This window comes from Mesorhizobium sp. M0239 (assembly GCF_040321815.1).
In the GTDB taxonomy this organism is placed as follows: Bacteria; Pseudomonadota; Alphaproteobacteria; order Rhizobiales; family Rhizobiaceae; genus Mesorhizobium.
On sequence record NZ_JAMYSG010000039.1, the window covers coordinates 1 to 54,023 of the forward strand.

The window sequence follows — 54,023 nt, forward strand, 5'->3', positions numbered from 1 at the left end:
AGGCGAAGATCCCAAGCTCTCCCGCGGTTGTAACCTCAGGTGGTACGGGCGACTTCGCCAAGCCAAGGTCCGGGCGGCCGCCCGGACCTTGGCTCAATCGCTCTAATCCCACGAAATCTCTCTCGTGTAGATACAAGGTGGCTCGGCGAAGCCGAGACGGAGAGGGGGACTGGCTCGACGGAGATCAAGTTTCAAGAAGTATCCGCCCTACGAAGCCCCCTCTCCGACCGCTTCGCGGCCACCTCTCCCCCGCGTTGCGAGGGCGAGGAACCCAGGTTCTGCAAGGCCGCGCTTTACGCCGTCCGCCACATCGGAATGATCGAGGCGGCCAGCACCAGCGCCAGCACGATGTTGAGCGCGCGCCATTGCCATTCGGTCTTGAGCAGCCGCGCCAGCACCATTCCGGCCACGCACCACAGTGACAGCGAGGCGGCGGCCGCGAGGCCAAAGGTGGCGCCGAGCAGCAGCGCGAGCTGCACCGGTCCGCTGGCTAGGGCCGCGAACGAAGCCGCGGCGCCCAGACCCATCGCCCAACCCTTCGGGTTCATCCATTGAATGCCGGCGCCGCCGAGAAAGCTGTTCGGCCTGGCCATGCTCACATCCAGATTGGGCGGTCCGCTGCGGCCGATCTTGATCGCCAGCCAGAGGAGATAGAGCGAGCCGATGACCTTCATGGCCAGTTGCAGCGAAGGCACGGCAAGCAGCAGACCGGCGAGCCCGGCGGCAGCGGCACCCGTCACCGTGGCGAGGCCGGCGGCGCTGCCGACCAGCAGGGGCACGGAACGGCGAAAGCCGAACTGCGCCCCGGACGCCGTGGACAGGGTCGTGGCGATGCCGGGCGTGGTGGTGGCGACGATGGCAAAAAGGATGAGCGGGAGAATGGGCTCGAGCATGCGGCGTCCTCTGTCAGAGGGCTGCGATCGTAGCTGCGCGCGAACTTCAGTAAATGCAATGTTTGCCATGGTCGGCATTAGGATGGATAATGCCAGCCATGATCCGAAATCTCGACATGGCGCTGATCCGCACCTTCATCACCGTCGCCGACAAGGCCAGCATGACGGCGGCGGCCAATGCGCTGCACTTGACGCAAGGTGCTGTCAGCCAGCAGGTCAAGCGGCTGGAGGAGGCGTTTGGCTCGAGCCTGTTTACGCGCGACCGGCGCGGCTTGCGGCTGACGCGCGCCGGTGAACAACTGTTCGGCAGGGGCAAGCGGTTGCTGGCCTTGAATGACGAGATCTGGGCCGAGATGGCTGGGACACCGGTGGCCGGCCAGGTGCGGCTCGGCGTGCCCTACGACCTTGTCGGCACCTTGCTGGCGCCGGTGCTGAAGACCTATGCCGAGACCTATCCGCAGGTCGAGATATCGCTGGTCTGCGCCTCGTCGCCGGAATTGGCTGCTGCCCTTGCGGCCGGGACCATCGACCTTGCGGTGATCGAGGAACGCGTCGGTCCGTCGGCCGGTGAGTGCCTTGCCATCGACCGGCTGGTCTGGGTCGGCGCCAAGGGCGGCGTTGCCCGCGCCAAGCGGCCGCTGCCGGTGTCGATCGTCGCCGACACCTGCGCCTTCCGCCCGGCGGTGCTGGCGGCGCTCGGTGAGCATGGGCTGGAGTGGCGCACCGTGTTCGAAAACGGCAACATCGACGCGACGACGGCGACGGTGCGCTCCGACCTCGCCGTCACCGCCTGGCTAGCCTCCACGGTTCCGGCGGATCTCGACATATTGCCACCGGAGTCCGGCCTGCCGCCACTGCCGAATTTTGCCATCAACCTGCATCTGCCGAGGCATGGGGTAGGGCCGGCGGCGCAGGAATTCGCACGCCATATCCGCGATGGGCTGGCACGACGGCCGGTGGCGGCTTGAGAGACTTCTCAGAACTTGGGTTCCTCTACCCCGTCGATCGGGGGAGAGGAAAGGGTGCAAAGGCCGTCCTGCTACTTCCAGTTCTTGCGCCGTTCGAGCTCGGCGTCGGACGGCTCCCCTGTGACAAACGACCCAACCTTGATCTCGCCTGATCGCTCGTAGGTCGCCATGATGACGCCGGTGCTGGTTGCCTGCGACTTGATGAGCTTGAAGGCGGCCGGCATCGCGCTGTCGCCGAACAGCCGCTTGCCCTTGCCCAGCAATAGCGGGAAGATCATCAGCCGAATTTCGTCGATCAGCCCGTTGGCGAGCAAGGTCTGGATCAGATCGCCAGATCCCTGGATGAGCAGGTCCGGCCCATCCTCCTGCTTGAGGCGGCGCAACGTCGCGACGATATCGGGTCCGAGCGCTTGCGTGTTCTGCCAGGTGAGGGTGTCAGGCCGATGCGTCGCCACATATTTGGTCGCGGGGTTGAAGGCATCCGCGATCGGATCTTTCTGATACGGCCAGTAGGCGGCGAAGATGTCGTAGGTTCTGCGGCCGAGCAGCAGGGCGAAAGGCTTGGAGAACAGTTCATCCATCGCCGCGGCCCCCGCCTCGTCAACGTAATGGAAGGTCCAGCCGCCGAACTTGAAGCCGCCGGCCGGATCCTCTTCCGGGCCGCCGGGTGCCTGCATGACGCCGTCAAGGCTGACGAATGTCGCAGAGATGATCTTTCTCATTCCAATGCTCCCGTTCTTCGATCCACGCCGTCGTGGCCGGACTTCAGCCCAAGGACGGGCGACGAGCCACCGGTCCGACAGGACATATGAAATTTTGGCAAACCACCATCATTTGCGAGGCCCGGGGTGGAGATCTTCCGACGAGAACCAGACATCGCCCGATATGGCGGTGGCGGTGTCGTCCGGTGCCCTGTCCTGGACCAGCCAGATCGAGCGGCTGCGCGCGGCCTGCTCGCGCGTCGGGATCCTCGACGCTGAGTCTGCGAGCGAGGCGCCGACACAGGGAATGAACCACGATCGCATGAACGGATCGCAGGCGAAGCCTTTTTGCGTGCGGATCACCATCACCGCCAGTGGGACGCGCTCGGCCGGGCGCCAGGGGAAGATCATGCGGCCGCCAGGTCGCAGCGCCTTCAGCCACCCTGCTGGTGGCGCTGCGACGCCAGCATTGACATAGATGATGTCGGATGGCGGCAGGGGCGTCGTCACCGCATCGCCATGGACGACCGTTGCATTGCCATATGCTTCGAGATTTTTGCGCGCCAGATCGGCCAGTTTTTCGTCGAGTTCGAAGCCGGTGACGGTGCCGCCTGGTAAAACCAGCCTGGCCAGCACGGCGGTGTAGTAGCCGGTGCCGGCGCCGATATGAGTGACGGCCTCACCAGGTTTAGGCGCAAGCTTTCCGATCCACATGGCGTGCAGGAAGGGCTCGCCATTGTTGATGCCCTTGTCGTCGTCGAGCGTCACCAGCACGTTCTGATAGATATGAGCCGGGTCGGCGCTCGGCGTCGTGACCTTGCCGTTGCCGGCGATGACCGTCCACGGCCCGGGACCGAGAAACGCTTCGCGTGGCACCTCGGCGAAAGCCGCTTCCAGGCGTGGGTCGGGCGAGCCGGCATTGGCGACCAGCAGCCGCGCGTAGAATTTCCTGATGTCTTCGATCCGGGCCATGCTGCGGGACAACATAGCGCGGATTGCCAATTTGTCGCGAGGCTACCCTCTGCGCAGAGGGTAGTCGATTTCCCGGCGAGGCGGAGCTTAGCCGATCCCGAACAGGGTGTCGTAGAGCAGCTTGAAGTTGAGCCCCAGGATGACTGCGGCGACCACCCAGGCAAGGGCGGCGACGCCGCGCGGAATGGCGAGATTGCCCATCTTCTTCTTGTCGGAGACGAATTGCACCAGCGGGACGACTGCGAAAGGCAACTGCATCGACAGGATCACCTGGCTGAACACCAGCAGCTGGCCGGTGCCCTTTTCGCCATAGAGCGCGGTGACGACCACCACCGGGATGATGGCGAGGCCGCGCGTCAGAAGCCGACGTGCCCAGTTGGGGATGCGCAGGCGCAGAAAGCCTTCCATGATGATCTGGCCAGCAAGCGTCGCCGTCACCGTGGAGTTGAGGCCGGAAGCCAGCAGCGCCACCGCGAACAGGATCGAGGCGATGCCGAGGCCGAGCAGCGGCGACAGCAGCTCGAAGGCTTGGCCGATCTCGGCAACGTCCTGATGGCCGGTGTTATGGAAGGCGACCGCCGACACGATGAGGATCGAGGCGTTGACGAACAGCGCCAGCATCAGGGCGATGGTCGAGTCCGTCGTTGCCCATTTGATGGCATCGCGCTTGCCCTTGTCGGTGCGTTCATAGGCGCGGGTCTGCACGATCGAAGAGTGCAGATAGAGATTGTGCGGCATGACGGTGGCGCCGATGATGCCGATGGCGATGTAGAGCATCGCCGGATTGGTGACGATTTCCGACGACGGCACGAACATGGCATGCAGGATCGAGCCGGCCGGCGGGGCGGCGACGAAGATCTGGATGGCGAAGCAGCTGAAGATGATGATCAAAAGCGCGATGACGAAGGCTTCGAGATAGCGGAAGCCCTTGTTCATCAACAGCAGCACGAGGAAGGCATCGAGCGCCGTCAGCATGGCGCCGCCGATCAGCGGAATGCCGAACAGAAGTTGCAGCGCGATCGCCGTGCCGATGACTTCGGCCAGATCGCAGGCGATGATGGCCAGTTCGCAGGCGATCCACAGCACGAAATTGACTGGACGGGGATAGTAGGCGCGGCAGGCCTGGGCGAGGTCGCGGCCGGTGGCGATGCCGAGCCGTGCCGCCAGCGCCTGCAAAAGGATCGCCATCAGGTTGGACAGCATGATGATGAACAGCAGCGTGTAGCCGAACTGCGCACCGCCGGCGAGATCCGTCGCCCAGTTGCCCGGGTCCATATAGCCGACCGAGACCATGTAGCCGGGACCCATGAAGGCGAACAGGCGACGGAACCAGACGCCCGAGCTTGGCACGGCGATTGTGGAATTGACTTCGCGCAGGCTGGGCTGCTCGTCCTCGTCGGGCCTGGCGAACCGCCATGAGGAACGGGAGGCTGTGGCTTCGGCTTCAGACATGAAGGAGGGCTTTCCGCGAGACTGGACGATGTTGCCTCAAGCTATGCCATGGCTCAACATTATGCAATATGCTATATTTCATTGTCGTTGCTTTTAGGCGGCTGGCGGTCATCGGGTGAAACGGCAATCGGAAGCGCTGGTTGCACCTGTGGCGGAATGCAAATAAACGGCCTGAAGAATCAGAGCCCGTGCTATGAAAGCGTGGACGGGTGATAGCCTCGGGAGGAGCGCATATTGGCGCCGAAGAACAGACCAGTCCCGCGTGAGCCGCTGCTCGACGCCGAAATTCATTCGGAGGGATTCCGGCAGCAGCGCGAAGCGCGCCGCAGCGCGCTGGTCGAGGATTATGTCGAGCTGATCGCCGATCTGATCGAGGACGGCAACGAGGCGCGCCAGGTCGACATTGCCGCACGCCTTGGCGTTGCCCAGCCGACGGTGGCCAAGATGCTGACCAGGCTGTGCGCCGACGGGCTGGTGTCGCGAAAGCCCTATCGCGGCGTTTTCCTGACCGATGCCGGCCGCAAGGTCGCCGAGGAGAGCCGCATCCGCCACCAGACGGTGGAAGCCTTTTTGCGCTCGCTCGGTGTCAGCGCCGAGACGGCGCGCATCGACGCCGAAGGCATCGAGCACCATGTCAGCGTCGAGACGCTGGAAGCGTTTCGCAAGGCGATGACGGCGACGCGTTGAGCCGAACCCGCCGCTGGATTTCCTGAGCCGCCGGAACCGCCGTACGCCACGCACGTTGCTGCTGACACCGCGCGATGTCGCGGCAAGGGAGGAAGCGATGGGCGTTGAACGGGCACCGACCGCAAAGGGCAAGCAGGCTGCCGAGGGACTGACACAGGCGGCGGCAAGCGATGAGCGCAAAACCGAGGCCGAAACCCACCATTCGCTGAAAAAGGGCGCGGCGCGTTTCGAGGAACGTTCGAAGAGCTCCGACGGCAAGAGCGCCGGCGCCAAGCAGGAAGATTAGACGTCTGTCAGGTTGACGTCAGCTGTTCTGGGCGAACGCCGTCTGCCGGAACGTGGTGGCGGCGCTTTCAACAAACCGTTCCCTCACTCGCGGACGTCCTGCACCCAGCTGCGCGGGTGGCCGTCGACGCGGAACTGGAAGATGAAATAGGGCGGAATGCAGGTGCCTTTGCCAGCTTTCGCTTCCGCCAGATCGTCATAGCCTGCGGTGCAGATGTAGTCCTCGCGGCAGGGATGCGCCTTGTCGCAGGCTCGTAGGCCGGCGGTCTTGGTAAATTCCTTCGTGCAGAATTTGTGGTCCTTGCCCGACGCGATGCAGTCGTTGAAGCCGGTCTTGGCCAGACGCCCGCACGTTGCTTCGTCGGGAAGCTTGTCGCAGCTTGCCTTGCGCAGCATGCCACCGGGAAAGCCGCCGGTCTTCTGCTGCGGATTGTCGTAGCGCTGGCGCGCGGCGCCATAGCCGGCGAGTTTGACCAGCGGCTTCTTGTCCTTCGCGGAGTCGATGGCGCAGGCCTTGGCGGTGGCCGGCGACAGGCGGCAATACTGGTCGCTGCCCCAGCTCGACATCTTGATCTCGCCGAACTCGACGGGGTCGCCGACCACCGTGCCTGCTTCGCTGACGCAGGTGCCGAAGCCTGGATGGAAGGCGCTTTCGTGGACACCGGCGCAGCGCAGGCCCGCACCGCAGCTCCAGTCCTTGAAACTTGCATCCTCGCCGCGATAGCAGATCGAGCCCCAGCCATTGTAGAGGTCGGTGTCTTTCAGCGCCTCGGCATATCTGGCGTCCGGACGGGCGGCGAAGCTGCGCGTAAAGTCTAGCTGACTGCCGGCGGCGAACTGCTCGACGATGGCGCGGCGGCGCGGCAGGTCGGCGAAGAACACGGCCGAGCCCGGCACGAAGACGGCGTTGCGGCGCGGCTCGCTCACCGGATCTGCGCCGGTGTAGTGGAAACCGGCAATGCCACGCGTCTGATGGCAGCCGGTGCAGCTCATCTCGTTGAGCCGCAAGTTGAAGCCGGCCACCGACTTGATGGTCGAGAGTGTGTTGCCCCTGGCGATATAGTTCTTCAGCGCCTTGTCGATGTCCGCGTCGTCGACCAGCCCGTAGACGATGTTGTTCTGCGACCGGCTGAGACCGCCGGGGGCGACGGAGACGGCGCTCCTGGCCAGGAACTTTTCGTCGATCACCAGCCGGCCATGGTCGAGGTCGTAGATGTTGCGGTCGGTGAGCAGCCATTTGGCGAAGGACGGCTTGTCGGCCAGCACAATGGCGCGGTCGATCTGGTTTTCCATCTTCGCTTCATAGAAGCTGGACGCAGCCGGATCCCATTTGAAGATCTTCAGGAGATATTCGGCATGGCCGCCGAAATCGCGCCGCGTCGAGGCCGACAGCCTGAGCACCTGCATGTTGAGTTCGAGCCGCATGATCTGCGACGAATTCAGCATGGTGCCTGACAGCGGCCCTTCGTCGGAGCGCAGCCAGGCGGCAAGCTGGTCGGGTGGCAGGTCTTTTTTTCCAGCTGCCAGCCAGCGCTGGGCAACATCGGCGCAGGACACGTCAGTGGCGCTTGGCAGGTCCTTCGAGGCGCGCGCTTGTGCCTGCCTGGGTTTGGCGTTGAACACCAGGCTCATGGTCAGCGGCAGGCGCGAGGAAATGCGCTGGCCCGCCTTTCCCTTCACAGGCTTTTCCGCGACCGAATAGTGGAAACGGTAGATCAGCCGGATTTCGCCGCATTCGGTGTGGCCGAGATAGCCGCGGTCCATGCGGTTGACGACGCCGGTCAGGTCCAGCGTCGAGCCGTCGTCATCGATGTATTTCGGATTGAATTTCTGGCTGGTGTCCTTCGACTTCGCCATGGCAGCAACATAGGGATCGGGGCTGGTCTTCGGCTCGTCGGCTATCTGCCGCTTGACTGTGTCGCGCACCGTGGCCAGCGCCGGCACCGAAAACAGGCCGCGATTGTCGACCTCGCGGGTGAGGCCGAGTGCCGGGCCCAGCAGGCGGCTGATCGACAGGCCACCACGCTCCAGCGCCTGCAAGGTGGCGGGATCGGTGACGGCAACGCTGGAATCGAGCGTGGCGGCACGGGCGGACCCGATGCCGAAACAAGTCAATGCCGTCAGCAACAGCAGGAATTGGCCGATCGTCCGCAAGCGCCCCTCGCTTCCCAGAGAAACGGACATTAACGGTCTTCGATAGTCTCGGCCATGGGGACGATTGCAACGCCGAGCCGCTCGCCGCAACGAGCTTGGCCGCAAGGCGACCCGTATGGCCAAAAAGGCCATCGAAAAATGCTGTGACTTGGCGCAACCATTGGGATAATTGTTTGTTGCCCCGGAACAACGGGGAAGTTGCTGCACGAGGAGTTGCCATGCTCTGGAAGGGCCGTCGTCAGAGTGACAATATCGAGGACGACCGCAGCGACAGCGGCGGTGGCGGACTCGGCGGCGGCGGTGGCCAGTTCCGCATTCCGATCGGCGGCCGCACCGGTGGCGGCGGCAGCATCTTCCTCGTCATCCTGGTGGTGCTGGCCGGATGGTATTTCGGCTTCGATCCGTCGACGATCCTAGGTGGCGGCGACGGCGGCCTGCTGCCGGGCGGCGGCGGCCAGATCACCGACAACAGCGGACAGGACAACGGTGCCACACCGGCCAATGACGAGATGAAGCAGTTCGTGGCCACCGTGCTGGCCGAGACCGAGGACACCTGGTCCGGCATCTTCAAATCTCAGGGCCTAACCTACGAGGATCCGAAACTGGTGCTGTTTTCCGGCCAGGTCCGCTCGGCCTGCGGCTTCGCTTCCGCGGCGGCCGGACCGTTCTATTGTCCCGGCGACCACAAGGTCTATCTCGACATGACCTTCTTCCAGCAGCTCGACCAGCAGTTCGGCGCCTCGGGCGAATTCGCCCGCGCCTATGTGATTGCGCATGAGGTCGGCCACCACGTGCAGAACCTGACCGGCATCATGTCCAAGTTCAACCAGATGCGGCAAAGCATGGGCGAGGTCGAAGCCAACCAGATGTCGGTGCGAATCGAGCTTCAGGCCGACTGCTTTGCCGGCGTGTGGGCGCATTACACCGGGCAGAAAGGCATATTGGAGCAGGGCGACATCGAGAGCGCACTGAACGCCGCCAAGCAGATCGGCGACGACACGCTGCAGAAGAAGACGCAAGGCTATGTTGTGCCGGAAAGCTTCAACCACGGCACCTCGCAGCAGCGGCAGACCTGGCTGGCGCGTGGTTACAAGAGCGGCAAGCTGTCGGAGTGCAACACGCTGAGTGGGCCGATCTGACAGACCGTTTTCGAGCTTCACCTGCCGGCGATGCTGCCGTCAGGGGGTATCAGGATGAATAGAATCAGCCTGTTCTCACATTGTTCCTTGCGGCGGGCTCGCCTATAAGTGCGTCCGCCTGCGCCTGAGGGCGAGCAGAGGAGCTTGATCCTGCATGATCGACCCTAAAACCGCCAGACGGGGCCTTGCGCTCGTCTTCACCACGCTGCTGCTCGACATTATCGGCTTCGGCATGATCATGCCGGTGCTGCCGGCCTATCTCAGGGAATTGACCGGGGTCAGCATCAGCGGCGCGGCGATCGAAGGCGGCTGGCTGTTCTTCGTCTATGCGGCGATGCAGTTCGTCTTCGCGCCGATCATGGGCGGCTTGAGCGACCGGTTCGGGCGGCGGCCGATCCTGCTCGCATCGGTGCTGACCTTCTCCATCGACAATCTGATCTGCGCGGTCGCCTGGTCCTACCCGATGCTGTTCATCGGGCGTGTGCTGGCCGGCATTTCAGGCGCCAGCTATTCGACGACTTCAGCCTTCATCGCCGATATTTCGAATAATGAGAACCGGGCAAAGAATTTCGGCCTGCTCGGTATCGCGTTTGGCGTCGGCTTCGTCATCGGGCCGGTTCTCGGCGGGCTGCTCGGTACGTTCGGGCCGCGCGTGCCGTTCTATTTCGCCGCCGGGCTCGCCTTCGTGAATTTCCTCATTGCGTTGTTTTTCCTCCCGGAAACGCTCGATGACAAGCATCGCCGCCGCTTCGAGTGGAAACGCGCCAACCCGGTCGGCACGCTGCTCCAGATGCGCCAATATCAAGGCATCGGCTGGATCGGGCTTGTCTTCTTCCTGATGACGCTCGGGCACATGATGTATCCGGCGGTCTGGTCGTTCGTCTCCAGCTATCGCTATGGCTGGAGCGAGCAGCAGATCGGCTTCTCGCTCGGCGCCTTCGGCCTGTGCGGTGCGATCGTCATGGCGACGGTGCTGCCGCGCGTGATCCCGAGGCTTGGCGAGTGGAAGACGGCGGTCATCGGCCTGACATTCACGGCAGCCAGCGCCTTCGGCTATGCCTTCGCGTCGCAAGGCTGGATGATCTATGCGGTGATCGTCGTCGGCTGTCTGGAAGCGCTGGCCGATCCACCGCTGAGGAGCCTCGCCGCCGCCAAAGTGCCGCCATCGGCGCAAGGCGAATTGCAGGGGGCGATGACCTCGATCTTCTCGATCACCTCGATCATCACGCCGCTGCTCTATACGGCGATCTTTTCCTGGTTCACCGGGCCAAGCGCGCCGGTGACCTTCGGCGGTGCGCCCTATCTGGTGGGCGCATGTTTTCTGACGCTGGCGGTCATCGTCTTCGTCACCAAGGTGGCGAGGCCCGCGGCGCGCGCAAATGTCACCGCCGGCGTCGCCGAAGATGGAGCGCAGGTGTGAGTCACAGCCGCATTGCGCTGACTCGGGACGGACTGTCGCTGTCGCGGTTGGTCTTCGGCGCCTCGCGTCTGCTCGACAGCGCCGCCCGCCCGGATGCCGATCAGGTCGCACGGCTGATCGGCACCGCCGTCGATCTCGGCCTGACCAGCTTCGATCATGCCGACATCTATGGGAACTACGAGGTGGAAGCGGCCTTCGGTGCGGAATTGGCGCGCTGGGAAGGCAAGCGCGACAGCATCGAGCTGATCTCGAAATGCGATATCATGCTGAAGTCGCCAAACCGGCCGGACAACCGGCTGAAGCACTACGATACCGGTGGCGGCCATATTGTTGCGTCGGTGGAGCGGTCGCTTGCCAATCTCGGCACCGACTATATCGACCTGTTGCTGCTGCACCGGCCCGACCCGCTGACGGATGCCGACGAGACGGCGGCAGCTCTTGCCAAGCTGGTCACATCTGGCAAGGTGAGGGCGGTCGGCGTCTCCAACTTCACGCCGTCGCAGTTCGATCTGCTGGCCTCACGGTTGCCGTTCGCCCTCGCCACCAACCAGATCGAAATGTCGGTGCTGAAAACGGCCGCATTGACCGACGGCAGCCTGGACCACGCGCAGCGCCTTGCCTATGCGCCGATGATCTGGTCGCCGCTCGGGGGCGGCTCGCTGTTCACCGGCAAGGAGGGGCGCGAGGCGCGGGTGCGGGCAGCGCTTGCTGCGGTGGCCGCCGAGATCGGAGCCGGCGATCTGGCTGCCGTCGCGATCGCCTGGCTATTGCGCCATCCGGCCCGATTGGTGCCGGTGCTGGGTTCGATGAAGCCGGAACGGCTGGCCGCCATGGTCAAGGCGTTGGAGATCAGCCTCGACCGCCAGCAATGGTTCGCCATCCTGGAAGCCAGCGAAGGCCGGCCGGTGGCGTAGGACGAGATACTAGAGTCTTTGTTTGACGCAATTCCCGGACGGAAAACCGTTTCACACTTTTCCCGGGATTGCTCTAGGTTTCGATCCATTCGCCGGGGATATCCAGCGTCTTTGCCAGCATGGCACTGGTCTGCGGCGATGGTTTGCGACGATTGGATTCGAGGTCGGACAGGAAACCCTGGCTGACACCAATAGCAGTCGCCAAATCGGCTTGGGTCAGGTTGCGCCAATTGCGCAGCGCCTTGAGCCGGCTCGAGCCCCGCAGGATATCCATGGTCACGGCAGCGGGCAGGGGCTTTTCCGTTTTGAGCTCGGCCTTCCGTTCATCGTAGATCGCCACATCCGCAGCATCCATGGCTTCTTCAGCGGCATGCAGCAATGCCTCGTAGTCGGCCCTCGGGATGACGACCAGTTCTTCGCCGGTTGAGGTCTTGATGATTTGCGGGGCGTTCATGATGATGTCCTGTCCTATGGCCTGCTATAGGTCGTCGTTTCACGCTTGCCGATGTAGATCGCGAGAATCGTGGTGCGGTCTTCGTCGAATATGACGCGGTAGCGGCCGATACGCAGTCTATAACCGTTCCGGCCGGCAAGACGCTTTACATCTCCACGACCGCTGACGGCGTAAGTGATCAAACCTTCGGAAACCTGCTCGCGGACATCCGCCGGCAGGTTATCGAGATCGCGAGCCGCCGATACTGAAAGGATGATCGTCTTCACAACAAATAATATCGCACATTTATCGCTTTGCGTTAAGCGATATTATAGCTAACAGCCGATCCTCAAAGGATCAGGCCCGTTCGGCCAGCAATTCCTCGCCGCGCTTTTCGCGGATCAAATTGACGAAGCGGCGGAACAGGTAGTGCGAATCCTGCGGGCCGGGGGAGGCTTCGGGGTGATGCTGGACCGAGAACACCGGCCGGCCGGTCAGCGTGATGCCGCAGTTCGAACCATCGAACAGCGAGACGTGGGTTTCCTCGACGCCCGATGGCAGCGAGTCGGCATCGACGGCAAAGCCGTGGTTCATCGAGACGATCTCGACCTTGCCGGTGGTGTGGTCCTTGACCGGATGGTTGGCGCCGTGATGGCCCTGGTGCATCTTGGCGGTCTTGCCGCCCAGCGCCAGTGCCAGCATCTGGTGGCCGAGGCAGATGCCGAACACCGGGATGTCGGTCTTCAACAGATCCCGGATGACCGGCACGGCATAGTCACCGGTGGCTTCCGGGTCGCCGGGGCCATTGGAGAGAAAAATGCCGTCCGGCTGCATGGCAAGGATTTGTTCGGCGCCGGTCTTGGCCGGCACCACCGTGACCTTGGCGCCGAGGCCGGCGAGCAGGCGCAAGATGTTGCGTTTGACGCCATAATCGATGGCGACGACGTGCATTGTCGGTTCGGTCTGCTCGCCAAAGCCTTCGTTCCACACCCAGGGCGTCTCGCGCCAGACCGAGGACTGGCCCGACGTGACTTCCTTGGCGAGGTCAAGCCCGATCAGCCCCGACCATGCGGCGGCGCGGCGCTTCAGATCGTCGAGGTCGAACACGCCATCGGGCGCATGCGCGATGACGGCGTTGGGCATGCCCCTTTCACGGATCAGCGCGGTGAGCGCGCGGGTGTCGATGCCCGAAAGGGCGACGATGCCGCGCTTCTTCAGCCATTGGTCGAGACCAGCGCCGGCGCGGTAGTTGGACGGGTCGGTGACATCGGCCTTGAACACGGCGCCAACGGCGCCGGCGCGGGCGGCCGGATTGAGGTCCTCGATGTCCTCGTCATTGGTGCCGATGTTGCCGATATGCGGGAAGGTGAAGGTGACGATCTGGCCGGCATAGGAAGGGTCAGTGAGGATTTCCTGGTAGCCGGTCAGCGCCGTGTTGAAGCAGACTTCGGCGACGGCGGAGCCGGTGGCGCCGAGGCCGCGACCTTCGATGACGGTGCCGTCGGCCAGCACCAGAAGGGCGGTCGGCTTTTCAGTGGTCCAGGCGGGCGTCGAGGCGGCGGTCATCTCGGCCATGGCGGCACTCCTATCGGGCTGCCCGCTGCAACCGGCCCGGCGGGCCATCTGCGCGGCAAACGGCGCGAAGCGGCGATTTTCGCGGCCTCCACGCAGTCAAATTTCCGTTCATGCAAGGCCCAGTACATAGGGGAAGGGGGCAGAGCGGTCAATGATCATGCGAAATGCCGCCATGTTTTATTTCGCCTAGCAAAATCAGTGGCTTGCCCCGGCATATCAGGGTTTGCCTTGGCTCGCCCCCGGCGCTATTGTCCGCGCCGATCGAAGGAGAATGCATCATGCGCGGCAAAATCGCCGAATCCCTGAAGAGCGCGATGAAGGCGCAGGACAAGCACCGGCTGCCGACATTGCGGCTGATCCAAGCCGCCATTCACGATCGCGACATCGCCAATCGCGGTTCGGGCAAGGAGCCGGCCAGCGATGAGGAGATCCTGCAGATCCTGGCCAAGATGGTGAAGCAGCGCGAGGAATCGGCCAAAGCCTTCGACGACGGCAAACGGCCGGAACTCGCCGCGCAGGAGCGCGGCGAGATGGAGATCATCCGCACCTTCCTGCCGACGCAGTTGGACGATGCGGCGGTGACGGCGGCGGCGCGTGAGGCGATCGCGGCGACGGGTGCGGCCAGCCAGAAGGACATGGGCAAGGTGATTGCCGCACTGAAGCAGAAATATGCCGGCCAGATGGATTTCGGCAAGGCGAGCGGCATCGTCAAGGGTCTGCTGCAGTAGGGTGCTGCTCATCTCGTCGCTTGGGTGGCCGACCGCCCGCTCCCGGAACCCAGATTCGTCCGGAATCGAAGTCCAGGAGTGGAACTCGGATACCGCCGAGATGTTTATCCGTCATGCAACTGGAGAGATGTCATGACTGAGAACGAAACCCGCTATGAAACCGGTGCGACGAAATATCCGGCAAAGACCGATGCCGACGCTTCCGATGAATTCTCCCAGGATGCGGCCGCCAACAAGAAGCCCGCCGGCGGCATCGGGCTCACCCGCCGGGTGGGCGAAGTGGAAGACCGAACCCGCCAGTCGGACGGACAAAACCCGCCAAGGCAAGGCACGCCGAGCGCCGCAACCGAAAAGACGTCCGGGGCCGGCCCCGCTATCGCGGAGCGTTCAAAGGACGCCAAGGCTCCGAAGAGCGGCCGCCAGCCTGGAGCGTATGTCAAGAAGTGATCGCTGGACGGGACCCGAGGTCCTAGCATTGCACGGCCGGTCATTAACGACCGATTTACACTTGCGCCTTTCGCGACTGGTTGGTCGGTATCTGTCCGGGCCTCCTCGGCTACAATGCACGGCGCAATGCCGGCGCTTCCTGCTGGATATGATCCCACAGCCGGTTGGCGATCGGCCCATGCGGCCGGTCGCGGCGCCGCGCCACCACCAGTTCGTCGGTGCGGCCCGGCAGATGGCGGCCGGCAATGGATTGCAGGCGCCCGTCATGCAGTTCTTCCTCGATCAGGAAGCGGGGCAGGTGGCCCCAGCCAAGGCCCTGCAGGATTATCTCCTTCTTCATGCCCTGGTCGGCGACGAGGCATTGCGGCGCGCCTTCGATCAGCGAATAGTTTTGTTGTGGCGAATGGCGGGCGCTGTCGCGCATGGCGCATTGGGTGAGTGCCTGCATCTGGTCCAGGGTGATCGGCTGCTCGATACGCTCGGGCAGAAAGCCCGGCGCCACCACGGGAATGAAGGACACCTTGCACAGATCGACCCATTCCACCCGCGCATCGCCCTTGTCGACCCAGTGCAGGATCAGATCGGCTTCGTCATCGAATAGACGCTCCCATGGGCCGCCGACCGCTTCGAAATGCAGATGCAGGCGGGTGCCGGGGCACTGTGCGAAGAACCGCCCGAGCATGCCCAGCACATGCGGGCGCGGGCACAGGTCGCCTATCACCACGTGGATCTCGCTTTCCTCACCCATCGCCAACTGGGCGGCATGGACGCGCAAACCATCCAGCTCGCGCAGCAGCGATAGCGCTCGGCGGTGGAACGACAGCCCTGCCTCGGTCGCACGCACGCGATAGCCGTTGCGGTCCAGGAGGCAAAGGTCGAGCTGTCGCTCCAGCTTGGCGACGGCAGCGAACACCGCCGGATGCGAGCGATGCAGCACGGCCGCCGCAGGCTGAAAGCCGCCGGTGCGAATCACCGCATCGAAGCATTGAAGGTCGTGGAGAGTAAATTCGGTCATGTCGGTTTTTATTACAAAGATTGTCCCATCTTTGTAATATCAACAAAATTATCCCTCGGCTACGTTTGGCCTCATTCAAACGTTCCAGAAGGAATTTTCATCATGAACAAGCTGAATTTCGTCACGACGGGCGACGGCACGCGCATCGCCTACCGCTTCGACGGCGAGGCAAGCAAGCCGGTGCTGGTGCTATCGAATTCCATCGGCACCACGCTGCACATGTGGGACAGGCAGGTTGGCGAGTTGTCGAAGCATTTCCGTATCCTGCGCTACGATTTTCGCGGTCATGGCGGATCGAGCGTTCCTGTCGGCGCCTACTCGCTCGACCGGCTTGGCCGCGACGTCATCGAACTGCTCGACGCGCTCGACCTGCAACGCGTACATTTCCTTGGCCTGTCGCTTGGCGGGTTCGTCGCGCAGTGGCTCGGCATCCACGCGCCCGAGCGGATCGACCGGCTGATCCTGAGCAACACCTCGTCTCATCTCTCGCCGGCAAGCTATTTCGACGAGCGGATTGCCGCGGTGCGGCAGGCACCGGACATGTCGGAAACCGCCGAGACGTTCCTGAGCAACTGGTTCCCCGCGTCGATGGTTGCCGCCAACGAGCCCGTGGTCGAAGAGTTTCGCACCATGCTGCTGGCTATCGACCGGCAAGGCCTGGCGGGCCTGTTCGCGGCGGTTCGCGACGCCGATCTTCGCCGTACCGTAGCACTGATACCGCGACCGACGCTGGTGATCGCCGGTCGGCACGACACGGTGACAGCAGCCAGCCACGGCGAGATGATTGCCGCGGCGGTGCCCGGCGCGAAGCTGGTCGTGCTGCCCGCGGTCCATCTGTCGAACATTGAGTATCCGGCAGAGTTCATCCAGGCTGTGGTCGATTTCCTGCGCTGAGCTGGAGCGCGACGGAAAGGCGTCCGGCGCCAGTCCGGTGGTCGCCGAACGTTCGAAGGAGGCCATGGTTCAGAAGAGCGGGCGGCAGCCGGAGCCCTGCGTCAACGTGAGCGGCGGTCCGAACCGAGCCATCCGGCGAAAAGCTTGTTCGACGCCTTTCGGAACGATCCCGTCACCTCGCCATTATCAGCACGAGGGCAGGCTCGACACGCCGTGACCCGACCTTTGAGGCGGCCGGTGACTTTCGAGCGCCAACACGAACACGCCGGAGGAAACGATGACTGGACGCAAAACCCACGATCAACAAATTCGCATCATTGAAGAGCGGGAAAACACAAAGAACGCGGGCGAGGATTTCGATGCAGAGGCGGATCTGAAACGATCAGCGGCGGAACGCGAAGCGCTGCGCAAGGGATCGGACATGAGGACCGACACACCGGACCTCGTCGATCCGGACGACCGCAACATCCTTCGCGGCAAAAATCAGGAAAGCGTCCATCACAAAAACCGTCCTGACGACTAGATGAGCACCGATCCTGGAAACATTTGGATAGATTGGAGGCAGCCATGGCACACGGCGGCAAGAAACACATTGGAGCGGGTTCACAGGGAAAAGGTTCCGGGACAGGCGCCATGACCGTAACGCCAAAGGACAAGCTCGAAGAAAACAAGGTACTGTCCAATCGCGACAAGGCACAGCATTCCAAAGAACGCGGTTTGGACTCCAGGCAGGTCGCGACTGAGCAGCATCAGGATCATGCCGCCAACCGTTTACGGGACTGACGCCCCTGCTGGGCGCCAGCCTCGGCGCGCCGCTAGCTTTTGATAAAATTGGCTCGGCGGCCTGATCCAGCTCTGCGTCCGGGGGAATCCACGCAACCACGTCGCTAGGCGGCGACCTCAAATACGATCCTGCCGCGCACATGCTCGTTTTCCAGCCGTTCTTCCGCCTCGGCGACCTCTCCAAGAGGGTAGGTGGCTTGCACGAAGGGGGTGACTTTGCCGGCCTCGATGAGGCGGCCGATCTCCACGCGCGCTCCGCCACTTTGCCTTTTCCGCCGAACATAAAGCGGCACGGTCTTAATCAACGCGGCGGTGCGATGCGGACTTCAAGACGCTTCGCAGATCGGCAGCGGCTGCGGCGGTGGTGCCGGGTGATCCTTCCTGTATTGGGCGATGATCGGCTCGAGGGTCTTTCGCGGCCAGAATTTCGGTGTGCCGATTTCCTTCAGGCAGGACGTGTTCCAGTAGGCGCCCGGCTGCGAATGGTTGGCGACCGCGGCGATGTCGCGCGATTCCGGGTAGATATAGAGCGTCGTCGGATTGTCCTTGACCATGGTGATGATCTGCTGCGCATCCGCCGGCGACCAGCTGGTGCAGCCATTGCTGCGGCCGCCGGCATAGTCCACCAGTTTGCCGAACGGCACGAAGCCGTCATGGTCGGCATGCGAACTTTTCGGGTTTTTGCGCAGGCATAGGCCGTGCAGCACCTGGGCGGCATGGCCGCCGATCACCCGCTGCCTGGCATTCGCGGCCTCGCCTTCGCCGTCGAACTGGATGAAGGTGCGCTGGAAAACCGCGTCCTGTTTCGCAACGGTGCGGTAATAGCCCTTGAACGAGGTTTTTGCCTCGCGGGTGATATAGCCGCCGCCGGCCGTCAACGACGAATCCATCGCATTGCCGAAATTCTTCGCGCACCGCTTGCTGTTCGAAAAATCGACAACGCCTTTCAAATCCCGGCCGCTGCCATGACCCGACGAAATCGCGCGAAACGACTGGCTGGCTTCGCAGATGACGTAATAGCGGCGCCCCAGAACGCCATCGCCCAGATCGCTGGGGCGCGTCGCATCCATGGCGAAGTAGCAGGGGTTCTTGACTGCACCTTGCGCGACCTTCTTCCGGTAAAGCGCGCGGGCTCGTTCGAGGACAATTTGTGAGATCTGGCCGTCGCTGTTGCCGATGTGAGCCTGCAGCCAGGCCGGAACGTCAGATGGTGCGGCAAAGGATCGAGCCGACATCGTCAAGGCAATGGCGGCGACGAGGAGGCTGAGGATCGGGACGATACCCAGAGGGACGAATCTCAACCGCACTGGATCAACTCCTGCCAAAGCCATTTCCTTGCGGTGTTGCCGCCGGGAATCGATCATAAAGGGTCTCGCATTATCAGGCGAAACACATCTTGTTTAGCGCACCCTTTGTTAACGCGTGCCCTCCGCAAGTCCGCACGAAGAGCCATGAAGGAGATCGACGCGCGCAAATGCTCCTACGCCGGGATGCTGGCTCCAGGCTTGCAGCGGGCTCCCCGCATCTTTGAATGTCTGCGATTTTCGATACGCAGGGATTGAGCTATCATCTGATTCTGGCGCAGCCCACGCCTCCTCCCTCCGCCGGGAAAGCATCGTTCATGCAGGGCTTTCCGATCACCGAACCGACTGTTCGAGCGCCAGGCATAAGGAGGGATTGCGGAAACTGCTCGCACCAGGAGGTTTGCATGAAGTTGTCCGCGCCGGTCTATTATCTGAAGCGTCAAGCCAGGCTGTTGTCCCGCGAGGGCAAGATTGCGCTCCACGAAGCGCTCGATCGTGTTGCGGCACGGGAAGGTTTCAGCAGTTGGAGCCTGCTTGCAGCCGAGGCAGCCGAGGCAGCCGAGGCGGCCGAGGTGGCACCTGCCGGTGTACTGTTTGCGCAACTGGCGCCCGGCGACCTGGTTCTGGTCGGTGCGCGACCCGGCCACGGCAAGACGCTGATGAGCCTCGAACTCGCGATCGAAGCCATGAAATCAGGCCATCGCGGCGTGTTCTTCACGCTGGAGTATACGCAACGAGATGTGCTCGACCGGTTTCGCGCCATCGGGGCGGATCCGGCGCGGTTCAACGACCAGTTCGTGTTCGACAATTCCGACGCCATCAGCGCCGACTATATCGTCAAGGCATTGGGCTCGGTGCCGCGCGGCACGCTGGTGGTGATCGACTATCTGCAACTGCTCGACCAGAAGCGGCAAAATCCGGACCTGATGGCGCAGGTTCGCACGCTGAAGTCGTTTGCCGGCGACAAGGGATTGATCCTCGTCTTCATCTCGCAGATCGATCGGTCATACGATCCGGCGAAGAAGCCATGTCCCGATATCAGCGATGTGCGGTTACCGAACCCTCTGGATCTGTCGCTGTTCAACAAGACCTGTTTTCTGAACAAGGGTGAAATCCGGTTCCACGCGGCAGGCTGACGATCCGGTCAGTCTGCCTTCATTGGGCCGCTGCCGGCAGCTTCAGAGGCTGTGCAACCGATGCCGAACTGTGCTGCGCGCGCAATGCTTCGGCCGCCTGGCGAACCACTTCGGATATAAGCAGCAGCTGTTTGGCGATCGGGCTTGTCTTGCGCCAGATCATGCCGATCGTCCGCGATGGTTGGGGATTGGCGAAGTGGGCGATAGAGACTGCCGCGGAGCGCGTCTCCACCGGCACGGCCATTTCGGGGATCAAGGTGACGCCGACGCCGGCGCCGACCATCTGCACCAGGGTCGACAGCGAGCTGCCGTCCAGCAACTCGCGCGGCCGTGCCGAATGCATGTTGCAGAACGACAGCGCCTGATCGCGAAAACAATGGCCCTCCTCGAGCAGGAGCAGCCGCATCTCGCGCAGCATTTCGCGGTTGGGCACCGGCTTTCCCTCATCCTCGCCGGGCCGGACCAGCACGAAGTTCTCGGCAAACAGCACGATTTCCGTCAGCGAGGGTTCCGACACCGGCAAGGCAACGATGGCCGCATCGAGCCGGCCGTCGGCCAGTTCCTGGATCAGCTTCTGCGTCTGCGTTTCGCGCACGTGGATATCGAGCCCGTCATGCATGCGGGCGAGGTTGCCGATGATGGCAGGCAGAAGATAGGGTGCGATCGTCGGGATCACGCCGATGCGCAACCGTCCCACCAGCCGGTCGCGCGAGGCGCGGGCCAGATCCGTCAGCTCGTCCACCGAGCGCAGGATGTCGCGGACGCGCAAGGCGAATTCCTCGCCGAAATTGGTCAGCCGGACCTGGCGTGGGCCTCTTTGGAAAAGCGCCGTGCCAAGCGTTTCCTCCAACTCCCGGATCTGCACCGAGATGGCGGGCTGCGAGATGGCGCAGGCATCCGCCGCGCGTCCGAAATGGTTGTGCCGCGCCAGTGCCTCGAAATAACGCAACTGCTTCAGCGTCAGGTTTGTCATAATGTCATCTTATCGCTGTAATCAGGAAATCCAACTTAAATTAATCAGACGGCTTTGCTATACGAGTCGCAACGAAGATGAGGAGCAGCCGGGACCGCCTGGTGAGGCGCATGCCCGCAGCAACAGGACATCCAACATATTCGGTCGCGTATCGGGCATATGGTCATCGCGCCAGCCATGAAACGGACCGCCTCCAGGGACATTTCTATGTCCCTGTCACCCAGCAGTTGAACAGCTCAACACAGCCACGATCGGAGAAGAACATGGACGCACAGACCGATGATCCCAGCGCCGGCAAATGCCCCGTTGCACACGGATCCTCCAGCAGGAGCAACCGTGACTGGTGGCCCAACCAACTCGATCTTGGCGTTCTCCATCAGCAATCGAACCTTTCGGATCCGATGGGCGAAGAGTTCGACTATGCCGAGGAATTCAAGTCGCTCGATCTCGATGCGGTGATCAAGGACCTGCACCAGGTGATGACGGATTCGCAGGATTGGTGGCCGGCCGACTTCGGCCATTACGGGCCGCTGTTCATCCGCATGGCCTGGCACAGTGCCGGCACCTACCGCATCGGCGATGGCCGTGGTGGCGCCGGGGCAGGCCAGCAGCGTTTCGCACCGCTCAACAGCTGGCCGGACAATGCCAATCTCGACAAGGCGCGCCGGCTGCTGTGGCCGGTCAAGCGGAAATATGGCCGCAAGATTTCCTGGGCCGACCTTCTGATCCTCACCGGCAACGTCGCGCTGGAATCGATGGGTTTCAAGACCTTCGGCTTCGCCGGCGGCCGCGCTGACGTCTGGGAGCCCGAGCAGGACGTCGACTGGGGTTCGGAAACCAAGTGGCTCGACGACAAGCGCTATTCCGGCGACCGTGAACTTCGCGGCCATCTCGGCGCCGTGCAGATGGGGCTGATCTACGTCAATCCGGAAGGGCCGAACGGCACGCCGGATCCGCTGGCCTCGGCCCGCGACATTCGCGAGACCTTCGCCCGCATGGCCATGAATGACGAGGAGACCGTGGCGCTGATCGCCGGTGGTCACACCTTCGGCAAGACGCACGGTGCCGGCGATGCGTCGTTGGTTGGCGCGGAGCCAGAGGGCTCGATCATCGAGGCGCAAGGCCTCGGCTGGTCGAGCAAGCATGCTTCCGGCATTGCCGGCGACGCCATCACCTCGGGCCTCGAAGTGACCTGGACCACGACGCCGACCAAGTGGAGCAATAATTTCTTCGACAATCTGTTCGGCTTCGACTGGGAACTGACCAAGAGCCCGGCCGGCGCCCATCAGTGGACGCCAAGGGGTGGCGCCGGGGCCGGCACCGTTCCGGATGCGCACGATCCGTCAAAGCGCCGCGCGCCGGCGATGCTGACCACCGATCTCGCGCTGCGGGTAGATCCTGCCTACGAAAAGGTGTCGCGGCGCTTCCACGAGCATCCGGAGCAATTCGCCGACGCCTTCGCCCGCGCCTGGTACAAGCTGACCCATCGCGACATGGGTCCGGTCGCCCGCTATCTCGGCCCGCTCGTGCCGAAGGAAGAGCTGATCTGGCAGGATCCGATCCCGGCCATCGACCACGAGCTGGTCAGCGAGCAGGACATCGCCTCGCTGAAGGCGAAGATCCTGGCATCGGGCCTTTCAGTCTCCGAATTGGTCTCGACTGCGTGGGCCTCGGCCTCGACGTTCCGCAATTCCGACAAGCGCGGTGGCGCCAACGGGGCACGTATCCGACTGGCGCCGCAGAAGGATTGGGACGTCAACCAGCCGGCGGAACTGTCGAAGGTGCTTGCCAAGCTCGAAGCCATTCAGAAGGAGTTCAACGCGGGCAGCAAGAAAGTCTCTCTTGCCGACCTGATTGTGCTTGGCGGCGTTGCCGCGGTCGAGAAAGCCGCGAAGGACGGAGGCCATGAGGTGAAGGTGCCGTTCACGCCAGGCCGCATGGACGCCTCGCAGGAGCAAACGGACGTGCATTCCTTTGCCGCGCTCGAGCCAAAGGTCGACGGCTTCCGCAATTACGTCAGGGGCAAGCAGCCGATGTCGGTCGAGGCCATGCTGGTCGACCGGGCGCAGTTGCTGGCGTTGACCGCGCCGGAATTGACGGTGCTGGTCGGCGGTCTGCGCGTGCTCGGCGCCAATACCGGCGGATCGAAGCACGGCGTGTTCACCGACAGGCCGGGCACTTTGACCAACGACTTCTTCGTCAATCTGCTCAGCATGAACACGGTCTGGGATCCGGCCGCCGGCTCTGTTCCGGGTTCGGAAGAGGTGTACGAGGCGCGCGACCGCAAGACCAAGGCGGTCAGGTGGACCGGCACCCGTGCCGATCTGATCTTCGGCTCGCACGCCCAGTTGCGTGCGCTTGCCGAGGTCTATGGCTCCGCGGATGCAAGCCAGAAATTCGCCAGGGATTTCGTGGCGGCATGGACCAAGGTGATGAACGCCGACCGCTTCGACATCGCCTGACTTCGCATAAGGGTACTCCCGCGCGCCTGCGCCGGAGCTCCAGTCCTCCCAAGGACATAAGATCGGGGCCGCGTTTCCAGCGATGGAAACGCGGCCTTGTCGTAAGAGGCTGCTCCTTGGTGGACCGTGCCTTGCCGGGCAATGCTGCTATTTATCGGCGTAGCGTCTCCGCCGGTGCACCATGATCGAAATCGTCAAACCCGCGCTTGAACATCTGCCATCCTACAAGGTGGCGCTCGAGCGCGGCTGGTCACCGGACAATGTGCGGCTGATGGAAGCGACGCGCGAGCAGCTCGCGGCCATCGAAAAGGATCCCGTGGCCTTTCTTGCCGACCTCGACAATCCCCAGGCCAAGGGCGGCCCGATCAGCTTGCCCGACGGCAAAAAAGTGCCGCGCCTGCCGGGCTTCCGCCGCTGGATCTGGGATGGCGAGGCGTCGGGCTCGATCGGCTTTCGCTGGCAGAAGGGCACGGCGGAACTGCCGCCGCATGTGCTCGGCCATATCGGCTATGCGGTGGTGCCGTGGAAGCGGCGGCGCGGCTACGCCACCGAGGCGCTGCGGCTGATGCTGGACGAGGCGAGGGCGGTCGGCCTGGCTCACGTCGAGATCACCGCCAAGCCGGGCAATCCGGCCTCGCACAAGGTGATCCTGGCCAATGACGGCAAGCTCGTCGAACGCTTCTTCGAGGACGCCGCCTATGGCGGGGCGGAAAGCTTGCGGTTCCGGATCGAGCTGTAGGATGTGTCTCAACCATGCTCATCGGCGCACAGCGCATGATCCGACAGCGCGCGGATGACGTAGCAGTCGCCGACCGTCTGGCCATTGCAGCACGTGGCGATGCGTTCGAGCTCGGCCTCGAGTCGCTTCAACTGGGCAATCTTTTCCCGCACCGAGATCAGTTGCTCCTCGGCGATCTTGTCGGCGTGGCCGCAGGGCTGCTCGGGGTGGCCGCTCAAGTCGATCAGGGAGCGGATGTCGTCAACGGCGAAGCCGAGGTCGCGGGCGTGGCGGATGAAGGCCAGCCGCTCCAGCTCCTGCCTGGAATAGCGGCGCTGGTTGCCTTCCGAACGCTCGGGTGCGGCGACAAGGCCCATCTGCTCATAATAGCGGATTGTCGGCACCTTGACCCCGGTGCGACGCGAGAGATCACCGATCGAAAACATGAAATTTCCCCTTGAAGCTCTAGTGACTAGAGCAATTATAGTGCCTGACATCAGCATTCAAGACCCATGCGGCGACGCCGCGCGGGCAAGACAGGCAGGTAATGTGATGACGACGCCGCTCAAGCAGGAAACGATCGGGCAGACACGGTTCAAGATCGGCGGCATGGACTGCGCCTCTTGCGCGGCCAAGATCGATACGGCGGTGCGTCGTCTCGACGGCGTCGCCGATGTCTCGGTTTCGGTGACCGGCGCCAGCATGACGGTCAGCCACAGCGGTTGGCTCAACGACGACAAGGTGCTGCGGCAGGTGGCGCGGCTGGGCTACGGCATCGTCAAGGCGGAAGGCGGGGCCGATGGGCGTGCTTCAGTGGCCAAGGATCATGATCATGCTGATCATGATCACAGCGATGCGGCGCCGGGGCAGGCGTGGTGGCGCTCCCGCCGTGCCGTGCTGACGCTGGCCTGCGCGGCAGCGCTTCTCGCCGCCTACGGCATCGGCCATCTTCTTCCTGCGGCCGAGCGCTGGGTCTTCCTTGCCGCCCTGCTGGTCGGCCTAGTGCCGATCGCACGGCGAGCGCTGATGGCGGCATTGGCCGGCACGCCGTTCTCGATCGAGATGCTGATGACCATCGCGGCGATAGGCGCCGTGATGATCGGGGCTACGGAAGAAGCCGCCGCCGTGGTGGTGCTGTTCCTGATCGGTGAACTTCTGGAAGGTGTCGCAGCCGGCCGGGCGCGGGCGAGCATCCAGGGACTTGCCGATCTGGTGCCGAAGACGGCCTTGGTCGAACGCGCGAGCGGCACATCGGAAGTTCCTGCCGAACGGCTCGGCGTCGGCGACATCATCCTGGTGCGGCCGGGCGACCGCATTCCGGCCGATGGCGAGATCATCGAGGGGTCGAGCGAAATCGACGAGGCGCCGGTGACCGGCGAGAGCACGCCCAAGCGCAAGGGCGTTGCGGACGTCGTCTTTGCCGGCACGATCAGCACCGACGGCGTGCTCAAGGTGCGGGTGACGGCTGCCGCGTCTGACAACACCATCGCCCGAATCGTGCGGCTTGTGGAGCAGGCGCAGGAAGCCAAGGCGCCGACTGAACGCTTCATCGACCGCTTCTCAAGATACTACACCCCGGCGGTGCTGGCGGTCGGCGCGCTGGTTGCCCTGTTGCCGCCGCTGCTCATTGGCGGCGACTGGAACGAATGGATCTACAAGGGCCTGGCGATCCTGCTGATCGGCTGCCCCTGCGCGCTGGTCATCTCGACGCCGGCGGCAATCGCCGCGGGCCTTGCGGCCGGGGCGAGGCGCGGCCTGTTGATGAAGGGCGGCGCGGTGCTGGAAGGCTTTCGCCGGATCACGGCGGTCGCCTTCGACAAGACCGGCACGCTGACGGCAGGCAAGCCCGTGGTCACCGACATTGTGGCGTATGGAAGGGATGAACGCACCGTGCTGGCGCTGGCGGCAGCGCTGGAGCAGGGCTCCAGCCATCCGTTGGCGATGGCGATCCTGGACCGGGCCAAGGCCGACAAGGCACCGGTGCCGCCGGCTCTGGCGGCCAAGGCGATCTCGGGCAAAGGTGTCGAGGGCAGCGTCGGTGGCGTCGCCGTCTTCCTCGGCTCCGGTCCGGCGGCGGGCGAACGCGCCGACATGACGCAAGTGCAGCGCCTTGCCGTCGACAGCCTCAACGGGCAGGGCAAGACCGTCTCGGTGCTGGTCGCCGACGGCGTGGTGGCAGGGCTGATCGCCCTGCGTGACGAGCCGCGACCGGATGCGGCGGTCGGCATTGCGGCGCTGAAGGCCGAAGGCATCCGCACGATCATGCTGACCGGCGACAATCGCCGCACGGCGCAAGCCATTGCCGCTTCGCTCGGCATCGAGGCGCGGGCGGAGCTGTTGCCTCAGGACAAGCAGCGCATCATCGGCGAATTGCAGCGCGAAGGGCTGAAGGTCGCCAAGGTCGGCGACGGCATCAACGACGCACCGGCGCTCGCCGCCGCCGACATCGGAATCGCCATGGGCGGCGGCACCGATGTGGCGCTGGAGACCTCGGATGCGGCAATCCTGCGTGGCCGCATCACGGACGTCATGCGGATGGTGAGGCTGTCGCGGGCGGTGATGGCCAATATCAGCCAAAACATCAGTGTGGCGCTCGGGCTGAAAGCGGTGTTCCTGGTCACCACCATTGCCGGCATCACCGGCCTGTGGCCGGCGATTCTGGCCGACACCGGCGCCACCGTGCTGGTCACCGCCAACGCCATGCGCCTGCTGCGCTGGCGCGGGTGAAGTGGTCTATTCCGCCGGAGCCGTCAGCGGCGGCGTGGCGTTGCTGCGCCCTTCCCAGACATAAGATGCCAGCGCCACCGCGACGGCGACCAGCATGGCGATGGCGCCCAGCAGCGGCAGGCTGCGGTAGCCATAGCCGCTGTTCAGCATCGCGGCGCCCAACGACGCGGCCAGCGCGATGCCGACATTGAAGCCGGACGGAATGAGCGACGAGGCGAGGTTCGAGGCGTCCGCCGTCCAGGCCAGGATGCGGGTCTGGATCGGTGTGCCGATGGCGAAGTTGAGGCCGCCCCAGACGACGATCGCCACAACCATCGGCAGGGGATAGGGGCTGACGGCGTAGATGACGGCCAGCGTCACCGCCTGCAGGGCCAGCATGGTGATCAATGACGGCATCAGCTTCCAGTCGGAGAGCTTGCCGCCGAGGAAGACTCCCAGGGTGGCACCGACGCCATTGAGCAGCAGCACCCACGGCACCAGGTTCTCGTCGAGCCCGGTGACCTCCAGCAGTGTCGGGGTGATGTAGGTGAACAGGCCGAACTGGCCGATCATCAGCATCAGCATCAGGATCAGCGAGGTCCAGACCTGCTGGCGGGCCAGCACACAGACCTCGCGGGCGAAACCGGCGGGCCTGACCGACGATCCGGTGGTGCGCGGCAACAGGGCTGCCATGGCCAGCGTTGCCGCCACGCCGAGCGCGCACATCACCCAGAAGGTGGCGCGCCAGCCCCAGATGTTGCCGATCGCGGTGCCCGCCGGCACGCCGATGACGTTGGAGACGGTGAGGCCGGACAGGATGACGGCGACAGCCATGCCGCGCTGGTCCTCGCGCACGAGACCGACGGCGACGACCATGGCGACGCCGAAATAGGCGCCATGCGCGACCGCCACGGCAATGCGCAACAGTAGCATCGAGGTGAAGTCGGGCGCCAGCGCGCAAGCCGCCTGGCCGATGGTGAAGGCGATGGCGAGGCCGAGCAGCAGGCTTTTGCGTGACAGCGACTTGGTGGCGAGCGCCAGCAGCGGGCCGCCGATGGCGATGCCGCCGGCATAGCCGGAGACGAGGTAGCCGGCCGAGGGGACCGAAACGCCAAGACCTTGCGCCACCTGCGGCAGCACGCCGGCAATCACGAATTCGGTGGTGCCGAAGGCAAAAGCGGCAATGAACAGGGCTATAAGCGGAAGCGACATGGCAAGGCCTTAGCTGGACGGCCTCAAACCACGGATGGGCTTTGCGGGCAATGAAGAAATTTTTGTCGCGAGTTTAGGTTTTCTTCAGTGAGCGAGGCGGTGAAGCGCCAATCTCCCTCCTTGTGGGGGAGATCGGCTGCTTCTCAGCTCGCCTTCAACCGCGACCCAGTGAGCAGACCGCGCTCTTCGAGCACCGGATAAGCCATCGAGGCCAGCAGCGAATTGATCTGCTTCAGGTCGCGGATGGTATCGAGATGAATCGAACTGGTCTCGACGCTTTTGGCGGTGCCGTCGCGCAGCCGCACGAAATGGCTGGCGCTGGTTTCCTTCTCGCGGTCACGCAGCTGGTCCTTTTCCAGCACCAACTGGCGGGCAGTCTCGGGATCGCGCGACACCAGCACATTGAAGGCAAGCCGCGCATTGGCCAGCACCGAGCCATGGAAGGCGCACAGCTCGGCCCAGCCCTCGTCGGTGAATTCCAACCCGCGCTCGAATTTCTTCTTCACATGCACCAGCATGTTGCGCACGATGATGTCGCCGACCTGCTCGAGCTTGACGCAGGCGCCGATCAGTTCCTGGCAGCGCAGCGCTTCGTCCTCGGTCAGCGGGTTCCTGGTCAACTTGGCGAGGTAGAGCTTGATCGCGGCGTGCTTGCGGTCGACGCGGTCGTCGAGTGCGGCCAGCGCCTTGATCTTGTCGGCATCGGCACTTTCATAGAGTTCGATGATGCGCTTGAGCATGATCTCGATCGTCTCGCAGACCCGCACCACCTCGCGGGTGGCATTGGCCAGCGCCTGGCTCGGCACGTCGAGCGCGCTTTCGTTGAGCGCGGACAGTTCGACGACGTCAAGCGAGGCGGCCGGCACCGGCTTGGTGCCAAGTGCGACGATCTTCTCCGAAGCGCGGTAGACGAACCCTGCCAGCGGCAGGCCGGCGAGCAGGATCAGCACGTTGAACAGGATGTGGGCATTGACGATCTGGTCCGCCGCCGTCGAACCGAGAAAGGCGAAGTGCGGCCTGAAGATCATGACCAGGATCAGCATGACCAGCGAGCCAAGCCCGCGCATCAGGAGGTTGCCGATCGGCACGACGCGCACTTCGGGGCTCGACGAGCGGGTCAGCATCGGCGCGATGATCGAGGAGCCGAGGTTGACGCCAAGGATGAGAACGACGCCGAGTTCGGGCGTGATCAGGCCGCGGCCTGCCAGCGTCGCCATCAACAGCACCGCCGCGATGCTCGATTGGAACAGCCAGGTGATCAGCGCCGCCAGCAGATAGGCGGTGATGGAATCGGTCGAGAAGTAGTTGATGATGACCGGCATGAGCTGGCTGTTGCGCAGCGGCTCAGACGCCTGGCCGATCATCTCCAGCGACAGGATCAAAAGGCCGATGCCGACCAGAATGCGGCCGGTCTGGCGCCAGTCGCGCCGCTCGGTGGCCATGAACATGACCGTGCCGGTGATCAGGCACAGCGGCACCAGCAAGGTGAGGTCGAAGGTCAGCAGCTTGACCACCAGCGCAGAGCCGATCTCGGCGCCGCGCACTGCCAATTGGCCCGCGGCGCCCGAGACGATGCCAGAGCCGGCGAAGGAGCCGACCAGCAGCGTGACGGCTGTGGAACTCTGCAGGGCGATGGCAAGGCCGGTGCCGGCCAGCACCGCCATGATCGGATTGCGCATGGTGGCGCGCAGGCGGTGGCGCAGCACGTCGCCATAGGCGCGTTCAACGCCGGTCTTCACCATGCGGGTGGCAAACAGCATCAGCGCCACGGCGCCGGCCAGATGCAGAAGGACGACGGACCCGCTCATTTCGCCCCCCGCATGCAAACAGGATGCGCGTCCTGTTTGGCGTGGCGATCAGAAGGGAAAACGAGGGTACGAATCATGTTCATGGCGGTGACTTATAATAACTCGAATATTTTAGCCGGATAATAAAATCTTGTCGATTTCAAGGGCCGTTGCAGCGCGACGGGCGGTGTCGGAAAATGGACGGACGCGCAAATGGTTGCATTGCGGGGCGGGCTCGAAGCAACGGATAGGCAGAGTTAGCAGCGCGACCGGCTCCTGCCTTTGCGATTATGTTCAGCTCTATTGGGTAAATAAAGGAAATCATTACACAATTGTAATGCAGGCGTTCAGCTTCGGTTCATCGGTGGCCCGCTATTCCTCTGGCATCGACAACCAAGGAGACTTCTTTTGAAACGCATTGTCCTTTCCGCACTCGCTTTCTCGATGCTGGCCGCTACGTCGCTCACCGGCCAAGCCGCACCGCTGAATGCACCGAACGCTCCGCAGTCGAATTACAGCCAGGTCGACTGGCAAAAGCCCACCAACAGGGATGTCAAGAAGCGCTTCATCCAGAAGCGCGTCATCCATAAGAAGGTCATCGTGAAGCGCAACAACTGGCGCAACGGCCATAAATATTCAGGCTGGAGACAGCACCAGCCGATCCGCGACTATGGCCGCTACGGCCTGCATCGTCCCGGTCGCGGCCAGGAATGGATCCGCGTCGGCAACGACTATGTGTTGGTCGGTGTGCTCTCCGGCGTCATTTTCGGCGTGCTTGCCGCGCATTAAGCGGTCCCCAGGCGGATATTGGAAAGAGGCGGCCCGCAACGGCCGCCTCTTTTGCCTGTGGAAACCGGGTATGGCCCGCATTAAGGGTCGTCGGATTTCATGGGTATGATTATATAATCGGGAAACGAGTTCCCCGATGCGCTTTCCACCCGCCTTCCTCGACGAGATACGCGACCGCGTGCCGATTTCATCGGTTATCGGCCAGCGCGTTGCGTGGGACAGGAAGAAAACCAACGCGCCGCGCGGCGACTATTGGGCCTGTTGTCCGTTCCACGGCGAGAAGAGCCCCTCCTTCCACTGCGAGGACAAAAAGGGCCGCTACCATTGTTTCGGTTGCTCGGTCTCGGGCGATCATTTCAAGTTCCTCACCGAACTCGACGGGATGAGCTTTCCCGAGGCGGTTGAGAAGATCGCCGACATGGCCGGTGTGCCGATGCCGGTTCGCGATGCGCAGGAGGAGCGGCGCGAAAAGGAACGCGCCAGCCTGACCGACGTCATGGAGATGGCGACCGCCTTCTTCCAGGAACGGCTGCAGGGGCCGGAAGGCGCCAAAGCCCGCGCCTATCTCAGAGACCGCGGGCTGACGCCGGCGACGCAGCAATCGTTCCGGCTCGGTTTTGCGCCCGACAGCCGCAATGCGCTGAAGGAGCATCTCGCCGCCAAGGGCGTGCCCAAGGCCGACATCGAGGCTTGTGGACTGGTGCGCCACGGCGACGACATCCCGGTTTCCTATGACTGGTTCCGCGACCGCATCATGTTCCCGATTCCGGATTCCCGGGGCAAGATCATCGCGTTCGGCGGCCGTGCGCTGCAGCCGGACGCGCTGGCCAAATACATGAACTCGCCTGACACCGAACTCTTCCACAAGGGCAATGTGCTCTATAATTTCGCCCGCGCCCGCAAGGCCTTGGCCAAGGGCGGCACGGTCATCGCCGTCGAAGGCTATATGGACGTCATCGCACTGGCGCAGGCCGGCTTCGAGAACGTCGTGGCGCCGCTCGGCACCGCGCTTACCGAGAACCAGCTCGAACTGCTCTGGCGCATGGCGCCGGAGCCGATGCTGTGCTTCGACGGCGACAAGGCCGGGCTGAAGGCAGCGTGGCGGGCCGCCGATATGGCGCTGCCGTCTGTGCAGGCCGGGCGCTCGGCGCGCTTCGCGCTGCTGCCGGAAGGCAAGGATCCCGATGATCTGGTCAAGGCCGAAGGACCGGATGCGTTTCGTCGCGTTCTGGCCGAGGCGCGGCCGCTGGTCGACCTTTTATGGATGCGTGAGACGGCGGGCGGCGTCTTCGATACGCCGGAGCGGCGGGCCGAGCTCGAGAAGACGCTGCGCGAACTGACCAGCCGCATCCGCGACGAAAGCCTGCGCTACCACTACCAGCAGGAGATGCGCGAGCGTGTGCTGAGCTTCTTCGGCTCGCAGCGCGGCACCAGGCAAAGTCGGCAAGACTGGAAACAGGGCCAAGGCAAGACGGCCGCGCCCGGCGGGCAGTTCGCCAAGGCCGGCAGCGGCCGCATGGCGATCACCGAAAGCCTCGGCCAGTCGGCTTTGGTCAAACGCGGCGGCGAAGGGATGTCGGTGCGCGAGGCGACGATCATCGTCGCATTGGTCAACCATCCGGCGCTGATCGACGAGAATTTCGCTCATATCGAGTTCCTCGATCTCGCCAACTCCGATCTGAGGCGGCTGCATGGAGCGATTCTCGACGCGATGGCGCACGACATGGCCAATGACCGGCAGGCGGTGATTGCGACGATCGAACGCGCCGGCTGCGCCGAGATCTGGGAGCGGGCCGTCGGGCTGATCCGGCGGATGCGGCAATGGCCGGCGCTGGAGACCGCCGCCCTTGAAGATGCCCGCGATGCTTTCAGCCAGGCGCTGCACTTGCAGCGCAGCGCGCGCACCTTACATAAGGAGCTGAAACAGGCGGAAGCGGCGCTCGCCACCGATCCCACAGACGAAAACTATCGGCATCTGATCGAAATTCAGGCGCAATTCCAGGATGTGCAGGCCACGGAAGCGCTAATCGAAGGGTTTGGCGTCTCCTCGGGCAGGGCGGGGCGAGCTTAGTTGGAAGCGAGTGAATTGAGAAAGCGTCGTTGCGCGTCCAAATGGCGCGTAACGGGCTAAGTCGGGTAATTGATTCGCTTTTTTCATGCGAATCATGCGAGAGGCGCTTGACCTTCTGGCAGATTGGCGGAATCAGGACGATTCGAAACGTTAACCCGAACCCGCGTCGACGGGAAATAAGCGATGTGAGGTACTGGTCACTGGACAGGCAGCCCGCCTGCCACAGATATCAGGGTTAATCTGGACTTAATGCATGTCGCCCAAAAGGGGAAACCCGATTTGGGCAACGACATACACCAAACGAAACGAGTTGATGCAGTTACTGGCCCGGTGAAGCGCGTTTCATAAGCGAGCGCATCCGATTTGACTGGTCCGACAGCTTACGCGGCTTTGAAGTTCGGCCGCTAGGAGAAGATAAAGACTATGGCGACAAAGGAAAAGGAAGAGGTCGAAACCGAACGCGAAGGCGCCACCGATGGCCCTCTGCTCGACCTTTCCGATGATGCTGTCAAGAAGATGATCAAGGCCGCCAAGAAGCGCGGCTATGTCACCATGGACGAGCTGAATTCGGTGCTGCCCTCGGAGGAAGTGACCTCCGAGCAGATCGAGGACACGATGGCGATGCTGTCCGACATGGGCATCAACGTGGTCGAGGACGACGAGCAGGGCGAGGAGCCCGAGGCCACCGACACCGCGGCCGATGCCGAGGAAGACGCCAACGAGCTGGCCGAGCAGACCGGCACCGCGGTCGCCGCCACCACCACCAAGAAAGAACCGACCGATCGCACCGACGATCCGGTGCGCATGTATCTGCGCGAGATGGGCTCGGTGGAGCTCTTGTCGCGCGAGGGCGAAATTGCCATCGCCAAGCGCATCGAGGCCGGCCGCGAGACGATGATCGCCGGCCTGTGCGAAAGCCCGCTGACTTTCCAGGCCATCATCATCTGGCGCGATGAACTCAACGAATCCAAGATCCTGCTGCGCGAGATCATCGATCTCGAAGCCACCTATGCTGGCCCCGAGGCCAAGCAGGCGCCGGTGGTCGAGCGCGTCGAGGAAGCCAAGGTCGAGGACAAGCCGCGCCGTTCGCGCGACGACGAAGACGACATCACCAATGTCGGCGCCGATACGCGTGGGCTGACGGATGACGACGACGAAGACGAGGACGAAGCCAGCCTGTCGCTGGCCGCGATGGAAGCGGAACTCCGCCCGCAGGTGATGGAGACGCTCGACGTTATCGCCGACACCTACAAAAAGCTGCGCAAGCTGCAGGACCAGCAGGTCGAGAACCGTCTGGCCGCCGCCGGCACGCTGTCGCCCAGCCAGGACCGCCGGCTGAAGGAGCTCAAGGACCAGCTGATCAAGGCGGTGAAGTCGCTGTCGCTCAACACGGCGCGCATCGAGGCGCTGGTCGAGCAGCTCTACGACATCAACAAGCGCCTGGTGCAGAACGAAGGCAAGCTGCTCAGGCTGGCCGAAAGCTACGGCGTGCGCCGCGAAGAGTTCCTGAAGGAATATCAGGGTTCCGAGCTCGACCCGAACTGGACGCGCTCGATCGGCAATCTGACATCGCGCGGCTGGAAGGAATTCACCAAGAACGAGAAGGATGCGATCAAGGACCTGCGCGCCGAGATCCAGAACCTCGCCACCGAAACGGCGATCTCGATCCTGGAATTCCGCAAGATCGTCAACCAGGTGCAGAAGGGCGAGCGCGAAGCGGCGATCGCCAAGAAGGAAATGGTCGAAGCCAATCTGCGCCTCGTCATCTCCATCGCCAAGAAGTACACCAATCGCGGCCTGCAGTTCCTCGACCTGATCCAGGAAGGCAATATCGGCCTGATGAAGGCGGTCGATAAGTTCGAATATCGCCGCGGCTACAAGTTCTCGACCTACGCGACATGGTGGATCCGACAGGCGATCACGCGTTCGATCGCCGATCAGGCGCGTACCATCCGCATTCCGGTGCACATGATCGAGACGATCAACAAGATCGTGCGCACCTCGCGCCAGATGCTGCACGAGATCGGCCGCGAGCCGACGCCGGAGGAACTGGCCGAAAAGCTTGCCATGCCGCTCGAAAAGGTGCGCAAGGTCTTGAAGATCGCCAAGGAGCCGATCTCGCTCGAAACGCCGGTCGGCGACGAGGAGGATTCGCATCTGGGCGATTTCATCGAGGACAAAATGGCGATCCTGCCGATCGACGCGGCGATCCAGGCCAATCTGCGCGAGACCACCACGCGCGTGCTGGCCTCGCTGACGCCGCGCGAGGAGCGTGTGCTCAGAATGCGCTTCGGTATCGGCATGAACACCGACCACACGCTGGAAGAAGTCGGCCAGCAGTTCTCTGTCACCCGCGAGCGCATTCGTCAGATCGAAGCCAAGGCGCTGCGCAAGCTCAAGCACCCGAGCAGGTCGCGCAAGCTGCGCAGCTTCCTGGATAGCTGAGACTTACCGATGCAAAGAGTTCAAGGGCGCCGATGGCGCCCTTTTTTGTTGTGGGACGCACTCTTGCGGGCGAGGCCCTTCGGGAGGATAATTTCGGTGTCGGATGCATTTTCTGGGCGACAACCCGGATGCCCGCCCCGGCGAAGCCGCCGTGCTCCGTGGCCCCGGAGGGAGGTGTGCCATGACAAGCTACATCGTGCTGATGAACTGGACGGAGCAGGGTGCCAGGAACGTACGCGAGTCACCGAAGCGGCTCGACGCCGCCAGGAAGCAACTGGGAGACATGGGCGGATCGTTCAAGGCGTTCTACCTGACCATGGGCGAATACGATATGGTGGCTGTGGTCGAAGCCCCCGACGACGCGGTGCTGGCGCGCTTCTCGCTGATGCTGGCGGCAGCGGGCAATGTCAGGACGCGGACGCTGAAGGCCTTTCCCGAATTAGCCTACCGCGAGATTATCACCTCGCTCGGGTGAAGGAATCGGCAGGGTTTCTCGAAGTCGCTGGTTGGTGCCGGCCTGGTGGCGCTTTGCCGCAAGACGGGGCGCTTCGCCGTGATAGAATGCGGCCGGGGAGATCGCGATGAAGAAGGTTTCGATATTGGTCGCCAGCTTTGCCGCTTTGTCGTCGCTGCCGTTTTCCGTCGGCGCCAGTGCGCAAAAACCGGTCGGCATGGCCAATCCGGCGTCCGTCCATTGTGGCGATATCGGCGGGCGCCTGGTGATCAGGAAGGACAAGGCCGGTAATGAATATGGATTCTGCGGCTTGCCCAATGGGCGCCTTTGCGAGGAGTGGGCGCTGTTTCGCGACAACAAGTGCGTCGGGCCGAAGGCGGCCATGCGCCGCAAGTGACACACCTGCCATCATAGGGTGAGATCATGTCCGAACCGCATTCCCATTCGCATCTGTGGCCCGGCGTGCCACTCGCACTTGGCTCGGCCGCCCTGTTCGGGGCGACCCCGCCGCTCAGCAAGCTGCTGCTCAATGGCGTCAATCCCTTCATGCTGGCCGGGCTGCTCTATCTCGGTGCCGGTGTCGGGCTGGCTTTGTATCGCCTGCTTCGGGGCAGGCAGGCCGCGGCCGGGGAGGCGCAACTGACCGCTGGGGATATTCCCTGGCTGGCGCTGGCGATCGGCATGGGCGGCATCATCGCGCCGGTGCTGCTGATGTTCGGCTTGACCCTCAACACGGCGTCCAGTTCGGCGCTGCTGCTCAACCTGGAAGGGCTGGCGACGATGGCGATCGCCTGGCTCGTCTATCGCGAGAATGTCGACCGGCGCCTGCTTTTCGGCGCGTTCGCCATTCTGGCGGGCGCCGTTCTTCTGTCGTGGCAAGGTGAGGGCGTCGCCTTCAACCGTGGCGCCCTGCTGGTGGCGGGGGCTTGTCTGGCCTGGGGTATCGACAACAATTTCACGCGCAGGATCTCCGCCACCGACCCGGTGGTGATCGCCATGCTCAAGGGGCTGGTGGCGGGTGTCGTCAATGTCGGGTTGGCGCTTGCCGGCGGTGCCTTGTTTCCCCCGGGGTCGGTCATTGCAGCGACCGCGGCAGTCGGTTTCTTCGGCATCGGGGTCAGCCTGGTGATGTTCATCGTGGCGCTGCGTCATCTGGGCACCGCGCGGACAGGGGCCTATTACTCGCTCGCTCCCTTTATCGGCGCGTTGCTGGCAATCGCCATCCTGGGTGACGCCGTGACGCTCAAGCTTGCGGCCGCCGGACTTCTGATGGGTGTTGGCCTGTGGCTGCATCTGTCGGAGCGCCATGAGCATGAGCACGACCATGAGGAACTGGAGCACGAGCACAGCCATGTGCATGACGAGCACCACCAGCACCATCATGACGGGCCGGTAAGCGAGCCGCATTCTCATTGGCACCGGCATGCCCCAATGCGACACCGGCATCCGCATTATCCCGACCTGCACCACAGGCATGGCCACGGATAAATGCTGACCGTCTGGTACAACACGCGCTGCCCGGTCTGCGATGCCGGCATAAGCAGGCAGAAGCGGCGGCTGATCGAAGCGGTCAAGGCCGGGCGGATCGAGTTCCGAGACATCAATTTTGAACCGGCAGCGCTTGCCGGGCATGGCGCGTCGCTTGAGGATATCCGCCGCCGGCTGCACGCCACCGACGTGGCGGGCAGGCTGCTGGTCGGCGCCGACGTTGCCATCGCCGTGTGGAAGGTCACGCCGGGCGAGGGCTGGCTGGCGATGGTGTTCGGCAATCCGGTTGTCTTGCCGCTGACACGCTTTGCCTATGATCGTTTCGCCGACCTTCTCTATGCCTGGAACCGGCGCAAGGGTCGCTGGTAGCGCTTCGTGATTAATGACCAGAAGCGCAAAGGTCCGGAGGACATCTCCGGACCTTTTTTCGTGCGAGTTATCGGCTGGCCGGCTCGCAGAGCGCGCCGACGATGCGGCGTACCACCGGCAGCACCAGCAGCAGCGTCGGAAACGCCACCAGCCAGGACAGCCCCCAGGCGGTCAGCCAGATGGACGGCAGCTCGGGGTGGAAGCCAAGGCTTTTCAACGTCGAGATGAACGAGACGATGAAGGTCATCAACAGCGACAGCACCAGCGGGCTAAGAACAGCGGCATAGCGCGCAGGCAGCTTCCTGCGCTGATGTCTTGCAGTCATTTTGAGAGTTCCCTGAAGTATCCGGTCCGTCGCTTTTGGCATCCATTCGCCGGTGACCGGCAAAATTGCCCGGAAAGACCGGGGTTGGATGCGTTGCTTGACGTCAGACGCTTACGGAGCAGCCGAGGCGCTCGCGGGACTTCTAGCGGTACGTTCCGGTGAAAGCAAGCCTCTGGCGCCGCATTCAGATACATCGTAAGATATATCTTGACTCTCTCGATTGGCTCGCATAATTAAGATATATCGTAAGATACAACTCAAGGAGCAATCAATGCACAAACATTTTGGGAACAATCATTTCGGCGAGCGCATGTTCATGCACATGGCCGGCAAATTCGGCGGCAAATTTGGTAGCAGAGGGGGCGGCGGTTTTGGCCCGTTCGGGCACGGCGGTCGCGGTGGCGGGCGGGGCGGCCCGGGCGACATGTTCCGCGCCGGGCGCATGTTGGCCGACGGCGACCTCAAGCTGATCACGCTGTCGCTGCTGGCCGAGGCCCCGCGCCACGGCTACGACATCATCAAGGCGTTGGAGGAACGCACCAGCGGCATCTACAGCCCGAGCCCCGGCGTGGTCTACCCGACGCTGACCTTCCTGGAAGAGGCCGGCTATGCCGCCTCCGCCGCCGACGGCAACAAGAAGGTGTTTTCGATCACCGAAGCTGGCCAGGCGCATCTCGCCGACAACCGCGAGATGATCGATGGCGTGCTCGACCATCTCGAGCGCTTCGGCCGTAAAATGGCCAAGGCGCGCGACTGGTTCGGCTGGAACGACGAGAGCGAAGAGGGCGGGCGTCGTGGCGGCCGGGGTGGCCGCGGGGATCGTTCGGAAGCGCGCGACGAATTCCGCGCAGTCCGCCACCGGCTGCGCGCGGCTCTGGGTGACTTCGTCGACGCCCCGGCCGACAAGCAGGCCGAGGCGATCGCCATCCTCGAAGCCGCCGCCGAGGCCCTGGAAGCGCTGTCGCACAAGTAAGCTCGTCCAGCCGACCGGACGCAGCCCTTGCCCGCTGGGCCAAGGACCGATAGTGAAATTCATCCCGCGTCACTCTACATGGTGCGGGATGAATGCTGTTGGAGGAAGCCCGATGTCTTTTCTGAAGCGTCTTTTCGGCGGTGGCGCCAGCGGAGCCGAAACGGCTGGGCCAACGAGCGCAGCGCCGGCCAAGCAGGTCGAGCACAAGGGCTTCCTGATCAGCGCCACGCCCTACAAGGCGGATGGCCAGTACCAGACGTGCGGCGTCGTCTCCAAGGAGATCGACGGCGTGGTGAAGGAACACAAATTCATCCGCGCCGACCGCTTCGCCGGGCTCGACGACGCCGTCGACATCTCGATCAAGAAGGGCATCCAACTGGTCGACGAGCAGGGCGACCGGATTTTTGGGTAGATCACCGCCAGCAGGTCACTGCCTAACCATGCGGGCCTTTGCGCCACGATGGACCTCTCGGTCCGGGTACCGCCGGCGATCAACTCGTCCTGGTGGGATCAATCGTCATCAGGCGGGTCCTGGCCTCGATCAGATGCCTTCTCGCGGCCCTTATCCGGCCGCACAATGCCAAGTTAAGAGCGACGCCGCCTTCCTCGTCCAGCAAGTCATTCGCGCGCTTCAGAGAGCGCTCGGCTCTCCTTATGCGCAGTCTGGCGTTGGCCGCTTCGATGCTGTGAATTTCAATCATTGTGCCGCGTCCTTTGCGGTTCCGGTCCCTTCATGGACTAAACCGCCGCTGATCCTATTGGTTCCGGCGCTGTGATTATGGCTGCGGTTTCGGCTATTTCGTTGTGGTGTTGAATTCACGGTTTGCCGCATAATCGATAACGAAGGTGCCCTCGGGAGCGCGAACGCCTTGCCTCACATTTGAGATGGTCACCGTCGTGGTAAGTCCCTTCTCGTCGGTGAGGCTCCATCTGCGCAGATCGAGCGATTTTCTGTCGAACACCATGGAGATGTTCGAATTGCCGAAAGCCGATCTGTCGGCCAGCTTGACGGTTACTTGAGCGCCGTCTTCTCTGATGCTTTTGACGCGACTGCCGGAGAAGTCGACCTTGTTGTCGAGCAGCAGCTTAAGCGGCGTCTTCGAGAGAGCATAAAGCCGCGATGTCTTCAGTCTCCTGTTATAAACCACCAGGGATTTGCCATCCGCGATCACGCTGACCCCAGATTGGCCTGCATAGTTGAACCGGATCTTGCCTGGGCGTTGGAGAAAAAACCTGCCGTGTTTTCTTTCCGCTTTCGGGCCTGATTGGACGAAATCCCCTGACATGGATTTCACCGATGAGAAGTGATCGGCAATCGTCTTTGCTTCAACCGGCGCGGCCGAAGCCCCGGCATTCACCGCGGCAACGCCGATAACGGCACACAAGAAACCCAGCAGCTTTTTGATCCGATAGGCCATTCGATTAACCCCCAGCAAACGCGTGATCGAAGGAGATCACGCGTTGAGATCAGTAGCCGTTCGGGCACCGCGCGACGTAAACCCGGCCGTACCGATCGCGATATCTGCACTGGCCGGCTTCGCTGGCGTGGCCGATGACGGCCCCTGCTATCGCACCAACCGCACCGCCAACAACCGCCCCTTCCACAGGGTCTCCGGCCACCGCGGCGCCTACGGCCGCGCCACCCAAGCCGCCGACGGCGGCGCCTTGTTCGGTACGGGAGCACGCCGAGAGCGGAATGAGCAGGCTCAAAATGAGCAGCGTCTTTTTCATTGGTTCTCTCCTGGGGCTACTATTAGCCAAAGCTTAAATGCTCAAGAGAGCTTTTCGATCCATCGACCGTTGCCTGCCATTCAAGCCTGGCCGTGGCGGAGCCACGCGCCTTCGGCTCAAATGCCTGCGATCGCCAAAAGCCAGGCCAGGATGTCGAGCAGCAGAAACAGCAGCGCAATCTGCAGCGCCACCCGCAGCCGCTGGATAATTCGCCAGTTGCCGGCCATGTCCGCCTTGATGCGAAGGGCAAGCGCGCGGCGCATGGCCGACATCGTCGTCGGCCTGTCGCCGTCGACATATTGATCAAGCAGCTCTTCCGGATCGAAGCGGAATGTATATTGGTGGTAGGGCCAAAGCATGAAGACGATCAACCCGCCGATGCCGAACAGCAGGGCCACCGCGGTCCAGTCCCAGAGCCCAAGCCCATTGGAAAGGGCCGCACCGCCGAGCAATGAGTTTGCGAATGCGGTGGCAAAGACAAGGCTGCCGGCGCGGGTGCTCATGTTCTCCACAAGGGTCTGCTGTTGCGTGAGACCTCTCACCGCCTCCTGATAAATGAATGCAAGACGCGGATCGTCGTCGGCAACAGCGCTTGCGGCAATTCTGTTGCTTTCGCTTCCACTCGGATGTTCCGCCATCAGGGTGTCCTCTCTGGCGTGGACTGGATGCGCGAGCTCAGTCGAGATCCCACGGTGCAAATGTTGTCCGTGGACTGCCCCGCGCAAGGGGGGGAACGGATGAAACAGGGGACAGGATCCGTGGCGAACCGAACGGGCCAGGCTGATTGCGCGCCTGGCCAGCAAGGTTTGGGAAATCGACCCGGGCTAAGCCGGCTGCAACTCCCTGCGCGGCAGTGGCGGGAACGCGATGGCGATGCCGACCGCGCCGAGCCCGATAAGAGCCGAGCCGATGAACAGCCAGGAATAGTTGGCGTAGGCGTCGAACACCATGCCGCCGGCAAGCGGTCCCAGCGCCATGCCGAGGCTGGACAGCATGGTGGCGGCCCCGAACACGGTGCCGAGGATGCGCTGGCCGAAATATTCGCGCGCCAGCACCGCATAGAGCGGCATGACGCCGCCATAGGTGGCACCGAAGATAACGGCCAGCATGTAGAACTGCTCAAGCTGGCTGATCGACAGATAGGCGGCAATGACGATCGCCTGGATCGCCAGGCCCGCGATCAGCACCGGCTTGACGCCCAGCCTGTCGGCCAGCACGCCGTAGAAGAGCCGGCCGCCGAGGCCTGCCAGGCCTTCGACACTGTAGATCGAGACCGCTGCCATGGGGGCGACGCCGCACAGCATGGCATAGCTGACCATGTGGAAGATCGGCCCGGAATGCGCCGCGCAGCAGGCAAAGAAGGTCAGCCCCAGCACGATGAATTGCGGCGAGCGCAGCGCCTGGCCGACCGTCAGGCCGGCACCTTCGGCAACCGGCGCGGAGCCGGGGTCGACTAAGACGGGCTTCGGCGGCTGGCGCACCAGCAGCACCGCCGGCAACAGCAGCACCCAGGCGGTAATGCCGATGTCGAACATGGCGGTGCGCCAATCATAGGCGGAGATCAGCCAGCGGGCGAGGGGCGAGATCGTCATCGGCGCCACGCCCATGCCGGCCGAGACCAGTGAGACGGCAAGGCTGCGGTTGGTGTCGAACCAGCCTGTGGTCAGCGCGATCATCGGCGCGAAAAAGGCGCTTGCCGCGAGACCGACCAGCACGCCATAGGTGACCTGGAAGCTCAGCAGCGAACCGGCGCGGCTGGCCAGCACCAGCGCCAGCCCGAGCAGCACCGCGCCGATCATCACGACGATGCGGGCGCCAAAACGGTCCGATATCGCGCCCCAGGCGAAGCCACCAAGGCCCATCACCAGGAAGTTGAGCGTCATGGCGCTCGAAATGCCGGCGCGCGACCAGTTGGTGTCGACCGCCATCGGCTCGAGAAAGATCGCCAGCGAAAACATCGTCCCGATGGCGACGCAGGACATCAGCGCGCCAGCGGCGACGATGACCCAACGATAGGAAAGGCTCATTCAAATCTCCCATGCCTAAGGGCAGCGCTGCGCGCTGCTTGCACCCGAAGGACGCCGGCACCGGGTTCGATCCTACAATCCGGTTGCATTTTTTATCCAGTTTGACGTGACGCCGTTTTCAGTAGCTCAGATCGGCAGTTCCGACGTGTATTTGATCGTCTGGCTGGGGACGTCGGTCTTGACGTTCTGCACGCCCTTGATGCGGCTCAGATGCTCCGACTGGAAGCGGCGGTAATCGTCGATGCCGGCCGCCACCACACGCACCATGGCGTCGCAATCGCCGAGCATCAGGTAGCACTCCATCACCTGCGGCAGCTTGGCGACTTCGGTGGCGAAATGCTCGATCGTGTCCTCGTCCTGCGTTTTCAACCAGATGCGGGTGAAGAAGGTCAGGCCCTTGCCGATGCTGGCGGGGTTGAGCACGGCGACGTAGCGGTCGATGACACCGGCCTCCTCCAGCAGCTTCACGCGACGCAGGCAAGGCGATGGCGACAGCCCGACCTCATTGGCCAGATCGTTGTTGGCCATGCGGCCGTCGCGCTGCAGCGCCCGCAGGATCCGCTTGTCGATCTCATCAAGTTTCATGGCTCTGGATTCCATCTATTTATGGCTTTGTAGCGCCAAATGCCAAATTCTGATGAAACACAACAATCTTCGCAACCAAATTGTGAGCCGGTGCCGCTATGTTTGCGGCCGACATCACAAGAGTCCAGAAGCAACCCGGGAGCGGCGGCCGCGAGGCGCGCCAGGGGAGACGCATGAGCATTTCACAGGCAGTCGAGGCGGCGGGCAATGGTTCGGGATCCGAGTTCCGCCGTGGCGTGGCGTCCTGCGCGCCGGTGCTGTTCGGCACCATCCCCTATGCGCTGGTGCTTGGCGCCCAGGCCACGCAGAAAGGCTTAAGCACGGTCGAACTGTCTGCCATGACAGGGCTGAACTTCGCCGGCGGCTCGGAATTCGCGGCGATCCAGTTGTGGACGTCGCCGCCGCACGTCGTGCTCATCGTCGCCATCACCTTCCTGGTCAACAGCCGTCACCTGCTGATGGGTGCGGCACTGGCGCCGTTCTTGCGCCACCTGCCACGACGCAAGGTGTTTCCGGCGCTTTTCTTTATGTGCGATGAAAGCTGGGCGCTGGGCCTGGCCGATGCCAAGTTGCGCACCGCTGCCGGCATCACGCCGGCCTTCAGCCCGCGCTACTATATGGGCGCGGCGCTGGCGATGTATCTCACCTGGGTGGTCTTCACCACGTTGGGCGCTTTGCTCGGTCCGATGCTCGGCGACGTCGGGGCCTATGGTTTCGACATGGCGTTCCCGGCTGTCTTCCTGGTGCTGATGCGCGGCATGTGGACGGACATCGCGGCGGCGCGGCCCTGGCTGGTCAGCCTGGTCGTGGCAGCACTGGTCTATCTCTTCGTTCCCGGTGCCTGGTATGTCGCCGCGGGCGCCATGTCGGGTCTGGTCGCGGCCTGGCTGATGGCGGGTGATGCATGATCGACGCAATGACCTTTTTCACCATCGTGCTGATGGCCGGCGTCACTTATCTGACGCGCATCGGCGGCTATGTCGTGCTGCGCAACCGCACACTCAGCACGCGTGCAACGGCGGTCATGGAAGCCGCGCCTGGTTGCGTGCTGATCTCTGTCATCGCACCGGCCTTCGTGTCGAAGTCCCCGGCGGATATTCTGGCGCTGGCTGTTACTCTGGTAGCCGCCACGCGGCTTTCCATGCTGCCGACCGTGCTGATCGGAGTCAGCGCCGCTGGTCTGCTGAGGCACCTCATCGGCTAGAACGAAAAAGGCAGGCGCGCACGCCTGCCTTTCGAAGCGGACAAATTTTGGCTCTTTACGCGGCAGCCGCGACACCCTGGCTGGCGGCCACCACGGCATCGACCTTGGCGGTCGCCTTGGCGAGCGCTGCGGTCACCGCGTCAGGACCCATGCCGACGCCTTCGATGCGGATGACATCGACGTCGGTCATGCCGAGGAAGCCGAGCACGCCGCGCAGGTAGGGGATGGCGTGATCGAACTGCACGGCCGCACCTTCGGAGTAGATGCCGCCCGAAGCCAGCACGATATAGACCTTCTTGCCGGTGACGAGACCCTTGGGGCCGTTCTCGCCATAGGCAAAGCTCTTGCCGGAACGAGAGATGTGATCGACCCAGGACTTCAGTGTCGAGGAGATGTTAAAGTTGATGAAGCCTGTGGCCAGGATCACCGTGTCGGCGGCAAACAGCTCGTCGAGCACGACATCGGAGACGCCGACGACTTCAGCCTGGCGCGCAGTGCGGGCTTCCGCCGGCACGTAGATGCCGCTGGCGTAGTCGGCATCGATATGCGGCAGCGGGTTGGCGACGAGGTCGCGCACGACGAGCGTGTTCGACGGATCGGCGGCGACGAGCTTTTCAGCGAATTCGGTAGCGATGCGGGTCGAATGCGAGGCGGCGCCCCGCGGGCTTGAGGTGACAAGAAGAATGGACATTTTGGGCTCTCCAGCGGTTGGAATGATTTGTCCCACAAGATATGGGGCTTTCGATCCATTCAATAAACTGGTATATTTTCTATACGATCCATCTATAAGTTAGATATAGCGATGCAGCCCAACCCGACGCTCGATCAACTTCAGATATTTGTGACAGTCGCCGAAGCCGGCAGCTTCTCGGCCGCCGGCCGCAAGCTCAACCGGGCACAGTCCGTGATCAGCTACGGCATCGCCAATCTCGAGGTGCAGCTGGGGCTGAAACTGTTCGAGCGTGAGGGCACGCGCGAGCCGCAATTGACGGAGATCGGCCGGGCGATGCTGGAGGATGCGCGGCGCATGATCGGCGTGCTGCAGCGCATCCGCTCGCGCGTCGACGGCCACCATCAGGGGCTCGAGGCCGAAGTCGCGCTGTCGGTCGATGCGGCGCTGCCGTCGCCGGTGCTGGTGCGGGTGCTGAAGGCATTCGAGGTGCAGTTTCCGACCGTGATGCTGCGCCTGCATATCGGCACGCTCGGCCTGATCCCCGATCATGTCGTCAGCGGGCAGGCCGACCTTGGCATTGGCGGCCTGCTGGGCGATGTCGATGTGCATCTCGCGCGCATCGGCTTCATGTCGATCGTGCTGGCCGCTGCGCCCAGCCATCCGCTGGCCCTGCTGCCGAAGCCGGTGGCGATCGAGGATGCGCGCGAACACACGCAGCTTGTCGTCACCGACCAGTCGGAGCGTACCAAGGGGCGCGACTTCGGCGTCTTCGCCTACCGTACCTGGCGGCTGACGGATGTGCGCACCAAGCATATGCTGATGCGCGAGGGGCTGGGCTGGGGCGGGCTGCCGCGCTGGCTGATAGCAGACGACCTGGCGAGTGGCCGGCTGGTCGAAATCGACCTCGAATCCTTCAGGGAGGTGAGTTCGCCGCTGTTTGCCATGCACCGCAACGATCGCAGCCCGAAGCCAGCGGCCGCCTGGCTGATCGACCAGTTCAAGCGCCAGCTCGGCTGCTTCAACGAGTTCGAACCGGGCGAGGTGCCTGAGGAAGAGACAGGCCATCGATCAGCGCCATGAGCACCGCGCGGTAGTCCTGAGCTGACGCACCGGCCTCGATGGCCAGGGCGGCACGGTCGAAGGCGGAACCGAGCAGTGCGGTCAGCGCGTCGGCCGGCAATCTCGTCATCGTTTGCGCCCGCATCGCCGCGACCAGCCCTTCGCGCAGCGAGCGGTTGCCATGGCGGTTGTCGATCGCGTCCATGGCGGCGCGGCCAAGCACGGCCGGGCCGTCGAGCAGCAGCAGGCGCGTGCGGCCTGGCGCGCGCATGGCGGTGAGATAGGCGTCGGAACCGGCAATCAGTGCGTCGCGGGCAATGAGTGATGGCGCCGAGGCGCGCTCGATCTCCTCGGCGACCGCTGCCGCCTCCTGGTCGACCACGGCGGCAAACAGCGCCTGCTTGTCGGCGAAGTGATGATAGAGCGCGCCGCGCGTCACGCCGGCGGCGGCGACGATCTCCGGCGTGCCGGTCTCGGCATAGGATTTTTCAGTAAACAGCTTTCGCGCCGCGGCAATCAGGTCGGCGCGCGTCGCTTCGGTACGGTCACGGTTGGAACGGCGCGCGGAATCGAGTTGCATACATGCAGCCTGTATGTTAATCCAATCTACATGCAGACTGTATGTTAATTGACCGGAGAAGGAAAGATGAAGACGACGAGCTATTACCCGGTGCTGATGACCGGCGACGTCGCCGGCACGACGGCGTTCTATGTCGAGCATTTCGGCTTCCAGCCGCTGTTTGAAAGCGACTGGTATGTGCATCTGCAATCGGTGGACAACAAACGCGTCAATCTCGGCATCGTCCAAAGCGACCATGAAACGATCCCGGAAGAGGGGCGGGGTCGCACCTCGGGCCTGCTGATCAATTTCGAGGTTCGCGACCCGGACGCGGTCTATGAGCGGGTCGTTGCCGCCGGCCTGCCGATCCTCCGATCCTTGCGCGACGAGCCCTTCGGCCAGCGCCATTTCATCACCAAAGACCCCAATGGCGTGCTGATCGACGTCATCAAGCCGATTCCGCCGAGCGAGGCGTTTCTGGCGCAGTACGCGGAGGGGGCTGCGGAACGGTGACCGTCCTCAGCCCGCCCTTGCCACCGGCGTCACCGTCACCTGGCTGACGCCGGTGCGGCGCACCACGGTGCATTGTGTCTCGCGGCCGATGCGCTCGGCGTCGAGCACGCGCACCAGGTCGTCGACGCCGGTGACCGGGCGGCCGTCTATTGCGGCGATGATGTCGCCCTCCTTCAAGCCGGCCTTGGCCGCCGGGCCGTCCTTCTCGACGCTGCGCAGGCGAACCGCCGTGCTGGTCGAGACTTGCGATAACAGGGCAGCGCGTCGCGGCAGATTGACGGTGTCGGCCGAGACGCCGATGAAGGCGCGGCGCACGCGGCCGAAGCGGATGATCTCCGAAATGACGAAATTGGCGGTGTTGGAGGCAACCGCGAAGGCGATGCCTTGCGCGCCATGGATCATGGCGGTGTTGACGCCGATGACCTCGCCGGCCGACGACACCAGCGGTCCGCCGGAATTGCCGGGATTGAGCGCTGCGTCGGTCTGGATAACGTCGTCGATCAGTCGGCCGGTGGAGGCGCGCATCGAACGGCCGAGCGCAGAGACGACGCCCGAGGTGACGGTCCATTCGAAGCCCAGAGGATTGCCGATTGCAATGGCGATCTGGCCGCGCCGCAGCCGCTTGGAATCGCCCAACGGTGCGATATCGGCAAAGCTGCCGTCGGCGCGCACCAGCGCGATGTCGGTGTCGGGATCGCGGCCAAGCACGCGGCCTTCGCGAGAAGCACCGTCCGGCATCGACACGCGCACCGTCCTGGCGTCGCCGACGACGTGGAAATTGGTGACGACCAGCCCGTCCGGCGCGATGACGAAGCCGGAGCCATGGCCGCCCTGACCGCCAACGCGCTCGATGCGGCAGACGGCCGGACCGATGCGGTCGACGGCGTCGGCAACCGTCGTCGAATAGGCGTCGAGCAGCGTATCATCGGTTTGGAATTTGGCGACGGCGAGGGCCATGGGAGGGCTCCGTGTGTTCAGGCTTGATCGTGACTATATGTGCGGAGCGGCTGGAACCGCAGCGACCTGACCAGATGGCCAGTCAAACCGGCAACTAGCCGTCAGGCGAGTACCCGCGGACGCGCTGTCGAGCGATATCTGGGGCATGGATGAACCCAGGAGACCATTATGAGCGATTTCAATCTGAGCGCGTTTTCGCAAGCCGTCGCCGATCTCGCCGCCAAGGCCGCGCCGGCAACGGCTGGCTTCGCCACGCATCATCACCGCACGGCAAGCGCCTTCCACTGGCGCGACGGCTATTTCGTCACCGCTGAAGAGGCTGTCGAGGCCGGCGAGGAGATCGAACTGGTGTTGGCTTCGGGGGAAACGGTGAAGGCCGAGCTGGTTGGCCGCGACCCTTCTACCGGTGTTGCCCTGCTGAAGCCGGCGGAGGCCGTCAGCGCCGCGCCGTTGGCCAAGGCCGATGCGGTGCGGCCGGGCAACATCGCCATTGCCATCGGCAGCAGTGACGGTTCCGCTTTGGCTGTTTCAGGCTCGGTGGGCGAAGTCGGCCCGGCCTGGCGCTCGATGCGCGGCGGCACCATCGACCGGCGCATCAATCTTGCCGTCGGCGCGGGCGGCCGTTTCGAGGGCGGCCCGGTTCTCGACGCCAAGGGTGCGCTGATCGGCATGCTGTTGTTCGGACCGCGCCACCGGGCGCTGGTCATGCCTTACGAGACGATCGAGCGGGCGGTCGCGACCTTGCGCGAAAAGGGCCATGTCGCGCGCGGCTATCTCGGCGCCGGCCTGCATCCGGTACGCGACCGCGACGCGCACGGCGCGATGGTGATGAGTCTCGATGACGATGGTCCCGCGAAGGCCGCCGGTCTCTCTCTTGCCGATATCATCGTGGCGTGGAACGGCGAGGCGGTGCACGGCCCGCGGGACCTGATCCGCAGGCTCGGACCCGACAGTGCCGGCGCTTCGGTGACGCTCGGTGTCGTGCGCGGCGGCGAACAGCGCGATGTCGCGCTGACAATCGGCGAAAAGCCGCTGAGCTGAGAGGATCCATGGACACGCTCACCAGCGACCGGATCATGCATGACGGTGCCGTCTCGCGGCGGCTGGTGGTGCTGATTGCGCTTGGCGATGCGTCACGCGCCGAGCGCCTGGCGGCATCGCTGGCCGCGAGCGATGACCTGCTGCCGGTCGTGGCTGGCGGTGGAAGAGCCGACGTCGCCATCGTTGACGACAGCATTGGTGATGGCGTGCCGGCCCTCATTCCACGGGTGCTGCTGACCGGACGCGCTGGCGGCGAGTGGCCCGCCGGTGAGGTGCTGGCCGTGATGTCCGCTGGCGCGGACGATTTGTTGATCGCCGCGGCGGCGCGGCTGGCCGCGGCCGGCTATCGCGTCTCGGGCGAGCGCGGAAGCGGACGCCATGAGGATTTCCGCGCCGGCGATGGCGAGCCGTTCGAGGAGGAAGCCTCCGACGAGCATGCCGCCCGGCCTTCGCTGTCGCCGCGTGAGGCGGAAGTGTTGGCGCTGCTGGCCGAGGGCGCTCCAAACAAGGTGATCGCGCGGCGGCTCAACATTTCGGTGCACACCGCGAAGTTTCATGTCGCCGCAATCCTGATCAAGCTCGGTGCCGCCAACCGCACCGATGCGATTGCCATTGCGATGCGCCAAGGGCTGGTGCTGGTCTGATCCCGATCACACCGCCGCCTCGATATCGGTGAGGTGGAAATCATCACCCTTGAACAGGAGCGGCATGGCCTCGAGCCGCGCCGTGGCGTAGGCGATGCAGTCACCGAAGTTCAGCGCCGCCGGGTGCCGACCCTTGCCGTAGCGCAGGAAGGCTTGGCGGGCGACAGCTGCATGATCGGCGGTGAAGGCGACGGTCTCGATCGAGGCGGTGTGTAGGAAGCTGTCGAGGCGATCCAGGATTTCATCTTGCTTGCCGCCGGCAAGAACCATCGTCGTTTCAAGAAAAGTTGGCGCGGCCAGCAGGCGTCTCTTGGCCTGCGTGATCGCCAGCACGAAACGTTCGTGACCTGGCTCGGCGCGCAGAATGGCGACCAGGGCCGAGGAATCGATGATCATTTCGTCGGGATTCCGAACTCGTCGTATCCAAGGATTTCGTCGTCGGTCATCGCATTTTCGCGTTTGGGGATTTTTCCGGCGCTGTCGGAGATCGCCATCAACCGCTGAAACAGGTCGCTGGCTTCGTCGCGCGGCACCAGCCGCTCGCGTGCAACCTCGCGCTCGAGACTTTGGCGGATGGCCTCCGTCACCGAGACGCGCCGGCGGCGGGCAAGTTCGCGCGCCAGTTGCTCGACTTCCAGATTCTTGATCGATAGCGCCATTCTATATCATACCTATCCATATAGAATATATACCTAGGCGGTCGATAAATCCAGTAGGTTTGTAGTGCTGGCCAACGACAGCCTCCGCAACGTCACCGTGGCCTCCCGCAGCAAGCTCTTGATGTCCGAGGCCGTCACAGGCAAGGATCGCGCAGCGAGACAATGCAGGCGGAGGGAAAATGTCGCTCAAGGGAAAGACGCTGTTCATCTCCGGCGGGTCGCGCGGCATCGGGCTGGCGATCGCGCTGCGCGCCGCGCGTGACGGCGCCAATGTGACGATCGCGGCCAAGACCGCCGAACCGCATCCGAAGCTGCCGGGCACGATCTATACGGCGGCTGAAGAGATCGAACAGGCCGGCGGCAATGCGCTGCCTGTGCTGTGCGACATCCGTGAGGAGGCACAGGTGGCCGAGGCGGTCGCCAGGACCGTGGAGAAATTCGGCGGTATCGACATCTGCGTCAACAATGCCAGCGCCATCCAACTCACCGGCACGCTCGAGACCGACATGAAGCGCTATGATCTGATGCATCAGATCAACACGCGCGGTACCTTCCTGGTCTCGAAAATGTGCATTCCTCACCTGAAGTTGGCGCAAAATGCTCACATCCTGAATCTGGCGCCGCCGCTCGACATGAAGGCCAAGTGGTTCAGGAACCACGTCGCCTACACGATGGCCAAGTTCGGCATGTCGATGTGCACGCTGGGCATGAGCGCCGAGTTCGCCAAGGACGGTATCTCGGTCAATTCGCTGTGGCCGATCTCGACCATAGACACGGCGGCGGTGCGCAATCTGCTGGGCGGCGCGACGGTTGCGGCGATGAGCCGTTCGCCGGACATCATGGCCGATGCGGCGCATGCCATCTTCATGCGGCCAGCGCGCGAGACAACAGGCAATTTCTACATCGACGAGGAGGTGCTGCGCGCCGAAGGCATCAGCGATTTTTCGGTGTATGCGCCTGATGCGACCGGGCCGCTGGCCGGCGACTTTTTTGTCCCCGACGAGGTGTTCGCCCGCACGGACAGCAAGATCAGGAATATTTACTAGAACTCTTTGTTTTGACGCGACGCGGGCGTTGAGCCAAGCCCTTCGCCACCCGCAGAGTCATGGCAAAGCCTTGCTCGAACAAGGCGGTAGGGCATCGTTCCTGCCGGACTGATTCAACTTCCGGCCGGGCGCAGGTCACGCCTCGTCCTTCTTGCCTTTGCTCTGGCCCATCAGCCGGTCGATATAGGCGAGCATGAAGGCCGAGACGACGAAGGCGAGGTGGATGATGGTCAGCCACATCAACTGGTCGGTCGTGTAGGACGACGAGTTCAAAAACACCTGCAAAAGGTGGATGGACGAGATGGCGACGATGGTCGAGGCGAACTTGACCTTCAGCGAACCGACATCGATCGTGCCCAGCTAATGCACGCCGTCGTCGCCGCCGTCCTGGTCATCGAAGCGGCTGACGAAATTCTCGTAGCCCGAGATGATGACCATCACCACCAGCGAAGCGACCAGCGCGGCATCGATGAGGCCGAGCATCTTGAGGATAGTGTCGGTGTCACCGAGCGTGAACGCCAGGGTAATGAACTCATAAAGCTTCTTGCCGAAGGACAGCGCATAGACGGCCAATGCAAGGGCCAGGCCTATATAGAAAACGACGAGCAGCCAGCGCGACGCGAGGATGATCGATTCGATGGCGAGTTCGAGACGCTTCATAGAATGATTCCGGCTGGTTATCTCTCGGACAATGGCCGTATTCGGCCAGGTCGCCACCGTTTGCAACACAAAAAACCCCGCCAAACAACGTCCGGCGGGGCTTAATGCGTCCCGCTGGAGTCGGGACGGGGCAGGGAACGCCCAGCGCCGAATCTGGGGTGGCTGCGCCCGCGATTCAATGAGCCGTGTCTAATCCCCGAACAATTCTTGTTGAACCCGGCGCGTTGATCCACCCCCGGCAGTGCCGGGGATGGATGCTTCTCGTGCCGATTCCGCAAACCAGGTCATGGTTTTGAAATCATGACCTAATTGTTGCTGGCGACCGGTGCCACCAGCGACGTGATGCGGCGAATGCCAACGCGCCGGTTCTCGCGGTTCGGCGCCGACGTATTGACCTTCAGATACTCCTCGCCATAGCCCTGTGTCGTCAGGTTCTCCGGCGGGATGCCGAAGGCGTTGGTCAGCGCCTCCGCCACCGATTCCGCGCGGCGATCTGACAGGGCGAGGTTGGCTTCAGGCGAGCCGACGGCGTCGGTGTGACCTTCGATCAGGAAGGTCTCGGCCGGGTTCTTCTTCAACAACTTCTCCATTGCGGTGGCGACGCCCTCGAGCTTCTGCACCTCGGTGTCGGAGATCGAGGCCGAGCCGAATTCGAAGTTGAGCGTGTCGAGATCGACGCGCCGTGCGATGTCGCGCACGCGGGCCGAACGTTTGACCTCGTCGATCGAGTAGAGGCGCTGGACCTTCTCCACCGGTGGCTGTTCGAGGAAGGTGTAGTAGTCGTCCGGATCTTCGACATCCTCGGAGTCCAGAATGTATTCCTCGCGCGGGATTGTCAGCCGCATCGGCGGCAGATCATCGCCGGGATCGCGCCAGTCGCTGTCGTCCTCATAGTGCCGCTCATCGACATAGCTCAGCACATATTCGCGTCCATCCGGCGCAATGCGCGAACGCTGGATCACGTCGCCATAGCGGTTGCGGATGGTGACGATCTGGACACCGTTGTCACGCTCGACGATTTCCCGGGTGCGATTGCCCGAGAGATCCTCATAATAGACGTTCCTGGCGCCGCGGGTCATGCGCGGGGCGTCATTGCTCTCGACGAACGTCTGGTTGTTGAACTGCAGGATGACGCGGTCGCCGAGTTCCCTGACGACGTCGACGCCTTTCGGACGCCGGCGGTCGCGGGCGTTCTCATCGGGTGCACGCTCTACGCGTGTGCCCTTTTCCTCGGTCACCGGCGCGATCTTCTCGGGCTTGATCTCCTGCTGTGCGGCCCTGTCGTCGGTGGGGGGCGGGCCTTGGTCGATGGGAGCAGCCACCGGCTTGCGGCCCTGATCGCCACCTTGCTGGGCATTTTGCCCGCCATTCTGCTGCTCGCCATCCTGGGGGACGATCTTGTCGCCCTGCTTGCGGCCGCCTCTGCGCTCGGCGTCCTTCTGGCTGTCCAGGATGGGAGCGGCGTTTGGATCGGCCGGTGCTTCGCCTTGCACCGGGTTTTCGCCCTGTACCGGTGCTGCCGTCTGACCATTGGCCGGTTGTTCGCCGGTGGCTGGCTGCTCGGCTGTGGCCGGCTGCTCGCCAACAGGTTTCCTGACACGCTTCTTCGTCGTGTCCTGGGGCTGCTCGCCCTGGGCCGCGGGCTGTTCGCCGGCAGGGGCCGTCGCCTCTCCAGCGGGAGCCTCCTTCGGTGCCGGGGCGACTTCAGGTTGGGCCTGCTGGTCCTGCCTGTTCTTCTTGCGCGGCTTGGCCTGCTCGCCGGGCTGATTGTCGTTGGCCGGTTCCGCCTGGCCGGCCGGCGCCTGCTCGGTTTGCTGCTGGTCGCGTTTCTTCCTGCGCGGCTGCTGTTCCTCGGCTGGAGCGGCCTGTTCGGCCGGCGCCTGCTCGGTCTGCTGCTGCTGGTCGCGCTTCTTCCTGCGCGGCTGCTGTTCCTCGGCTGGAGCGGCCTGTTCGGCCGGCGCCTGCTCGGTCTGCTGCTGCTGGTCGCGCTTCT

The 54,023-nt window shown here is 63.5% G+C and carries 59 protein-coding genes and 1 pseudogene; 31 read left to right on the forward strand and 29 right to left on the reverse strand.

The genetic code is table 11. The features are described 5' to 3' along the window. Positions 1-293: 293 nt before the first annotated feature. Positions 294-893: a LysE family translocator gene (locus tag NKI99_RS29570; protein ID WP_127326265.1), complete on the reverse strand. Its 600-nt coding sequence runs from the start codon at positions 891-893 to the stop codon at positions 294-296. Between the two features lie 98 nt (positions 894-991). Between NKI99_RS29570 and NKI99_RS29575 the strand changes: the two genes are divergently transcribed. Next, complete coding sequence (locus NKI99_RS29575) at positions 992-1,861, forward strand: LysR substrate-binding domain-containing protein (protein WP_352613132.1); 870 nt, start codon at positions 992-994, stop codon at positions 1,859-1,861. A gap of 71 nt (positions 1,862-1,932) precedes the next feature. Here NKI99_RS29575 and NKI99_RS29580 read toward each other — a convergent pair whose 3' ends face one another. The 3 genes from NKI99_RS29580 to NKI99_RS29590 all read right to left on the reverse strand — a co-directional run bounded on the left by NKI99_RS29580 (position 1,933) and on the right by NKI99_RS29590 (position 4,986). Then, on the reverse strand, positions 1,933-2,583 hold the full coding sequence (locus NKI99_RS29580) for a dihydrofolate reductase family protein (RefSeq protein ID WP_352613094.1): 651 nt from the start codon (positions 2,581-2,583) through the stop codon (positions 1,933-1,935). A gap of 108 nt (positions 2,584-2,691) precedes the next feature. Continuing rightward, on the reverse strand, positions 2,692-3,534 hold the full coding sequence (locus NKI99_RS29585) for a protein-L-isoaspartate O-methyltransferase family protein (RefSeq protein ID WP_023809695.1): 843 nt from the start codon (positions 3,532-3,534) through the stop codon (positions 2,692-2,694). A gap of 87 nt (positions 3,535-3,621) precedes the next feature. Beyond that, the gene (locus NKI99_RS29590; RefSeq protein ID WP_023809694.1) at positions 3,622-4,986 is read right to left on the reverse strand and encodes an Nramp family divalent metal transporter; all 1,365 of its coding nucleotides are present in this window, start codon (positions 4,984-4,986) and stop codon (positions 3,622-3,624) included. Between the two features lie 234 nt (positions 4,987-5,220). Here NKI99_RS29590 and mntR point away from each other — a divergent pair, with 234 nt between their 5' ends. Together mntR and NKI99_RS29600 are read left to right on the forward strand one after the other, a co-directional pair. Next, complete coding sequence (gene mntR, locus NKI99_RS29595) at positions 5,221-5,673, forward strand: manganese-binding transcriptional regulator MntR (protein ID WP_023809693.1); 453 nt, start codon at positions 5,221-5,223, stop codon at positions 5,671-5,673. 97 nt (positions 5,674-5,770) lie between these two features. Continuing rightward, entirely contained in the window at positions 5,771-5,959 is a 189-nt protein-coding gene (locus NKI99_RS29600) for a hypothetical protein (RefSeq protein ID WP_023809692.1), read from the forward strand. A gap of 83 nt (positions 5,960-6,042) precedes the next feature. Here NKI99_RS29600 and NKI99_RS29605 read toward each other — a convergent pair whose 3' ends face one another. Further along, complete coding sequence (locus NKI99_RS29605) at positions 6,043-8,142, reverse strand: hypothetical protein (protein WP_031212682.1); 2,100 nt, start codon at positions 8,140-8,142, stop codon at positions 6,043-6,045. 188 nt (positions 8,143-8,330) lie between these two features. On the opposite strand from NKI99_RS29605, the gene ypfJ reads away from it, so the two are divergent. From ypfJ to NKI99_RS29620, 3 genes are all read left to right on the forward strand, one after another. After that, a complete protein-coding gene (ypfJ, locus tag NKI99_RS29610) occupies positions 8,331-9,251 on the forward strand; it encodes a KPN_02809 family neutral zinc metallopeptidase (protein ID WP_023809690.1) in 921 nt (306 codons plus the stop codon). A gap of 154 nt (positions 9,252-9,405) precedes the next feature. Continuing rightward, on the forward strand, positions 9,406-10,671 hold the full coding sequence (locus NKI99_RS29615; protein WP_128305499.1) for a TCR/Tet family MFS transporter: 1,266 nt from the start codon (positions 9,406-9,408) through the stop codon (positions 10,669-10,671). Beyond that, positions 10,668-11,585, forward strand: coding sequence for an aldo/keto reductase (locus tag NKI99_RS29620; RefSeq protein WP_352613096.1), 918 nt, complete (start codon positions 10,668-10,670; stop codon positions 11,583-11,585). The genes NKI99_RS29615 and NKI99_RS29620 overlap by 4 nt, the downstream gene beginning before the upstream one ends. 73 nt (positions 11,586-11,658) lie before the next feature. Here NKI99_RS29620 and NKI99_RS29625 read toward each other — a convergent pair whose 3' ends face one another. The 3 genes from NKI99_RS29625 to carA form a co-directional block, all read right to left on the reverse strand. Beyond that, positions 11,659-12,039 carry a helix-turn-helix domain-containing protein gene (locus tag NKI99_RS29625; protein WP_023809687.1) on the reverse strand — a complete coding sequence of 127 codons (381 nt, stop codon included), beginning with the start codon at positions 12,037-12,039 and terminating at the stop codon, positions 11,659-11,661. Positions 12,040-12,053: 14 nt separating this feature from the next. Then, positions 12,054-12,305, reverse strand: coding sequence for a type II toxin-antitoxin system RelE family toxin (locus tag NKI99_RS29630; protein ID WP_023809686.1), 252 nt, complete (start codon positions 12,303-12,305; stop codon positions 12,054-12,056). 70 nt (positions 12,306-12,375) lie between these two features. Further along, on the reverse strand, positions 12,376-13,593 hold the full coding sequence (carA, locus tag NKI99_RS29635; RefSeq protein ID WP_031212679.1) for a glutamine-hydrolyzing carbamoyl-phosphate synthase small subunit: 1,218 nt from the start codon (positions 13,591-13,593) through the stop codon (positions 12,376-12,378). Between the two features lie 278 nt (positions 13,594-13,871). On the opposite strand from carA, the gene NKI99_RS29640 reads away from it, so the two are divergent. Continuing rightward, complete coding sequence (locus NKI99_RS29640; RefSeq protein WP_013530126.1) at positions 13,872-14,321, forward strand: GatB/YqeY domain-containing protein; 450 nt, start codon at positions 13,872-13,874, stop codon at positions 14,319-14,321. A 132-nt stretch (positions 14,322-14,453) separates the two neighbouring features. Further along, positions 14,454-14,768, forward strand: a complete 315-nt coding sequence (locus NKI99_RS29645; RefSeq protein WP_352555724.1) for a hypothetical protein — start codon at positions 14,454-14,456, stop codon at positions 14,766-14,768. Between the two features lie 109 nt (positions 14,769-14,877). Here NKI99_RS29645 and NKI99_RS29650 read toward each other — a convergent pair whose 3' ends face one another. Further along, on the reverse strand, positions 14,878-15,783 hold the full coding sequence (locus NKI99_RS29650; RefSeq protein WP_352613098.1) for a LysR family transcriptional regulator: 906 nt from the start codon (positions 15,781-15,783) through the stop codon (positions 14,878-14,880). Positions 15,784-15,885: 102 nt separating this feature from the next. Here NKI99_RS29650 and pcaD point away from each other — a divergent pair, with 102 nt between their 5' ends. The 3 genes from pcaD to NKI99_RS29665 all read left to right on the forward strand — a co-directional run bounded on the left by pcaD (position 15,886) and on the right by NKI99_RS29665 (position 17,460). Beyond that, positions 15,886-16,677 carry a 3-oxoadipate enol-lactonase gene (pcaD, locus tag NKI99_RS29655; protein WP_023809681.1) on the forward strand — a complete coding sequence of 264 codons (792 nt, stop codon included), beginning with the start codon at positions 15,886-15,888 and terminating at the stop codon, positions 16,675-16,677. Between the two features lie 277 nt (positions 16,678-16,954). After that, positions 16,955-17,200, forward strand: coding sequence for a hypothetical protein (locus NKI99_RS29660; RefSeq protein ID WP_127297497.1), 246 nt, complete (start codon positions 16,955-16,957; stop codon positions 17,198-17,200). A gap of 44 nt (positions 17,201-17,244) precedes the next feature. Next, positions 17,245-17,460 (forward strand): hypothetical protein, encoded by a 216-nt coding sequence (locus NKI99_RS29665; RefSeq protein ID WP_127297496.1) that lies wholly within the window; start codon positions 17,245-17,247, stop codon positions 17,458-17,460. Between the two features lie 104 nt (positions 17,461-17,564). On the opposite strand, the gene NKI99_RS29670 is transcribed toward NKI99_RS29665, so the two are convergent. Continuing rightward, entirely contained in the window at positions 17,565-17,708 is a 144-nt protein-coding gene (locus tag NKI99_RS29670) for a zinc-binding dehydrogenase (RefSeq protein WP_023809679.1), read from the reverse strand. Positions 17,709-17,786: 78 nt separating this feature from the next. After that, complete coding sequence (locus NKI99_RS29675; protein ID WP_352613100.1) at positions 17,787-18,767, reverse strand: hypothetical protein; 981 nt, start codon at positions 18,765-18,767, stop codon at positions 17,787-17,789. A 401-nt stretch (positions 18,768-19,168) separates the two neighbouring features. On the opposite strand from NKI99_RS29675, the gene NKI99_RS29680 reads away from it, so the two are divergent. Further along, a complete protein-coding gene (locus NKI99_RS29680) occupies positions 19,169-19,900 on the forward strand; it encodes a DNA helicase (protein ID WP_352613102.1) in 732 nt (243 codons plus the stop codon). Between the two features lie 19 nt (positions 19,901-19,919). Here the strand turns inward: NKI99_RS29680 and NKI99_RS29685 are convergent, their stop codons facing one another. After that, positions 19,920-20,873 (reverse strand): hydrogen peroxide-inducible genes activator, encoded by a 954-nt coding sequence (locus NKI99_RS29685; RefSeq protein WP_352613104.1) that lies wholly within the window; start codon positions 20,871-20,873, stop codon positions 19,920-19,922. A gap of 263 nt (positions 20,874-21,136) precedes the next feature. Between NKI99_RS29685 and katG the strand changes: the two genes are divergently transcribed. Both katG and NKI99_RS29695 read left to right on the forward strand, forming a co-directional pair. Then, complete coding sequence (katG, locus tag NKI99_RS29690) at positions 21,137-23,335, forward strand: catalase/peroxidase HPI (RefSeq protein WP_352613106.1); 2,199 nt, start codon at positions 21,137-21,139, stop codon at positions 23,333-23,335. A gap of 181 nt (positions 23,336-23,516) precedes the next feature. Then, positions 23,517-24,074, forward strand: a complete 558-nt coding sequence (locus NKI99_RS29695) for a GNAT family N-acetyltransferase (RefSeq protein ID WP_352613108.1) — start codon at positions 23,517-23,519, stop codon at positions 24,072-24,074. Between the two features lie 8 nt (positions 24,075-24,082). Here NKI99_RS29695 and NKI99_RS29700 read toward each other — a convergent pair whose 3' ends face one another. Then, positions 24,083-24,499: a MerR family transcriptional regulator gene (locus NKI99_RS29700; protein WP_023809674.1), complete on the reverse strand. Its 417-nt coding sequence runs from the start codon at positions 24,497-24,499 to the stop codon at positions 24,083-24,085. 106 nt (positions 24,500-24,605) lie between these two features. Between NKI99_RS29700 and NKI99_RS29705 the strand changes: the two genes are divergently transcribed. Next, positions 24,606-26,780, forward strand: coding sequence for a heavy metal translocating P-type ATPase (locus NKI99_RS29705; protein ID WP_352613110.1), 2,175 nt, complete (start codon positions 24,606-24,608; stop codon positions 26,778-26,780). A gap of 6 nt (positions 26,781-26,786) precedes the next feature. Here the strand turns inward: NKI99_RS29705 and NKI99_RS29710 are convergent, their stop codons facing one another. Then, entirely contained in the window at positions 26,787-27,971 is a 1,185-nt protein-coding gene (locus NKI99_RS29710) for an MFS transporter (protein ID WP_352613112.1), read from the reverse strand. A gap of 143 nt (positions 27,972-28,114) precedes the next feature. Continuing rightward, on the reverse strand, positions 28,115-29,779 hold the full coding sequence (locus NKI99_RS29715; protein ID WP_023809671.1) for a Na/Pi cotransporter family protein: 1,665 nt from the start codon (positions 29,777-29,779) through the stop codon (positions 28,115-28,117). 387 nt (positions 29,780-30,166) lie between these two features. Here NKI99_RS29715 and NKI99_RS29720 point away from each other — a divergent pair, with 387 nt between their 5' ends. From NKI99_RS29720 to NKI99_RS29750, 7 genes are all read left to right on the forward strand, one after another. Then, positions 30,167-30,547 carry an RcnB family protein gene (locus NKI99_RS29720; protein WP_352613114.1) on the forward strand — a complete coding sequence of 127 codons (381 nt, stop codon included), beginning with the start codon at positions 30,167-30,169 and terminating at the stop codon, positions 30,545-30,547. 136 nt (positions 30,548-30,683) lie between these two features. Further along, positions 30,684-32,618: a DNA primase gene (gene dnaG, locus NKI99_RS29725; protein ID WP_352613116.1), complete on the forward strand. Its 1,935-nt coding sequence runs from the start codon at positions 30,684-30,686 to the stop codon at positions 32,616-32,618. A 423-nt stretch (positions 32,619-33,041) separates the two neighbouring features. Further along, a complete protein-coding gene (gene rpoD / locus NKI99_RS29730; RefSeq protein ID WP_023809668.1) occupies positions 33,042-35,063 on the forward strand; it encodes an RNA polymerase sigma factor RpoD in 2,022 nt (673 codons plus the stop codon). Positions 35,064-35,244: 181 nt separating this feature from the next. Further along, positions 35,245-35,538, forward strand: a complete 294-nt coding sequence (locus NKI99_RS29735) for a GYD domain-containing protein (protein WP_023809667.1) — start codon at positions 35,245-35,247, stop codon at positions 35,536-35,538. A 106-nt stretch (positions 35,539-35,644) separates the two neighbouring features. Next, positions 35,645-35,914, forward strand: a complete 270-nt coding sequence (locus tag NKI99_RS29740; RefSeq protein WP_128305488.1) for a putative hemolysin — start codon at positions 35,645-35,647, stop codon at positions 35,912-35,914. A 26-nt stretch (positions 35,915-35,940) separates the two neighbouring features. After that, a complete protein-coding gene (locus tag NKI99_RS29745) occupies positions 35,941-37,005 on the forward strand; it encodes a DMT family transporter (protein WP_128305487.1) in 1,065 nt (354 codons plus the stop codon). After that, a complete protein-coding gene (locus NKI99_RS29750) occupies positions 37,006-37,374 on the forward strand; it encodes a thiol-disulfide oxidoreductase DCC family protein (protein ID WP_023809664.1) in 369 nt (122 codons plus the stop codon). It begins immediately after the preceding gene. Between the two features lie 67 nt (positions 37,375-37,441). Here NKI99_RS29750 and NKI99_RS29755 read toward each other — a convergent pair whose 3' ends face one another. Continuing rightward, the gene (locus tag NKI99_RS29755) at positions 37,442-37,699 is read right to left on the reverse strand and encodes a DUF2798 domain-containing protein (RefSeq protein ID WP_023809663.1); all 258 of its coding nucleotides are present in this window, start codon (positions 37,697-37,699) and stop codon (positions 37,442-37,444) included. 271 nt (positions 37,700-37,970) lie between these two features. Between NKI99_RS29755 and NKI99_RS29760 the strand changes: the two genes are divergently transcribed. Together NKI99_RS29760 and NKI99_RS29765 are read left to right on the forward strand one after the other, a co-directional pair. Beyond that, complete coding sequence (locus tag NKI99_RS29760; RefSeq protein ID WP_128305486.1) at positions 37,971-38,672, forward strand: PadR family transcriptional regulator; 702 nt, start codon at positions 37,971-37,973, stop codon at positions 38,670-38,672. Between the two features lie 112 nt (positions 38,673-38,784). Continuing rightward, positions 38,785-39,084 carry an HlyU family transcriptional regulator gene (locus NKI99_RS29765; protein WP_127268097.1) on the forward strand — a complete coding sequence of 100 codons (300 nt, stop codon included), beginning with the start codon at positions 38,785-38,787 and terminating at the stop codon, positions 39,082-39,084. A gap of 79 nt (positions 39,085-39,163) precedes the next feature. On the opposite strand, the gene NKI99_RS29770 is transcribed toward NKI99_RS29765, so the two are convergent. The 6 genes from NKI99_RS29770 to NKI99_RS29795 all read right to left on the reverse strand — a co-directional run bounded on the left by NKI99_RS29770 (position 39,164) and on the right by NKI99_RS29795 (position 43,015). Beyond that, entirely contained in the window at positions 39,164-39,373 is a 210-nt protein-coding gene (locus NKI99_RS29770) for a hypothetical protein (RefSeq protein WP_023809661.1), read from the reverse strand. A gap of 93 nt (positions 39,374-39,466) precedes the next feature. Then, complete coding sequence (locus NKI99_RS29775) at positions 39,467-40,090, reverse strand: outer-membrane lipoprotein carrier protein LolA (protein WP_128305484.1); 624 nt, start codon at positions 40,088-40,090, stop codon at positions 39,467-39,469. A gap of 49 nt (positions 40,091-40,139) precedes the next feature. Continuing rightward, entirely contained in the window at positions 40,140-40,403 is a 264-nt protein-coding gene (locus NKI99_RS29780; protein ID WP_127297410.1) for a YMGG-like glycine zipper-containing protein, read from the reverse strand. Between the two features lie 116 nt (positions 40,404-40,519). Then, positions 40,520-41,206 (reverse strand): hypothetical protein, encoded by a 687-nt coding sequence (locus NKI99_RS29785; RefSeq protein ID WP_352613118.1) that lies wholly within the window; start codon positions 41,204-41,206, stop codon positions 40,520-40,522. 21 nt (positions 41,207-41,227) lie between these two features. After that, positions 41,228-42,430 carry an MFS transporter gene (locus NKI99_RS29790; RefSeq protein ID WP_023809657.1) on the reverse strand — a complete coding sequence of 401 codons (1,203 nt, stop codon included), beginning with the start codon at positions 42,428-42,430 and terminating at the stop codon, positions 41,228-41,230. A 126-nt stretch (positions 42,431-42,556) separates the two neighbouring features. Beyond that, positions 42,557-43,015 carry an Lrp/AsnC family transcriptional regulator gene (locus tag NKI99_RS29795; RefSeq protein WP_013530158.1) on the reverse strand — a complete coding sequence of 153 codons (459 nt, stop codon included), beginning with the start codon at positions 43,013-43,015 and terminating at the stop codon, positions 42,557-42,559. A gap of 173 nt (positions 43,016-43,188) precedes the next feature. Between NKI99_RS29795 and NKI99_RS29800 the strand changes: the two genes are divergently transcribed. Together NKI99_RS29800 and NKI99_RS29805 are read left to right on the forward strand one after the other, a co-directional pair. Further along, positions 43,189-43,923, forward strand: coding sequence for an AzlC family ABC transporter permease (locus NKI99_RS29800; RefSeq protein WP_352613120.1), 735 nt, complete (start codon positions 43,189-43,191; stop codon positions 43,921-43,923). Further along, positions 43,920-44,219 (forward strand): AzlD family protein, encoded by a 300-nt coding sequence (locus NKI99_RS29805; protein ID WP_352613122.1) that lies wholly within the window; start codon positions 43,920-43,922, stop codon positions 44,217-44,219. The genes NKI99_RS29800 and NKI99_RS29805 overlap by 4 nt, the downstream gene beginning before the upstream one ends. Positions 44,220-44,274: 55 nt before the next feature. On the opposite strand, the gene NKI99_RS29810 is transcribed toward NKI99_RS29805, so the two are convergent. Next, positions 44,275-44,910 (reverse strand): FMN-dependent NADH-azoreductase, encoded by a 636-nt coding sequence (locus NKI99_RS29810; RefSeq protein WP_023809654.1) that lies wholly within the window; start codon positions 44,908-44,910, stop codon positions 44,275-44,277. 111 nt (positions 44,911-45,021) lie between these two features. Here NKI99_RS29810 and NKI99_RS29815 point away from each other — a divergent pair, with 111 nt between their 5' ends. Continuing rightward, positions 45,022-45,972, forward strand: coding sequence for a LysR family transcriptional regulator (locus NKI99_RS29815; RefSeq protein WP_352613124.1), 951 nt, complete (start codon positions 45,022-45,024; stop codon positions 45,970-45,972). On the opposite strand, the gene NKI99_RS29820 is transcribed toward NKI99_RS29815, so the two are convergent. Next, entirely contained in the window at positions 45,911-46,531 is a 621-nt protein-coding gene (locus tag NKI99_RS29820; protein ID WP_352613126.1) for a TetR/AcrR family transcriptional regulator, read from the reverse strand. The genes NKI99_RS29815 and NKI99_RS29820 overlap by 62 nt on opposite strands. 66 nt (positions 46,532-46,597) lie before the next feature. On the opposite strand from NKI99_RS29820, the gene NKI99_RS29825 reads away from it, so the two are divergent. Next, positions 46,598-47,023 (forward strand): VOC family protein, encoded by a 426-nt coding sequence (locus tag NKI99_RS29825; RefSeq protein WP_352613128.1) that lies wholly within the window; start codon positions 46,598-46,600, stop codon positions 47,021-47,023. Positions 47,024-47,029: 6 nt separating this feature from the next. On the opposite strand, the gene NKI99_RS29830 is transcribed toward NKI99_RS29825, so the two are convergent. Then, a complete protein-coding gene (locus NKI99_RS29830) occupies positions 47,030-47,980 on the reverse strand; it encodes a S1C family serine protease (RefSeq protein ID WP_023809650.1) in 951 nt (316 codons plus the stop codon). 168 nt (positions 47,981-48,148) lie between these two features. Here NKI99_RS29830 and NKI99_RS29835 point away from each other — a divergent pair, with 168 nt between their 5' ends. Then, a complete protein-coding gene (locus NKI99_RS29835; protein ID WP_352613130.1) occupies positions 48,149-49,021 on the forward strand; it encodes a S1C family serine protease in 873 nt (290 codons plus the stop codon). Between the two features lie 8 nt (positions 49,022-49,029). Continuing rightward, positions 49,030-49,665 (forward strand): helix-turn-helix transcriptional regulator, encoded by a 636-nt coding sequence (locus tag NKI99_RS29840; protein ID WP_127297399.1) that lies wholly within the window; start codon positions 49,030-49,032, stop codon positions 49,663-49,665. 6 nt (positions 49,666-49,671) lie between these two features. Here the strand turns inward: NKI99_RS29840 and NKI99_RS29845 are convergent, their stop codons facing one another. Together NKI99_RS29845 and NKI99_RS29850 are read right to left on the reverse strand one after the other, a co-directional pair. Then, positions 49,672-50,061: a type II toxin-antitoxin system VapC family toxin gene (locus NKI99_RS29845; RefSeq protein WP_352555774.1), complete on the reverse strand. Its 390-nt coding sequence runs from the start codon at positions 50,059-50,061 to the stop codon at positions 49,672-49,674. Further along, entirely contained in the window at positions 50,058-50,324 is a 267-nt protein-coding gene (locus NKI99_RS29850; protein ID WP_023809646.1) for a type II toxin-antitoxin system VapB family antitoxin, read from the reverse strand. Before NKI99_RS29850 ends, NKI99_RS29845 begins: the two co-directional genes overlap by 4 nt. 179 nt (positions 50,325-50,503) lie before the next feature. On the opposite strand from NKI99_RS29850, the gene NKI99_RS29855 reads away from it, so the two are divergent. Next, positions 50,504-51,370 carry an SDR family oxidoreductase gene (locus tag NKI99_RS29855; protein WP_128305473.1) on the forward strand — a complete coding sequence of 289 codons (867 nt, stop codon included), beginning with the start codon at positions 50,504-50,506 and terminating at the stop codon, positions 51,368-51,370. A 135-nt stretch (positions 51,371-51,505) separates the two neighbouring features. Here the strand turns inward: NKI99_RS29855 and NKI99_RS29860 are convergent. Both NKI99_RS29860 and NKI99_RS29865 read right to left on the reverse strand, forming a co-directional pair. After that, a pseudogene (locus tag NKI99_RS29860) lies at positions 51,506-52,030 on the reverse strand (TIGR00645 family protein). 305 nt (positions 52,031-52,335) lie between these two features. Continuing rightward, positions 52,336-54,023: OmpA family protein (locus NKI99_RS29865; protein ID WP_352440469.1), on the reverse strand; the 1,688-nt coding region annotated here is incomplete at its 5' end.

Excerpts from the sequence above, each read along its gene's own strand:
- NKI99_RS29800 (WP_352613120.1), top strand. The coding sequence starts at position 43,189 with ATGAGCATTTCACAGGCAGTCGAGGCGGCGGGCAATGGTTCGGGATCC.
- NKI99_RS29580 (WP_352613094.1), bottom strand. The coding sequence starts at position 2,583 with ATGAGAAAGATCATCTCTGCGACATTCGTCAGCCTTGACGGCGTCATG.
- NKI99_RS29640 (WP_013530126.1), top strand. The coding sequence starts at position 13,872 with ATGCGCGGCAAAATCGCCGAATCCCTGAAGAGCGCGATGAAGGCGCAG.
- NKI99_RS29740 (WP_128305488.1), top strand. The coding sequence starts at position 35,645 with ATGAAGAAGGTTTCGATATTGGTCGCCAGCTTTGCCGCTTTGTCGTCG.
- NKI99_RS29665 (WP_127297496.1), top strand. The coding sequence starts at position 17,245 with ATGGCACACGGCGGCAAGAAACACATTGGAGCGGGTTCACAGGGAAAA.
- NKI99_RS29710 (WP_352613112.1), bottom strand. The coding sequence starts at position 27,971 with ATGTCGCTTCCGCTTATAGCCCTGTTCATTGCCGCTTTTGCCTTCGGC.
- NKI99_RS29750 (WP_023809664.1), top strand. The coding sequence starts at position 37,006 with ATGCTGACCGTCTGGTACAACACGCGCTGCCCGGTCTGCGATGCCGGC.
- rpoD (WP_023809668.1), top strand. The coding sequence starts at position 33,042 with ATGGCGACAAAGGAAAAGGAAGAGGTCGAAACCGAACGCGAAGGCGCC.
- NKI99_RS29840 (WP_127297399.1), top strand. The coding sequence starts at position 49,030 with ATGGACACGCTCACCAGCGACCGGATCATGCATGACGGTGCCGTCTCG.
- NKI99_RS29735 (WP_023809667.1), top strand. The coding sequence starts at position 35,245 with ATGACAAGCTACATCGTGCTGATGAACTGGACGGAGCAGGGTGCCAGG.
- NKI99_RS29615 (WP_128305499.1), top strand. The coding sequence starts at position 9,406 with ATGATCGACCCTAAAACCGCCAGACGGGGCCTTGCGCTCGTCTTCACC.
- NKI99_RS29700 (WP_023809674.1), bottom strand. The coding sequence starts at position 24,499 with ATGTTTTCGATCGGTGATCTCTCGCGTCGCACCGGGGTCAAGGTGCCG.
- NKI99_RS29705 (WP_352613110.1), top strand. The coding sequence starts at position 24,606 with ATGACGACGCCGCTCAAGCAGGAAACGATCGGGCAGACACGGTTCAAG.
- katG (WP_352613106.1), top strand. The coding sequence starts at position 21,137 with ATGGACGCACAGACCGATGATCCCAGCGCCGGCAAATGCCCCGTTGCA.
- NKI99_RS29775 (WP_128305484.1), bottom strand. The coding sequence starts at position 40,090 with ATGGCCTATCGGATCAAAAAGCTGCTGGGTTTCTTGTGTGCCGTTATC.
- NKI99_RS29645 (WP_352555724.1), top strand. The coding sequence starts at position 14,454 with ATGACTGAGAACGAAACCCGCTATGAAACCGGTGCGACGAAATATCCG.
- NKI99_RS29590 (WP_023809694.1), bottom strand. The coding sequence starts at position 4,986 with ATGTCTGAAGCCGAAGCCACAGCCTCCCGTTCCTCATGGCGGTTCGCC.
- pcaD (WP_023809681.1), top strand. The coding sequence starts at position 15,886 with ATGAACAAGCTGAATTTCGTCACGACGGGCGACGGCACGCGCATCGCC.
- NKI99_RS29820 (WP_352613126.1), bottom strand. The coding sequence starts at position 46,531 with ATGCAACTCGATTCCGCGCGCCGTTCCAACCGTGACCGTACCGAAGCG.
- NKI99_RS29795 (WP_013530158.1), bottom strand. The coding sequence starts at position 43,015 with ATGAAACTTGATGAGATCGACAAGCGGATCCTGCGGGCGCTGCAGCGC.
- NKI99_RS29600 (WP_023809692.1), top strand. The coding sequence starts at position 5,771 with ATGGGCGTTGAACGGGCACCGACCGCAAAGGGCAAGCAGGCTGCCGAG.
- NKI99_RS29625 (WP_023809687.1), bottom strand. The coding sequence starts at position 12,039 with ATGAACGCCCCGCAAATCATCAAGACCTCAACCGGCGAAGAACTGGTC.
- dnaG (WP_352613116.1), top strand. The coding sequence starts at position 30,684 with ATGCGCTTTCCACCCGCCTTCCTCGACGAGATACGCGACCGCGTGCCG.
- NKI99_RS29745 (WP_128305487.1), top strand. The coding sequence starts at position 35,941 with ATGTCCGAACCGCATTCCCATTCGCATCTGTGGCCCGGCGTGCCACTC.
- NKI99_RS29755 (WP_023809663.1), bottom strand. The coding sequence starts at position 37,699 with ATGACTGCAAGACATCAGCGCAGGAAGCTGCCTGCGCGCTATGCCGCT.
- ypfJ (WP_023809690.1), top strand. The coding sequence starts at position 8,331 with ATGCTCTGGAAGGGCCGTCGTCAGAGTGACAATATCGAGGACGACCGC.
- NKI99_RS29585 (WP_023809695.1), bottom strand. The coding sequence starts at position 3,534 with ATGGCCCGGATCGAAGACATCAGGAAATTCTACGCGCGGCTGCTGGTC.
- NKI99_RS29765 (WP_127268097.1), top strand. The coding sequence starts at position 38,785 with ATGTCTTTTCTGAAGCGTCTTTTCGGCGGTGGCGCCAGCGGAGCCGAA.
- NKI99_RS29790 (WP_023809657.1), bottom strand. The coding sequence starts at position 42,430 with ATGAGCCTTTCCTATCGTTGGGTCATCGTCGCCGCTGGCGCGCTGATG.
- NKI99_RS29850 (WP_023809646.1), bottom strand. The coding sequence starts at position 50,324 with ATGGCGCTATCGATCAAGAATCTGGAAGTCGAGCAACTGGCGCGCGAA.
- NKI99_RS29770 (WP_023809661.1), bottom strand. The coding sequence starts at position 39,373 with ATGATTGAAATTCACAGCATCGAAGCGGCCAACGCCAGACTGCGCATA.
- NKI99_RS29835 (WP_352613130.1), top strand. The coding sequence starts at position 48,149 with ATGAGCGATTTCAATCTGAGCGCGTTTTCGCAAGCCGTCGCCGATCTC.
- NKI99_RS29575 (WP_352613132.1), top strand. The coding sequence starts at position 992 with ATGATCCGAAATCTCGACATGGCGCTGATCCGCACCTTCATCACCGTC.
- NKI99_RS29805 (WP_352613122.1), top strand. The coding sequence starts at position 43,920 with ATGATCGACGCAATGACCTTTTTCACCATCGTGCTGATGGCCGGCGTC.
- NKI99_RS29695 (WP_352613108.1), top strand. The coding sequence starts at position 23,517 with ATGATCGAAATCGTCAAACCCGCGCTTGAACATCTGCCATCCTACAAG.
- NKI99_RS29650 (WP_352613098.1), bottom strand. The coding sequence starts at position 15,783 with ATGACCGAATTTACTCTCCACGACCTTCAATGCTTCGATGCGGTGATT.
- NKI99_RS29715 (WP_023809671.1), bottom strand. The coding sequence starts at position 29,779 with ATGAGCGGGTCCGTCGTCCTTCTGCATCTGGCCGGCGCCGTGGCGCTG.
- NKI99_RS29660 (WP_127297497.1), top strand. The coding sequence starts at position 16,955 with ATGACTGGACGCAAAACCCACGATCAACAAATTCGCATCATTGAAGAG.
- NKI99_RS29680 (WP_352613102.1), top strand. The coding sequence starts at position 19,169 with ATGAAGTTGTCCGCGCCGGTCTATTATCTGAAGCGTCAAGCCAGGCTG.
- NKI99_RS29760 (WP_128305486.1), top strand. The coding sequence starts at position 37,971 with ATGCACAAACATTTTGGGAACAATCATTTCGGCGAGCGCATGTTCATG.
- NKI99_RS29845 (WP_352555774.1), bottom strand. The coding sequence starts at position 50,061 with ATGATCATCGATTCCTCGGCCCTGGTCGCCATTCTGCGCGCCGAGCCA.
- NKI99_RS29855 (WP_128305473.1), top strand. The coding sequence starts at position 50,504 with ATGTCGCTCAAGGGAAAGACGCTGTTCATCTCCGGCGGGTCGCGCGGC.
- NKI99_RS29685 (WP_352613104.1), bottom strand. The coding sequence starts at position 20,873 with ATGACAAACCTGACGCTGAAGCAGTTGCGTTATTTCGAGGCACTGGCG.
- carA (WP_031212679.1), bottom strand. The coding sequence starts at position 13,593 with ATGGCCGAGATGACCGCCGCCTCGACGCCCGCCTGGACCACTGAAAAG.
- NKI99_RS29825 (WP_352613128.1), top strand. The coding sequence starts at position 46,598 with ATGAAGACGACGAGCTATTACCCGGTGCTGATGACCGGCGACGTCGCC.
- NKI99_RS29570 (WP_127326265.1), bottom strand. The coding sequence starts at position 893 with ATGCTCGAGCCCATTCTCCCGCTCATCCTTTTTGCCATCGTCGCCACC.
- NKI99_RS29780 (WP_127297410.1), bottom strand. The coding sequence starts at position 40,403 with ATGAAAAAGACGCTGCTCATTTTGAGCCTGCTCATTCCGCTCTCGGCG.
- NKI99_RS29810 (WP_023809654.1), bottom strand. The coding sequence starts at position 44,910 with ATGTCCATTCTTCTTGTCACCTCAAGCCCGCGGGGCGCCGCCTCGCAT.
- NKI99_RS29605 (WP_031212682.1), bottom strand. The coding sequence starts at position 8,142 with ATGTCCGTTTCTCTGGGAAGCGAGGGGCGCTTGCGGACGATCGGCCAA.
- NKI99_RS29815 (WP_352613124.1), top strand. The coding sequence starts at position 45,022 with ATGCAGCCCAACCCGACGCTCGATCAACTTCAGATATTTGTGACAGTC.
- NKI99_RS29830 (WP_023809650.1), bottom strand. The coding sequence starts at position 47,980 with ATGGCCCTCGCCGTCGCCAAATTCCAAACCGATGATACGCTGCTCGAC.